At 70.6% G+C, this 43,708-nt stretch carries 42 protein-coding genes, 1 tRNA gene, 3 pseudogenes and 1 riboswitch (1 of these 47 cut by a window edge); of the genes and pseudogenes, 14 read left to right on the top strand and 32 right to left on the bottom strand.

Annotated elements, in window-relative coordinates; translation table 11 throughout:
* Positions 1-907: 907 nt before the first annotated feature.
* Positions 908-984, bottom strand: a tRNA-Pro gene (locus tag ACIP6N_RS03875).
* 145 nt (positions 985-1,129) lie between these two features.
* On the opposite strand from ACIP6N_RS03875, the pseudogene ACIP6N_RS03870 reads away from it, so the two are divergent.
* The 3 genes and pseudogenes from ACIP6N_RS03870 to ACIP6N_RS03860 all read left to right on the top strand — a co-directional run bounded on the left by ACIP6N_RS03870 (position 1,130) and on the right by ACIP6N_RS03860 (position 3,444).
* Positions 1,130-1,841: pseudogene (locus ACIP6N_RS03870) on the top strand (transketolase).
* Between the two features lie 55 nt (positions 1,842-1,896).
* Positions 1,897-2,792 (top strand): annotated as a pseudogene (locus tag ACIP6N_RS03865) (transketolase family protein).
* 139 nt (positions 2,793-2,931) lie between these two features.
* A complete protein-coding gene (locus ACIP6N_RS03860; protein WP_401812570.1) occupies positions 2,932-3,444 on the top strand; it encodes a DinB family protein in 513 nt (170 codons plus the stop codon).
* 8 nt (positions 3,445-3,452) lie between these two features.
* On the opposite strand, the gene ACIP6N_RS03855 is transcribed toward ACIP6N_RS03860, so the two are convergent.
* Positions 3,453-4,367 carry a LysR family transcriptional regulator gene (locus ACIP6N_RS03855; protein WP_401812569.1) on the bottom strand — a complete coding sequence of 305 codons (915 nt, stop codon included), beginning with the start codon at positions 4,365-4,367 and terminating at the stop codon, positions 3,453-3,455.
* 128 nt (positions 4,368-4,495) lie between these two features.
* On the opposite strand from ACIP6N_RS03855, the gene ACIP6N_RS03850 reads away from it, so the two are divergent.
* Positions 4,496-5,353, top strand: coding sequence for an aldo/keto reductase (locus ACIP6N_RS03850; protein ID WP_401812567.1), 858 nt, complete (start codon positions 4,496-4,498; stop codon positions 5,351-5,353).
* A 42-nt stretch (positions 5,354-5,395) separates the two neighbouring features.
* Here ACIP6N_RS03850 and ACIP6N_RS03845 read toward each other — a convergent pair whose 3' ends face one another.
* The 8 genes and pseudogenes from ACIP6N_RS03845 to ACIP6N_RS03810 form a co-directional block, all read right to left on the bottom strand.
* On the bottom strand, positions 5,396-6,355 hold the full coding sequence (locus ACIP6N_RS03845) for an alpha/beta fold hydrolase (RefSeq protein ID WP_401812565.1): 960 nt from the start codon (positions 6,353-6,355) through the stop codon (positions 5,396-5,398).
* 98 nt (positions 6,356-6,453) lie between these two features.
* Positions 6,454-6,984, bottom strand: a complete 531-nt coding sequence (locus tag ACIP6N_RS03840) for a GAF domain-containing protein (protein ID WP_401812564.1) — start codon at positions 6,982-6,984, stop codon at positions 6,454-6,456.
* Positions 6,974-7,672: a GTP-binding protein gene (locus tag ACIP6N_RS03835; RefSeq protein ID WP_401812562.1), complete on the bottom strand. Its 699-nt coding sequence runs from the start codon at positions 7,670-7,672 to the stop codon at positions 6,974-6,976. Before ACIP6N_RS03835 ends, ACIP6N_RS03840 begins: the two co-directional genes overlap by 11 nt.
* Positions 7,650-8,021 (bottom strand): DUF742 domain-containing protein, encoded by a 372-nt coding sequence (locus ACIP6N_RS03830; RefSeq protein ID WP_401812561.1) that lies wholly within the window; start codon positions 8,019-8,021, stop codon positions 7,650-7,652. Before ACIP6N_RS03830 ends, ACIP6N_RS03835 begins: the two co-directional genes overlap by 23 nt.
* Before the next feature lie 2 nt (positions 8,022-8,023).
* A complete protein-coding gene (locus tag ACIP6N_RS03825; protein WP_401812559.1) occupies positions 8,024-8,461 on the bottom strand; it encodes a roadblock/LC7 domain-containing protein in 438 nt (145 codons plus the stop codon).
* Positions 8,462-8,468: 7 nt separating this feature from the next.
* Positions 8,469-10,478, bottom strand: a complete 2,010-nt coding sequence (locus ACIP6N_RS03820; RefSeq protein ID WP_401812557.1) for a sensor histidine kinase — start codon at positions 10,476-10,478, stop codon at positions 8,469-8,471.
* Between the two features lie 258 nt (positions 10,479-10,736).
* Positions 10,737-10,985: pseudogene (locus ACIP6N_RS03815) on the bottom strand (sugar isomerase); the annotation flags it as partial.
* A 154-nt stretch (positions 10,986-11,139) separates the two neighbouring features.
* Positions 11,140-12,381 carry an MBL fold metallo-hydrolase gene (locus ACIP6N_RS03810; RefSeq protein ID WP_401812556.1) on the bottom strand — a complete coding sequence of 414 codons (1,242 nt, stop codon included), beginning with the start codon at positions 12,379-12,381 and terminating at the stop codon, positions 11,140-11,142.
* A 445-nt stretch (positions 12,382-12,826) separates the two neighbouring features.
* Between ACIP6N_RS03810 and ACIP6N_RS03805 the strand changes: the two genes are divergently transcribed.
* A complete protein-coding gene (locus ACIP6N_RS03805) occupies positions 12,827-13,744 on the top strand; it encodes a carbohydrate kinase family protein (RefSeq protein WP_401812554.1) in 918 nt (305 codons plus the stop codon).
* 54 nt (positions 13,745-13,798) lie between these two features.
* Here the strand turns inward: ACIP6N_RS03805 and ACIP6N_RS03800 are convergent, their stop codons facing one another.
* Both ACIP6N_RS03800 and ACIP6N_RS03795 read right to left on the bottom strand, forming a co-directional pair.
* Entirely contained in the window at positions 13,799-14,644 is an 846-nt protein-coding gene (locus ACIP6N_RS03800; RefSeq protein WP_401812553.1) for an SGNH/GDSL hydrolase family protein, read from the bottom strand.
* 202 nt (positions 14,645-14,846) lie between these two features.
* The gene (locus ACIP6N_RS03795) at positions 14,847-15,632 is read right to left on the bottom strand and encodes a peptidoglycan DD-metalloendopeptidase family protein (RefSeq protein WP_401812551.1); all 786 of its coding nucleotides are present in this window, start codon (positions 15,630-15,632) and stop codon (positions 14,847-14,849) included.
* Between the two features lie 3 nt (positions 15,633-15,635).
* Positions 15,636-15,824, bottom strand: a riboswitch (cyclic di-AMP (ydaO/yuaA leader).
* Positions 15,825-16,160: 336 nt separating this feature from the next.
* Between ACIP6N_RS03795 and ACIP6N_RS03790 the strand changes: the two genes are divergently transcribed.
* Positions 16,161-16,973, top strand: coding sequence for a tyrosine-protein phosphatase (locus tag ACIP6N_RS03790; protein WP_401812550.1), 813 nt, complete (start codon positions 16,161-16,163; stop codon positions 16,971-16,973).
* Positions 16,974-16,995: 22 nt separating this feature from the next.
* Here ACIP6N_RS03790 and ACIP6N_RS03785 read toward each other — a convergent pair whose 3' ends face one another.
* The 18 genes from ACIP6N_RS03785 to ACIP6N_RS03700 form a co-directional block, all read right to left on the bottom strand.
* Positions 16,996-17,133: a DUF6126 family protein gene (locus ACIP6N_RS03785; RefSeq protein ID WP_401812548.1), complete on the bottom strand. Its 138-nt coding sequence runs from the start codon at positions 17,131-17,133 to the stop codon at positions 16,996-16,998.
* Positions 17,134-17,156: 23 nt separating this feature from the next.
* A complete protein-coding gene (locus ACIP6N_RS03780; protein WP_401812546.1) occupies positions 17,157-17,771 on the bottom strand; it encodes a helix-turn-helix domain-containing protein in 615 nt (204 codons plus the stop codon).
* Between the two features lie 76 nt (positions 17,772-17,847).
* A complete protein-coding gene (locus ACIP6N_RS03775; RefSeq protein WP_401812545.1) occupies positions 17,848-19,284 on the bottom strand; it encodes an aspartate aminotransferase family protein in 1,437 nt (478 codons plus the stop codon).
* Positions 19,281-19,415 carry a hypothetical protein gene (locus ACIP6N_RS03770; protein ID WP_401812656.1) on the bottom strand — a complete coding sequence of 45 codons (135 nt, stop codon included), beginning with the start codon at positions 19,413-19,415 and terminating at the stop codon, positions 19,281-19,283. The genes ACIP6N_RS03775 and ACIP6N_RS03770 overlap by 4 nt, the downstream gene beginning before the upstream one ends.
* A 157-nt stretch (positions 19,416-19,572) precedes the next feature.
* Entirely contained in the window at positions 19,573-20,592 is a 1,020-nt protein-coding gene (gene hpnH, locus ACIP6N_RS03765; protein WP_401812543.1) for an adenosyl-hopene transferase HpnH, read from the bottom strand.
* A gap of 5 nt (positions 20,593-20,597) precedes the next feature.
* Complete coding sequence (locus ACIP6N_RS03760; protein ID WP_401812542.1) at positions 20,598-21,248, bottom strand: 1-hydroxy-2-methyl-2-butenyl 4-diphosphate reductase; 651 nt, start codon at positions 21,246-21,248, stop codon at positions 20,598-20,600.
* On the bottom strand, positions 21,248-23,245 hold the full coding sequence (shc, locus tag ACIP6N_RS03755; RefSeq protein ID WP_401812541.1) for a squalene--hopene cyclase: 1,998 nt from the start codon (positions 23,243-23,245) through the stop codon (positions 21,248-21,250). Before shc ends, ACIP6N_RS03760 begins: the two co-directional genes overlap by 1 nt.
* Before the next feature lie 202 nt (positions 23,246-23,447).
* Complete coding sequence (locus tag ACIP6N_RS03750) at positions 23,448-24,563, bottom strand: polyprenyl synthetase family protein (protein ID WP_401812539.1); 1,116 nt, start codon at positions 24,561-24,563, stop codon at positions 23,448-23,450.
* The gene (gene hpnE / locus ACIP6N_RS03745; protein WP_401812538.1) at positions 24,560-25,948 is read right to left on the bottom strand and encodes a hydroxysqualene dehydroxylase HpnE; all 1,389 of its coding nucleotides are present in this window, start codon (positions 25,946-25,948) and stop codon (positions 24,560-24,562) included. Before hpnE ends, ACIP6N_RS03750 begins: the two co-directional genes overlap by 4 nt.
* A 106-nt stretch (positions 25,949-26,054) precedes the next feature.
* Positions 26,055-26,975, bottom strand: a complete 921-nt coding sequence (hpnD, locus tag ACIP6N_RS03740; protein WP_401812536.1) for a presqualene diphosphate synthase HpnD — start codon at positions 26,973-26,975, stop codon at positions 26,055-26,057.
* Between the two features lie 26 nt (positions 26,976-27,001).
* Positions 27,002-27,922, bottom strand: a complete 921-nt coding sequence (gene hpnC, locus ACIP6N_RS03735; RefSeq protein ID WP_401812535.1) for a squalene synthase HpnC — start codon at positions 27,920-27,922, stop codon at positions 27,002-27,004.
* A 453-nt stretch (positions 27,923-28,375) separates the two neighbouring features.
* A complete protein-coding gene (locus ACIP6N_RS03730; protein ID WP_401812534.1) occupies positions 28,376-29,161 on the bottom strand; it encodes an ABC transporter ATP-binding protein in 786 nt (261 codons plus the stop codon).
* Positions 29,154-30,083, bottom strand: a complete 930-nt coding sequence (locus tag ACIP6N_RS03725; RefSeq protein WP_401812533.1) for an ABC transporter permease — start codon at positions 30,081-30,083, stop codon at positions 29,154-29,156. The genes ACIP6N_RS03730 and ACIP6N_RS03725 overlap by 8 nt, the downstream gene beginning before the upstream one ends.
* Before the next feature lie 101 nt (positions 30,084-30,184).
* Positions 30,185-31,057 carry a glycosyltransferase family 2 protein gene (locus ACIP6N_RS03720; protein ID WP_401812655.1) on the bottom strand — a complete coding sequence of 291 codons (873 nt, stop codon included), beginning with the start codon at positions 31,055-31,057 and terminating at the stop codon, positions 30,185-30,187.
* A gap of 5 nt (positions 31,058-31,062) precedes the next feature.
* On the bottom strand, positions 31,063-31,848 hold the full coding sequence (locus tag ACIP6N_RS03715; protein WP_401812532.1) for a CDP-alcohol phosphatidyltransferase family protein: 786 nt from the start codon (positions 31,846-31,848) through the stop codon (positions 31,063-31,065).
* A complete protein-coding gene (locus tag ACIP6N_RS03710; RefSeq protein WP_401812531.1) occupies positions 31,826-32,887 on the bottom strand; it encodes an iron-containing alcohol dehydrogenase family protein in 1,062 nt (353 codons plus the stop codon). The genes ACIP6N_RS03715 and ACIP6N_RS03710 overlap by 23 nt, the downstream gene beginning before the upstream one ends.
* Entirely contained in the window at positions 32,875-33,624 is a 750-nt protein-coding gene (locus tag ACIP6N_RS03705; protein WP_401812530.1) for a sugar phosphate nucleotidyltransferase, read from the bottom strand. The genes ACIP6N_RS03710 and ACIP6N_RS03705 overlap by 13 nt, the downstream gene beginning before the upstream one ends.
* Positions 33,621-35,495 carry a DUF5941 domain-containing protein gene (locus ACIP6N_RS03700; protein ID WP_401812653.1) on the bottom strand — a complete coding sequence of 625 codons (1,875 nt, stop codon included), beginning with the start codon at positions 35,493-35,495 and terminating at the stop codon, positions 33,621-33,623. The genes ACIP6N_RS03705 and ACIP6N_RS03700 overlap by 4 nt, the downstream gene beginning before the upstream one ends.
* Between ACIP6N_RS03700 and ACIP6N_RS03695 the strand changes: the two genes are divergently transcribed.
* From ACIP6N_RS03695 to idi, 4 genes are all read left to right on the top strand, one after another.
* The gene (locus ACIP6N_RS03695) at positions 35,376-35,798 is read left to right on the top strand and encodes a hypothetical protein (protein ID WP_401812529.1); all 423 of its coding nucleotides are present in this window, start codon (positions 35,376-35,378) and stop codon (positions 35,796-35,798) included. The two genes, ACIP6N_RS03700 and ACIP6N_RS03695, sit on opposite strands and share 120 nt — an antisense overlap.
* A gap of 4 nt (positions 35,799-35,802) precedes the next feature.
* Complete coding sequence (galE, locus tag ACIP6N_RS03690) at positions 35,803-36,786, top strand: UDP-glucose 4-epimerase GalE (RefSeq protein ID WP_401812527.1); 984 nt, start codon at positions 35,803-35,805, stop codon at positions 36,784-36,786.
* A 175-nt stretch (positions 36,787-36,961) separates the two neighbouring features.
* A complete protein-coding gene (locus ACIP6N_RS03685; RefSeq protein WP_401812525.1) occupies positions 36,962-37,903 on the top strand; it encodes a cation diffusion facilitator family transporter in 942 nt (313 codons plus the stop codon).
* A gap of 108 nt (positions 37,904-38,011) precedes the next feature.
* On the top strand, positions 38,012-38,623 hold the full coding sequence (idi, locus tag ACIP6N_RS03680; RefSeq protein ID WP_401812524.1) for an isopentenyl-diphosphate Delta-isomerase: 612 nt from the start codon (positions 38,012-38,014) through the stop codon (positions 38,621-38,623).
* 151 nt (positions 38,624-38,774) lie between these two features.
* Here the strand turns inward: idi and ACIP6N_RS03675 are convergent, their stop codons facing one another.
* The gene (locus ACIP6N_RS03675) at positions 38,775-39,233 is read right to left on the bottom strand and encodes an ATP-binding protein (RefSeq protein ID WP_401812522.1); all 459 of its coding nucleotides are present in this window, start codon (positions 39,231-39,233) and stop codon (positions 38,775-38,777) included.
* Positions 39,234-39,452: 219 nt separating this feature from the next.
* On the opposite strand from ACIP6N_RS03675, the gene ACIP6N_RS03670 reads away from it, so the two are divergent.
* A complete protein-coding gene (locus ACIP6N_RS03670) occupies positions 39,453-40,196 on the top strand; it encodes an enoyl-CoA hydratase/isomerase family protein (RefSeq protein WP_401812521.1) in 744 nt (247 codons plus the stop codon).
* Here the strand turns inward: ACIP6N_RS03670 and ACIP6N_RS03665 are convergent.
* Positions 40,180-40,824 carry a DJ-1/PfpI family protein gene (locus tag ACIP6N_RS03665; protein ID WP_401812520.1) on the bottom strand — a complete coding sequence of 215 codons (645 nt, stop codon included), beginning with the start codon at positions 40,822-40,824 and terminating at the stop codon, positions 40,180-40,182. The two genes, ACIP6N_RS03670 and ACIP6N_RS03665, sit on opposite strands and share 17 nt — an antisense overlap.
* A 120-nt stretch (positions 40,825-40,944) precedes the next feature.
* Between ACIP6N_RS03665 and ACIP6N_RS03660 the strand changes: the two genes are divergently transcribed.
* From ACIP6N_RS03660 to ACIP6N_RS03650, 3 genes are all read left to right on the top strand, one after another.
* On the top strand, positions 40,945-41,808 hold the full coding sequence (locus ACIP6N_RS03660) for a hypothetical protein (protein ID WP_401812519.1): 864 nt from the start codon (positions 40,945-40,947) through the stop codon (positions 41,806-41,808).
* A gap of 73 nt (positions 41,809-41,881) precedes the next feature.
* Positions 41,882-41,998, top strand: coding sequence for an LPFR motif small protein (locus ACIP6N_RS03655; protein ID WP_401812518.1), 117 nt, complete (start codon positions 41,882-41,884; stop codon positions 41,996-41,998).
* Between the two features lie 125 nt (positions 41,999-42,123).
* Positions 42,124-43,708 carry the 5' portion of a Tex family protein gene (locus tag ACIP6N_RS03650; protein WP_401812651.1) on the top strand. 767 nt of this gene lie beyond the right edge of the window, so the window shows 1,585 of its 2,352 coding nt (coding positions 1-1,585); the start codon lies at positions 42,124-42,126; the stop codon falls past the right edge of the window.

Raw genomic sequence — 43,708 nt, 5'->3', positions numbered from 1 at the left:
GGCACCACTCCCAGGAGGTGCCCCCTCACCTGCCCCCCCCCCCCCCCCCGGGGGGCGCCCGCCGGGGGGGGGGGGGGCCCCCCCCGGGGGGGGGGGCCCCCCCCGGGGGGGGGGGCCCCCCACGCCGCGTCTGCGTCCGCCGCCGCGATCCGGGCGCACGGGGGCCCGTACCGCAACCGCTCCCGGTCGCGCGGCTGTCAAGGCGCATGCCGAGCGGACCGCGCGGGGGAGGTGTCGGCCCGCCGCCAGATCGGCAGCCGTCCCGCCGGTCCCGGGCGAGGAGCAGCTTCCCGACGCGAGGAGCACAGGCGGCGGGGGCGCGCATCCTTTGCGGTCCGTCCAACTGGCCGCGCTCGTCCGACAAATCCCTCCCCGATTTACAGGTACTTGTCGTTCGACTCGAACAGGTGCGTTTCAGGGGGAAATTCGTCGAAGTAGATCGTGGCGGATTCTCCGGTGAGAACGGAGAGGAGGAAGTGCGCACAGGCCTGGGGATGATTTGCCCATTCCGGGCCCCGGCCCTCGTTGAACAGGGTGGTTCACTCCGCCGGATTCTGCCCGGGCCGGCGCACCCAGTACAGCATGGCGCCGCCGCCCTCGATGTAGGCCCAGGGCAGCACCGTGGCCCCGTCGTCCCGCAGGATTTGCGGTGGCTTGGGCTCGACCTGCCACAGGTTGGCCAGGATCTCGGCGCGCGCCTCGGCCTCGTCGAGAAGGTTGTCGTTTCCACTTCTGCTGGGCGGGCCAGTCCGACCATGGCACCGGTCCGGCCGTCGACACCGGGCGGCGCCCCCGCCCCTGTCCTGCGCAGGATCGCCGGACGCGGGCGCTGGACCGATTGGCCCCCAAGAAATCGGAAAAGGCGGTACCGGATTTCTCCGATACCGCCTGCGACCTGCGAAAACGCTGGTCGGGACGACAGGATTTGAACCTGCGACCCCTTGACCCCCAGTCAAGTGCGCTACCAAGCTGCGCCACGTCCCGATGCCCGTGTGACCTGGGGTTTTCCCTGGCCGAACGTGCATGAGAACTCTACCGCACTTGGGTCACTGGTCACGAACCGCTGTGCGCGGGAACGGGCACAGGAGGTGTTGACCTGAAGTCCGGTTGAGGTTGCGGGCTGGTTTTCATGACGACGACATCTTCCGCGACCTCCGGCATGGCCCGGCCGGGTTACCGGGACCTTCATCGGCTGATGGCCCTGATGACGGGCGACGAGAAGCACGATTCCGCCGCCACCTCCACCCTGGACGCGCTCTGGGTGCTCTACGACCGAGTGCTGCGGGTGTCCCCCGAGACCGCAGGGGCCCCGGACCGCGACCGCTTCCTGCTGTCGAAGGGGCACGGCCCGATGGCGTACTACGCCGTCCTCGCCGCCAAGGGGTTCCTCGACGAGTCGCTGCTCGGCGGCTTCGGTACGTACGGGTCGCCCCTCGGTACCACCCCGACAGGACCCTGCTGCCCGGGGTGGAGATCGGCAGCGGTTCGCTCGGGCACGGGCTGCCACTGGCCGTGGGCAGCGCGCTCGGGCTGCGGGCCCAGGGGATCACCGGGCCAAGCGTGTGGGTGCTGATCGGCGACGCCGAACTCGACGAGGGGAGCATCATGAGGTGATCGCGTTCGCCGGACCCGCCGGACTCGAACAGCTGCACACGCTGGTGATCGACAACACCTCCGCGACCCACGGCCGGCCGGGCGGCATCGCTTCCCGGTTCGAGGCAGCCGGCTGGTCCGCGGCGAGTGTCGACGGACGGGATCACGACGCCCTGTACGCGGCGTTCACCACGCCCCATCCGGGCCGGACGCGCGCGGTCGTCGCCCGTGTCGAGCCCAAATCCTGAGCCATGTCCTGGCCCGGCCCATGTCCTGAGACGACCGGAGAGAGGCACTTCTTTCATGGACACCATGCGTGACCGCTTCATCTCGACCACGTCCCGGCTGCTTGACGAGGATCCACGGCTCGCGCTCGTCCTGGCGGACATCAGCGCGGACGGCTTCGGCGCGGCGAGACGCGCCCATCCGGACCGGGTGATCAATGTCGGGATCCGCGAACAACTGCTGGTCGGCGTCGGCGGCGGGATCGCCCTCACCGGGCTCCGGCCGATCGTGCACACCTTCGCGGGTTTCCTCGTCGAGCCGCCCCTTCGAGCAGGTCAAGCTGGACTTCGGCCATCAGGGGGTGGGCGGGGTGCTGGTGAGCGCGGGGGCTTCGTACGACTGGCCGGCGGCCGGTATCACCCATATGCCGCCCGGCGATGTCGCGCTGATGGACACCCTGGACGGCTGGCGGATCCACGTACCCGGTCACCCGGACGAGGCGGAGGCGGTGCTGCGCCGCGCCGCCGCCGGGGACGGCAGGGACTACGTACGGCTGTCCCCGCAGAGCAACGACGCGCCGCGTCCGGTGACCGGGGCCGGGTTTCTGACCGTCCGGGAGGGCCGCGCCGGGGTCGTGATCGCCGTCGGGCGGATGCTGGACAACGTTCTCGCGGCGACCGAGGGGCTGGACACGACGGTCCTGTACGCCACGACCGTGCGGCCCTTCGACGGCGCCGCGCTGCGCTCGGCGGCCGGGCGCGCGGACGCGGCGGACGTCGTGCTGGTCGAGCCGTATCCCGCCGGGACCTCCACAGCCGCCGCGAACGACGCGCCGGCCGACAGCGCCCACCGGGTGCTCGGGCTCGGCCCGGCGTGAGCTGCGCACGTACGGCGAACTCGATGAGCACCTGGCCGCGCAGGGCCTGGACGCGCGCTCGCTGCGCGGACGGATCTCCGCGTTCCTGCCGCGCTGATCTCCGCTGTCCCCAGGGCATCCGGCCTGCGTCACCCGGCCGGATGCCCCTCTCCGGCCTGATCTCGCCGGGCATCACGGGGCGCCACGGGGGACCCTGGTCGTGACGTACGCAGCCGTAGCAGGGAAGGAAGCCAGCCATGTCCGTAAGCGGTGACCTGCTCATCGACGCCTTCGACCGCATCAGTGAGGTCGTCCACGACACGGTCGAGGGGCTCGGACCCGAAGATCTCGCGGCCCGTCCGGACGACGGCGCGAACTCGGTCGCGTGGCTCGTCTGGCATCTCACCCGGATCCAGGACGATCACGTCGCCGACGCGGCCGGGAGCGAGCAGGTGTGGCTGGAGGGGGACTGGGCGGAGCGGTTCGGGCTGCCGTTCAAGCCCGGAGCGACCGGTTACGGGCACTCCCCGCGCGATGTGGCCGCGCTCGGCGATGTCTCCGGCGAGCTGCTGGTGGAGTACCACGACGCCGTGCACGACCGCACCGTCGCGTATCTGGCGACGCTGAAGGACGCGGATTACGCGCGCGTCGTGGACGACGCGTGGACGCCGGCCGTCACGCTGGGTGTACGGCTCGTCAGCGTCGTCTCCGACGACCTCCAGCACGCCGGCCAGGCGGCTTTCGTCCGAGGGTTCCTGGAGCGGCAGTGACCGCGGGCTCAGCCGGCCGACGCATCCGTGCGCGCGGGCGGCGTCGTGTCCGGCAGATACGAGAGCAGTTCCCGGGCCGCCGGACCGGTCCGCTGGTCCTCGGGGAGGGCCACGAAGGCCTCCCAGAGGCAGTCGTCCGCACCGACCAGCGGCACCGTGCACAGGGCCGCAGCCTGTTCCTTGCAGGCCACCGGACGCGGCACGACGGCGATGCCGAGCCCATGGCCGATCAGCTCGATCAGACTGTGTACGTCGTTGACCTCCAGCGCGACCCGGCGTTCCGTACGGGCGGCGGCGAACGCCTGGTCGGTGACACGGCGGGCTCCCCAGTCCGCCTGGAAATCCACGAAGACCTCATCGCCGAGAGCGGCCCATTCCGCCTTCTCCGCACCGGCGAGCGGGTGATCGGGGTGGCAGAGCAACACCATCGGCTCGCGGGCCAGCGGGACCAGCCTGACGCCTTCCGGCACACCGCCGCACACCGCGACGAACGCCAGATCCAGCCGGCCGGCAGCCACGTCCTCGACGAGCGCGGCGGACCCGGCCTGCCGCAGCCGCACCTCTACCTCCGGGTGCTCGGCCCTGAACCTGGCCAGCAGGGCCGGCACATGAACGCCGGCGACGCACTGTTCGGCGCCCACCGCCAACTCCCCCCTGAGCAGCCCCTGCACCGCCGCGACCGCCTCCTTGGCCGCTCGTACGCTCGCCAGCGCTCGGGACGCCTCGGCCAGCAACGCCGTGCCCGCGCCGGTCAGTTCGACCCTGCGGGTCGTACGGACGAACAGGCGTGCGCCCAGCTCGCGTTCCAGAGCGCGTACGGACGCGGAGAGCCCGGACTGCGAGACCATCAGCCGCTGGGCGGCCCGGGTGAAGTGGCGTTCCTCTGCCACGGCGACGAAGTACTCAAGGTGCCGAAGTTCCATGATTGAGAAGGATAATTGCTCAATGCGTTCGCTTTCTTCTATTGGACTCCCCGCCCGACTGCGGCCAGGGTGGGAGACGTCGCGCCGGAACCGGTGGGACTTCTCAGCAGGAAGGACGCGTCATCACCATGAAGACTCGCCGCATCGGGACCGCCGAGGTCAGCGCCATCGGTCTGGGCGCCATGCCGATGTCGATCGAGGGGAGGCCGGACGAGTCCCGTTCCCTCGCCACCATCCACGCGGCGATCGACGCCGGAGTGACGCTGATCGACACGGCGGACGCGTACTCGCTCAACGGCGGGGAGCACGGCCACAACGAGGCCCTGATCGCCAAGGCGCTGGCGTCCCGCAGTGACAGCTCGGAGGTGCTGGTGGCCACCAAGGGCGGCCATCTGCGCCTCGCCGACGGCACCTGGACGCTGGACGGCTCGCCCGAGCACCTGAAGGCCGCGTGCGAGGCGTCGCTCAGCCGGCTCGGTGTCGAGGCGATCGGCCTCTACCAGTTCCACCGTCCGGACCCGAAGGTGCCGTACGAGGAGTCCATCGGCGCGATCCGCGATCTGCTCGACGAGGGCAAGATCCAGCGGGCCGGTACCTCCAACGCGAACCCGGAGCAGATCAGGGTCACCAACGACATCCTCGGCGGCCGACTCGCGTCCGTGCAGAACCAGTTCTCGCCCGCGTTCCGTTCCAGCGAGCCGGAGTTGGAGCTGTGCGAGGAGCTGGGTATCGCGTTCCTGCCGTGGAGCCCGTTCGGCGGCATCACGAAGGCCGCCGGGTTCGGCAGCACCTTCGCGCCGTTCGCCAAGGTGGCCGGGGCCCACGGCGTGAGCCCGCAGGAGGTGTGCCTGGCCTGGCTGCTCGCGAAGTCACCGGTGATGGTGCCGATTCCCGGCTCCAGCCGTCCCGAGACCATCCGCTCGTCGGTCTCTGCCACCGAACTGGTGCTCTCGGCCGACGAGTTGGCGGAGCTGGACGCAGCCTGACGCCGGAATTCCCTCTCCGCCCAACGGCTCGGCCGGCACCTCTCAGACGTGTCGGTCGAGCCAGCCGGTGAGATCTTCCCGCACCCCGATGCGGTTGGTCTCGTTGAGGAGTTCGTGACGGGCGCCGGGGTAGCTCCGCCAGGTCAGGTCCTCGGTGCCGATGTAGCGGAAATCCTCGAGCAGTTCGTACAGCAGGGTCAGCCACAGATTGCACGGGTCGTTCGCGCCGACCGCGATGTGGACCGGCAGGTCGACGGGGATCCTGACGAGGTTGCGCGGATCGTTGATCTTGCGGATGGCGCGTACCCAGTCCAGGGCGAGACCGGCGCTGAGCGGGAAACCGCACCGCTCGTCCACTACATACGCGTCGACCTGCGACTCGTCGCGGGAGAGCCACTCGAAGCCGGTGCGGTACGGGAACGGGTCGTTGAAGGTACCGAAGAGTTCGGAGAAGTACGTGCTCGGCGCGGCGCGTCCCGCTTCCGCGCACTCCCGCTCCAGCCGGTCGACGGCCTGCTCGATGTCCACGCCGGGCAGGGTGCGGAACGTGCCGGTGAGGATGAGCCCGGCCAGTCCGTCGGAGTACTCCTGTGCGTAGTCGCGGGCGAGCATGGAGCCCAGGCTGTGGCCGAGCAGCACCACGGGCACGCCCGGGTGGAGAGTGCGCGCCTGATCGCCTGCGGTCTTCAGATCCTCAACGATCGCCCGCCAACTTCCTCTGCCCGCAGCGCCGTTGGCGTCGTCCCCGGCCCCGGCTTCCGCGACGCCGTACCCACCGGTGTACTGGGCCGTGGCCCCGTGCCCGCGGTGATCGGTCGCGAGCACTCCGTACCCCCTGGCCACCAGATGCTGCGCGAACCCGTCGTAACGCAGAGCGTGTTCGCCCTCGCCGTGGGCGATCTGCACCAGCGCGCGCGGCCTGCCGTTCTCGGGCAGCCAGGTGTACGTGGCGATCTGGACTCCGTCGTGGGCGTGCAGGAGCCCTGGGCGGTACTCGGTCATCAGGCGGCGCCTTCCGGTTCGGTGTCGGGGCCTGTAGCCCCGACTCCCCCGTCCTCCGCCACTCATGCCCGCAGTCCCTGTCCGGCCGACAGGGCCCGTCAGATGAGGCCGTCCTCGCTGTGGTGAATCTGCCGGATCAGCTCCGCCGCGAACGACTTGATGGTGTCCAGACCCGCCCGCCCCCAGTGCCGGGGCTCGGTGTCGGCGACACAGACCGTGCCGAGCGCCAGGCCCGTGCGGTCGATGAGCGGCGCGCCGAGGTAGGAGCGGATCCCGGCAGCGTCCACCAGCGGATTGCCCGCGAACCGGGGGAAGTCCCGTACGTCCTCCAGGACCAGTGCCTTCCGGCGTACCACCACATGCGGGCAGTAGCCGTGGTCGCGGGCCATGGACCGCGCGGCCCCGCCGCCCGGCGGGGCGTACAGCCCGGCGAAGAACTGCCGTTGCTCGTCTATGAAGTTGACCATCGCGTACGGTGCCCCCGTCAGCTCCGCGAGCTGCCGCGCGACCGCGTCGAAGGCGGGCTCGGGCCGCTCGCCCAGGCCGAGCAGGCGCAGCCGCCGCACCCGCTCCGGCGCGTCCTGGTCGACGGGGGTGAGCAGCAGCCTGCCGATGGGGTCATACGTCATGCGCGCGCTCGGGTGCCGGTGAAGTGGTGAGCAGATGCTGGACGAGCGTGACCAGCGTCTGGATTCCGGAGCTGGCGATCCGGGCGTCGCAGAGCACGATGGGCACCTCGGGTTTGAGGTCGATCGCGGCCCGTACCTCCTCGGGGGCATAGCGGTACGAGCCGTCGAACTCGTTGACGGCGACGACGAATCCGATGCCGCGCTGCTCGAAGAAGTCCACTGCGGAGAAGGCGTATTCGAGCCGCCGGGTGTCGGCGAGGATGATCGCGCCGAGCGCGCCGCGCGACAACTCGTCCCACATGAACCAGAAGCGCTGCTGTCCCGGCGTGCCGAAGAGATAGAGAACGTGCCGCTCGTCGAGAGTTATCCGGCCGAAGTCCATGGCTACCGTGGTTGAGGTCTTGGCCTCGATACCGGTCAAGTCGTCTGTGGCCGAGCTGACTTGTGTCAGCAACTCCTCCGTACTCAGTGGAGCGATCTCACTGACCGCTCCCACGAAGGTCGTCTTGCCGACCCCGAAACCGCCGGCCACCAGGATCTTCAGCGCGGTCGGGAAGGGTGTGGACGAGACAGGACCGGACGGAACAGGACCTGACGAAGCCGGTTCGGACTGGGCGGGTTCGCCCCATACGGTTTCGGACAGGGCGGGTTCGGACGTGAAGGGTTCAGAGCTGTCGTCGTAAACCATCGAGCACTGCCTCCAGCAGGAAACGGTCGGTGGGGTTGTGGAAGCTGTCGGGCGGTCGCGCGGTGATCGCTCCGCAGTCCATCAGGTCGGAGAGCAGCACTTTGGTGACCGTGGCGGGGAGCCGCAGACAGGCCGCGACCTCCGCGACCGAGGTGGGTCCCTGGCAGAGCCCGAGGGCTTCCGCGTGTTCCGGGCCGAGATACGCCTGGGGCGCGGTGCCTGTGGACATCACCAGGGTCAGCAGGTCCATCGCGGTGGTGGGCCGCGTCCGCCCGCCACTCACCGTGTACGGGCGGATGAGCCGCCCCGCCGCGTCGTCGAGCCATGGCCCGTCTGTCGGGGCCGACACCCTCACCGTCCCGCGGCACTCTGCGCGGTGCCCGCCGCCTGCCGGAGCGGAGTGCTCAGATACGGCCGTACGCTCTTGACCAGCATCGCCATCTCGTAGCCGAGGACGGCGGCGTCCGCCTCACGCCCCGCGAGTACCGCGAGGCAGGTGCCCGAGCCGGCCGTGGAGACGAAGAGCAGCGTCGAGTCGAGTTCGACCACGACCTGGCGCACCTCACCGCCGTCCCCGAACCGCACCCCCGCGCTGCGCCCGAGGGAGTAGAGCCCGGAGGCGAGAGCGGCCATGTGGTCGGCGCTGTCGGTGTCCAGGCCGTGTACGGATCTCACCAGGCCGTCGGCGGAGAGCAGCACCGCGCTGCGGGTGTACGGGACTCGCTGGACCAGACCGCTCATCAGCCAGTCGAGGTCCGAGACATGGCCGGTCGGCGCATCGCTCGCCATGATGTATCTACTCCTTGGGGGTGGTGTCGTGGCGCTGCTGTTCCCGCTGCTCCGGGGGCGGCTGCGACAGCGGGTCCTCCTGGGACAGCAGGACCTCCTGCGACAGCGGGCCTTCCTGCGACAGCAGGACCTCCTGAGGCAGCAGGACCTCCTGAGGCAGCAGGTCCTCCTGGGACTCAGCGAGGCCGATGCCCCGCCGGAAGGCCGCCATCAGACCGGGGTCGTGCAGCACGGGCTCCACGTCGGTGGGCAGCGGGGCGGGCGCGTCCCGCAACTGCGGGGCCAGGTGTTCCAGGCCCCGGCGCTTGGGCAGTAGCGGTCTGTTCATGGCGTCTTCCGCGGGGCCGCCCGCCGGACTGTCCGGTGGGCTGTCGCCGCTGGCAAGCGCCGGAGCATGGGCCTGTTCGGCCGTGGTGATCCGCGCGGGCGCGCCGTGGGTGACACCGGGCCGCGCGGCGGCGGGGGTGGGCCGACCGGTGTGCCGGCCGCGCATGGGGAGCGGGCCGACTCCGGCGGAGGCGGGGCCGGCCCCGTACTGCGGCTGAGCCGCGGCCTGTTGAGGGGCCGTCCGGTGCGGAGTCTGCTGCGGGGCCTGGACTTGCTGCGGAGCCTGAACCTGCTGTGGATGAGGGGCCTGCTGCGGGCCGGGCGGCTGCTGTGCGGGGACGGGGGCCGGTGCGGCCGGCGCCCCCTGGCCGCCGGCGGCGGCCTGGTCCGCGCCGAGCAGCGCCTGCGGCAGGACGAGTACGGCCTGGACGCCTCCGTAGATGTTCGGCTGGAGGCGGACCGCGATGCCGTGTCTGCGTGCCAGCGCCGAGACCACGAAGAGGCCGATGCGCCCGTCCTGGAGCAGGTGGGCGACGTTGACCTGGTCCGGGTCCGCGAGCAGCGCGTTCATCTTCTTCCGCTCGTCGGCGGGCATACCGAGGCCGCGGTCCTCCACCTCGATGGCGAGCCCGGCCGTGACGTGCTGGACCCGCAGCAGCACAGTGGTGTGCGGCGACGAGAACAGCGTGGCGTTCTCGACCAGTTCGGCCAGCAGGTGGATGACGTCGGCGACGGCGTGGCCGCGCAGTGTGCCGTCGATCGGCGGCACGAGCTTGATCCGCGGGTACTGCTCGACCTCGGCGATGGCCGAGCGCAGGACCTCCGTCATCGAGACCGGATTGCTCCACTGGCGGCGGGAGATGGCACCGCCGAGCACCGCGAGGTTCTCCGCGTGCCTGCGGATCCGGGTGGCGAGATGGTCGACGTGGAAGAGCCCCTTCAGCAGTTCGGGGTCCTCCACCTCGCTCTCCAGGTCGTCCAGCAGCTGGATCTCCCGGTGCACCAGGGACTGGAGCCGCCGGGCCAGATTGACGAAGACCTCCACCTTCTGTTCGTTTCCCACGCTGCTGGAGAGCTGGGACGCCTGCACCACGGCGGCGACGGACGCTTCGTGCGTCCGGCCCAGCTCCCGGGCGAGCAGGTCGAGTTCGTCTCCGGCCGCGGCCACCGGGGGCGGTGTCCGGCGCGCGGGCAGCCGCTCACCGCGTCTGAGCTGTTCGACGACGGCGCGCAGTTCGGCCTGGTGGCGCGCGTTGGCGCGGCGCAGCGCGTTGCCCCGGTCCAGTACGGACCTGACGGCGCGTTCCGCTCCGAGCGCGGCGACCGCGACGGCGGCGAAGGCGAGCAGCGCCATGCCGGTGAGGCCGCACCACGCTCCGGCGGTCGGTTCCACTCCGGTGGACCGCAGGACGAGCACCACGGCGGCGGCGCCGCTCAGCGCCGCGACTATGGCGGGCAGGACGGCCGCGCGCAGAAGCTGCGGACGTATGCGCGCGTCGGGCGGGGCCGGTGCGTCCGGTCCTCCGGGCGTCGGCCTGCCCGGGGGCCTGCCCGAGGGGGTGTCCGTGAGCCGGCCGGCGGACTTGCCGACGCTGCGGGCCGCGGATGACAGCGGGCGGCTGCCCGGCCTGCCGTGCCGCCCGCCCTCGCGGCGTTCCGGCCGCGCGGCGGGTGCGCGAAGTTGAGACATCAGTGTCCTCGGTACGTGGGGCCCCGGGAGTGCGGCACCATGCGGGAGTGAGTGCTGTGGCGCAGCGGCGGGTTTGTACGCATGCCGCACAGGTCCTTAGCCCTCCGTTGCTCTCCGAACACACACGGTAGGCGCCGAACGGTCGCACGTGGAGGGCAGTTGACGAAGTTGCCCCTAAAGCGTCCCGCTCTGGTATGAGCCCTCGCACATCTGCCCGAAATGGCGCATGCGCTGACGACGGGACGGCCGCCCCACACGCAGCGCCACGATCCGGTCGTAGCGGCTTCCGGCGGGGAACTCGGAGGCGGCGAAGGCGTCGGTCTCACCGAGGCCGGCGCCTTCTCGCAGCGCGGCGTAGGCGCGAGCCATGAACAGCGAGGTGCCACAGCCGACCACGGCCGTACGCTCCCCGGGCGCGGGCAACTCGTCCCGCAGACCACCGGCCAGCTCCGCGGCCCGTTCCCAGCATTCGGGCTGACTGGCCAGTTCCGTCTCCACATGCGTCATACGCGTCTCCAATTCCCCGGAACCGATGCGTGTTTCTGATGTCAGAGCCGCGAGGGCAGGCAGGGCTCTGTCCGGTGAACGAGACGGTGACGGGCTTCGGAACGGCGCGAGCCGGCCGTCCCGGTGTTCGGGGCGGCCGGCTCGCGGCGGTGGGTTACGCGGGTGTGGCGGTGTCGGCCGTCTCCCCCGGTTTTCCGGCACCCGGGCTCGCGTCCGGGCCGCCGCCGACGATCTCGTGGACCGCGACGCCCGGGGTGGCGGGCCAGCCGCCGGGGGGCGCGGTCGCGACCGGGCGCCACCACGGGGTGGCCGGGACGGCGTCGCCGGTGGGTTCGAAGGGCTCGCCGGGGATCGGCAGCGCCAGCGCGGCGCCCGCTTCCGCGCCGGCCGCGAGCGTGCCCTCGCCCGGCTCGGCCCACGGGTGCGGCGCCAGGTTGAACGTGCCCCAGTGGATCGGCAGCATCACACCCGACGGCCTGCCGCCCTGGAGGTCGAGATGAGCGCGCATGCCCTCGGCCGGCGTCATGTGGATGTCCGGCCAGTGCTCGCTGTACGCACCGATCTGGATCATGGTGGCGTCGAAGGGGCCGTGCTCGGCGCCGATGTCCTTGAAGCCGGGGAAGTAGCCCGTGTCGCCGCTGTGGTAGATCCGGTGCTCGGGCCCCCGTACCGCCCAGGACGCCCAGAGCGTGTGCTGCTGGTTGCGCAGGCCGCGGCCGCAGAAGTGCCGGGCGGGGGTGGCGGTCAGCCGGAGGTCACCGACCTCCGTGGACTCGTTCCAGTCCAGTTCGCGCAGGCGCGAGGCGGGCACCCCCCAGCTCTCCAGGTGCGCGCCGACACCCAGCGGCACGGCGAAGACCGTGTCCGTGGTGGCGAGCGCCTTGATCGTGGGGAGATCGAGGTGGTCGTAGTGGTCGTGGGAGATGACCACGACATCGACGGAGCCCAGCGACGCGAGCGGTACGGGGGTGGGGTGCAGCCGCTTCGGCCCCGCGAAGGCGAACGGCGAACAGCGCTCGCCCCACACCGGGTCGAAGAGCACGCGCCGGCCGTCGATCTCCGCGAGCACGCTTGAATGGCCCATCCAGGTGAGCCGGAGCCCGGAGGCCGGGGGCTCGGCGATGTCGGCGAGCGTGGTGGGGTACACGGGAATGGTGCCCGCGGGGCCCCGCCGGGCGCGCGACTCCTTGTCGACGTAGACCTTGGCCAGCTCAAGTCCTGAACCGCCGGACGGCCGGGTCCTCGCCCCCACCGGGTTCTGGAACACCCCGTCGGCGAAGTTGGGCGAGCGATGGATCCGCTCCAGCCGCTTTCCCGCCGAGTCGGCCCCGAAAGGGGCGGGCCGCAGCGAGCGCAGCCGGGAGCGCAACGAGTGGGGGGAGCCAGCGCCTGTCACGGCACCTCCTGGAGGTTCGGTGTCGTCCCCATTATGGCCGGGGTCGTACAACGGTGCGGTTCGAGTCCGCCATCAGCGGTACGTCTCCGGCACAGCGGACCTGTCGTGTGCACGCACGGACAACGTCACTGCTGCCCCACAGGTTCCCTGTCACTCCCGTACGGGACACCGTCAGTCACTCCCCGTACGGGGCACCCCGCCGATCAGCCGGACACACGCGGTCCCGGAGACCGGGAGACCGGGAGTCCCGGAGCCCCCGACCGGCCGTTCGGCGGCTCGTGACCACGCGCGGGACGGCTGATCCGTCAGGGACGGCCGGGGGCGGTGAGACGGCTGAGTAAGGTGGCAGCGCGGCGAGAGTGCGAGGCAGGCCCAGGGCCCAGATCCTCAACGCACCGGAAATTCTGGGTGGTTACCGTGAACGACCGCGACACAAGGGGAGACTGTGGCACAGCAGGAGAACGACCCGTCCGATCACGATGTGCTGGTCGTCGGAGGCAGCGGAGTGGACACCGTCGTCCGCGTCGACTCGCTGCCGGTGCCGCTGGCCGACTCGGTCGGTGTGGCACCGATCCTCGAATCGCCGGGACACACCGGTGGCAATGTGGCGCTCGGTCTGACGGCGCTCGGCCTGTCCGTCAAATTCCTCGACTTCATCGGCGACGACTGGACCGGTGAGCAGGTCCGCGACCGGCTGACCGAGGGCGGGGTGGACTTCGAGACGCTGATCTCCCCGGCGGGGACGCGGCGCGCGGTCAATCTCGTCGACAGGACGGGCCGCAGGATGTCCTTCCACGACGCCCGCGACCCGGAGGGGCTGCGGATGCCGCGCGAGTTCTATCTGCCGCATCTCCGGCGTACCCGTCATGTCCATCTGTCCATCACGGACTTCGCCCGGTTCCTCTACGACGACATCGCGGAGCTTGGTGTGCCGGTCTCGACGGATCTGCACGACTGGGACGGACTCACCGACCACCACAGGGAGTTCGCGCTCCGCTCGGACCTGGTGTTCCTCAGCGCCTCCGGGGCCAGCGGGCGCATCGCGTCCGTGATGCGGGAGATTCTGCGCGAGGGCCGGGCCGAGGCGGTCATCGCGACCGCGGGCGCAGGAGGCTCGTACCTGATGGAACGGGAGGGCAGCCGTACGCCCCGTCCGATTCAGGCGACCGTCCCGCCGGGCCCCGTCGTGGACTCCAACGGCGCGGGGGACGCGTACCTCTGCGGTTTCCTCTACGGGAGGCTCGCGGGCCGGGACCTGGAGGAGTGCGCGCGGCTCGGGGCGCTGGCGGGCGCGTACGCGTGCACCGGCGAGGGCAGCGCGGCGCAGATCGGCCTCGACGGCCTCCTCGCGCACACGGTCTGACCGGCGCCCCTGCCGGACGCCGGGAGCGGCGGCCCGGCGCGGGCAGCGGTGGCGTCAGTGTTCCAGGGGCAGCAGATCGGGACGCTTGGCCGCGCGGTGGTCACCGGACGACTCGCCGCGCAGCCGCCGGCCGATCCAGGGCACCAGATGCTCCCTGGCCCAGTGGATGTCGTCGCGACGCTCCTCGAACGTGCCGCGCGCCGGCAGCGGCGGCCACGGCTGGTCGGGGTCCGCGGGTACGTCGACGCCGAGCACCTGGGCGGCGCGCAGCGCCACGCGGGTGTGCCCCTCGGGCGACAGGTGCAGCCGGTCGCCCTCCCAGGCGCGCCGGTCCTGCACGGACTTCAGCGACCAGAGGTCGAGGACGGGGCAGTCGTAGCGGTCGGCGATGGCCCGCACATGGGCGGTGTACGTGGCGATCTTGCCGCGCAGACGACGCAGGACGGGCACGCCGCGGGTGTCGAAGCCGGTGGTCACCATGACCGTGCCGACGACGCCGGTGAGGTCGGCGACGGCGCGCTCCAGGCGCTCGGCGACGTCGTCGGGGTCGGTGCCGGGGCGGATGATGTCGTTGCCGCCCGCGCAGAAGGTCACCAGGTCCGGTGCGAGTTCCATCGCTCGCGGAACCTGCTCGGCGACGATCTGGTCGAGGAGCCTGCCGCGTACGGCGAGATTGGCGTACCGGAAGTCGCCGTGCACCGTGTCGTCGCCGTGCGCGGTGTTGTGCGCCGGGTCGCCGGTGACCGGCAGTTGGTCGGCGAGCAGGACCGCGAGCCGGTCGGCCCAGCCGACATAGAGACCGTCGGGTCCCGGGTCGCCCACTCCCTCGGTGAAGCTGTCGCCGATCGCCGCGTACGACCCGAATACGCCTTCTCTTCTTGATCTCTCATCGTTGAACACAGCTGAGGATTTTGCTCCCGCGCGTGTGACCTACGCGACCGTAAGGAAGGGTTGACGGCGGGTGAGATATACCATCGGTCAAGTTTCGGCCAAACGGGAATAGCCACCGCCCGGCATTTCCGCTGCCGGGCGGTGGCTTGTCCTCGCCTGTTCAGACGCCGGGCTTCGGGCGTCGGGCGTCAGGCGTCAGAGATCGACCGATTCAGACAGTGACGCCGTGGGCGCGCAGGTACGCCACCGGGTCGATGTCCGAGCCGTAGTCCGGTCCGGTCCTGACCTCGAAGTGCAGGTGCGGTCCCGTGACGTTGCCGGTCGCGCCGGAGATGCCGATCTGCTGTCCCGCGCCGACGGTCTGTCCCGCGGAGACACCGATCGAGGTCATGTGGGCGTACTGCGAGTACGTGCCGTCCGGGTGCTGGATGACGACCTGATTGCCGTACGAGCCGCCCCAGCCGGCGGTGACGACGGTACCCGCGCCGATCGCCTTGATGGGGGTGCCGGACGGAACCACGAAGTCCACACCGGTGTGGTAGCCACTGGCCCAGCTGCTGCCCGCCTGGTGGTACGGCGTGCCGATCGCGTCGATGGCGACCGGGAGGTTGAAGGCGGGAGCGGCGGCCTTCTTGACCGCGGGGGCCTCCGGAGCGGCGGTCGCCGCAGCCGCGCCGACGGCCAGCTTGAGACCGGGGCGGATCACCGACGGGTCGGCGCCGACGGCCGGGCGGTTGTCGGCGTAGAGCTTCTGCCAGCCACCGGCGACGTGCTGGTCTCGCGCGATCTTGGACAGCGTGTCGCCGGAGACCACCGAGTAGGTCTTCGCGGTCTGGGCGGCGGCGACGGTCTGCGTGGGCGTCGCCTTCTCGGCGGCGTGCGCGCCGGTGGCACCGATGAGCGGAAGCGCGAGGGCGGCGCCACCCGCGCTGACGGCGATGATTCCGCGTCTGATCGAACGGGACATGGGACGGCGGTGCTTACCCTTTGCGGGCATGACGAATTTCCTCTCCGGCGCCTGCGAGGTGAGCTGTCGGGTTCGAGCTGGAGTTGCCCGGTCGCGCTGTCGCGCGACTTCACCCCGAGCCGTCCGGACGAGCCGGTTCGGCGTACTACCTGGGTCCCCCGCTCCTGCCACACGTGGGTGGATGGAATTCCGGGCGGCGGCAGGATTCGGCGTTCCGCTCGGACAAATGGTGACCGTAAGCGAGCGAACCGGCGGGAACAAGCCCGTGTATTCCCGCCGGCAATACACGCTCCGATATTTCCCGGGATTAGCGGTCACCCTCCGTGGATTAAGGATCTTCGTTTTCCATAGGACGCAGGAATTCCGCTTCGCCGCACCGCCACGGACCGTCACGAATATGATCCCGCTCACGAGGCACAAACCCATCCGCCCATTTATGGGGACAGGTTGCAATCAAACGAACAATACGGACAGATTAGTCTGGTGATCATGTCGTAGGGTCAGAGCCCGCCACCGTCGGCGAGCAGCGCCGGCGGCTGATCCGGAGGAGCAGCTCCCATGACGCAGCACCTGCCGCACGTCCCGCCGACAGAGCCCGGACTGACCGGCGTGCGTAATTTCCGCGACGTGGGCGGACTGCCGACCACCGACGGCCGGGTTGTGCGGCAGGGCCGTCTCTTCCGCAGCGGCCACCTCGCCAACGCGACCGCGGCCGACGCCGCTGCGCTGTCCGCGCTGGGTCTCCACACGATCTTCGACTTCCGTAACGCGGCCGACCTCAAGCTCGACGGCAGGGACGTCGAGCTGCCCGGCGTACGCCATGTGAACATCCCGCTCTCCGACCCGGCCCACGGCGCGGAGTTCTGGCGGATGATCCGGCACGGCGACCTCGACCAGCTGCGCGCGCTGCTCTCGGACGGCAAGGCGGCCGCGCGGATGACGGAGTCGTACCGGTCGGTCATCACGGACCGCACCGCCGAGCACAGCCGGGTGCTGCACGCCCTCGCCGAGGACAGCGTCCCCGCGCTGATGCACTGCGCGGCGGGCAAGGACAGGGCGGGGGTTTCCGTCGCGGTGACGCTGCTCGCCGTGGGGGTCGAGCCCGGGGCCGTCGAGGCGGACTATCTGAAGTCGAACGCCCCGGCCCACCGCTACCTGGTCCGCCGCAGCGACACCTCGCCCGCCGGCACGTCCGACGAGGTGATGGAGCTGCTCAGCCCGCTCTTCGACGCGCGCGCCGAGTATCTCGCCGCCGCCTTCGAGACCATCGAGCAGACGTGGGGAACCACCGAGCGCTATCTGGCCGAGGGCCTGGGACTCACCCCCCAGACCCTGGAGAAGCTGCGCGGCAGCCTCCTCGACGGCGCGTGACAAGGAGCGGCGACGACCGGCGCTACTGGCTGCGCGAGCCCACGAGGAAGAGCACGTAGAGGAATCCGGCGAAGAGGTGCCCCGCCACCAGATAGGCGAAGAGCCGGACGACCAGTCCCCGGGGGAGCGTCCATTCTCTGCGGACTCGGTTCTCTGACATGAGAGCGGACCTTTCCCGGCGGTTCAGCCGCGACGGCGCCCGCCGCCGAGACACAGCTCGGCGGCGGGGCTCTGCAGCAGGGTGTGGACGAAGAGCAGGTGCGTCGCGCCGGGCCCGGCCGCGGCGATGCGGTGCGGGGTGAGCGAGTCGAAGTGCGCGCTGTCGCCGGGGTCGAGCAGATGGACGGCGTCCCCGAGGCCCAGCCTCAGCCGCCCTTCCAGGACGTAGAGCCATTCCTCTCCCGCGTGCACCCGGACGAGATCGCCCTGCGCCCCGTACGGGATACGGACCCGCAGCGGCTGCATCGCACGACCCGCGCCGCTGCCTGCCTGGTGATAGGTCCAGCCGTCGGCCTCGACGGCCTCCATGCGCCCGGCGCGGATGATCGGGTCGCGTTCCGGGGGGACTTCGCCGAGCAGTTCGGAGACCGTCGTACTGTAGACCCGGGCCAGCGCCAGCAGCATGGGCAGCGAGGGCTGCCTGCGCCCTGTCTCCAGCCGGGAGAGATGCGCCGGGGAGAGCCCGGCGCGCTGGGCGGCCGCCTCAAGGGTGAGACGGCGGCCTCGGCGCAGTTCGCGCAGGCGGGGCGCGACCTCGGGCAGCTCGTCGGCCGCCCCTCCTTCGGCAGAAGTACTCATGCCTCCATTGCGCCAGGTCATTTCCTCCGGGGCAAATCAATTGCCCCGGAGGCAAAAAAGCTTCCCGCAGGCTCCGCTACCGGTTCGCGACGGCCTGCTTCACCAGCGTCTTGCCGAAGTCCCACATCAGCCCGCCACCGCCGTGCGCGTCGTCCATGACCGCGGTGAACGCGTCCACGAACCGGTCCACCTCGCGCTCGCCGATCGTCAGCGGCGGGATCAGTTTGATCACCTCCAGGAAGTCACCGGAGACCTGGGTGAGGATGCGGTGCTTCTGGAGCAGCGGGACGACCACCATCTGCGCGAAGAGCCCCTTGCGCGCGGCCTGGAGCATGGTCCAGCGGCTGCGGAGCTTGAGCGAGTCCGGCCTGCCGAACTCGATACCGACCATCAGACCGCGGCCGCGTACCTCGTGCAGCAGCTCGTAGCGCGGAACGAGCGCGGCCAGCCGTGTCCTGAGCAGATCTCCCGTCGCCCGCGCGCTGGCGACGGTCTCCTCGTCCTCCATCACCGACAGGACGGCGAGACCGGCCGCCATGGCCTGGGCGTTGGAGCCGAAGCTCGCCGAGTGGACCAGTACGCGGTCCATCGAGGAGTAGACCTTCTTGAAGATCCAGTCCTTGCCGAGGGTCGCGCCGACGGGCACGTACCCGCCGGAGAGGGCCTTGGCCACGCAGACGAGGTCCGGCTCTACCCCGGCCTCGTGCTGGTACGCGTAGAAGTCACCGGTCCTGCCGAGCCCGGTCTGCACCTCGTCGGCGATGAGCAGCGCCTTGTGCCGGTGCAGCAGCTCCTGTGCGGCGAGCAGGAAGCCGGGCGGCGTCTCGTGCACGCCCTTGCCCTGGATCGGCTCCACGACGAATCCCGCCACGTCGCCGCGTTTCAGCTCCCTCTCCAGCGCGCCGAGGTCGCCGAGCGCGATGGCCGTGTCGGGCAGCAGGGGCGCGAAGCCGTCCCGGAAGCTGTCCTCGCCGTTGACGGACAGCGATCCGGTGGTGAGTCCGTGGAAGGCGTGATCGGCGTAGAGGATCCTGGGCCTGCCGGTGGCGTAGCGGGCGAACTTCAGCGCGGTCTCGACCGCTTCGGTGCCGCTGTTGCCGAAGAAGACCCGGTCGAGATGGGGGCTGTGGGACAGCAGCTTCTCGGCGAGCAGTCCCGGCAACGGCGGGCAGTCGAAGCGGGTGAGGTCGGCGAGCGAGGCGTCGAGCACGTCGTGGAGTGCCTTGCGTACGACGGGGTGGTGCCGGCCGAGCCCCATCACACCGAAGCCGGCCAGCATGTCCAGGTAGTCGTTGCCGTCCTCGTCCCAGAAGTAGGCGCCTTCCGCTCGCTCGTAGACCCGGTCGAAACCGATGGTGTGGAGCATCCGCGGAAGCTGGTGGTTGAGGTGTCTGGTGTGCAGCTCGTAGCGCTCGGCCCCGCGCTCCGCGAGGAGCCGCGTGAGGTCGAAGCCTTCCGGTTCGTCGAGCGCTTCGGCCGATCGGTGCGAAGCGGGCTCCGTGGGAGGGGTCATTCCGTGCTCTCCTTGTGTGCCGGGGCGGCACTGACGCGTCCTGCGATCTCCACCGGAGTGAGGCCGGTGCGGGCCACCTCACTCCGTTCGGCAGGGGCCCGGAACTGCTCGGGGATGTCCAGGACCGACACGGCGGGCCCCTCTCGGAATCCTCATCGGCTCAGCCTCCCGGGCACCTGCTCCACCGGCGCCGACGCCGAGCCGCCGATCGCCGCGGGCCCGGGTGTGGGACCCGGGCCCGCGGCAGCGGGGAGCACGTGCACGACGGGCTCCCCGGCGGTCAGGTCGTCACCGTGTTCCGGCGACCGTCTCCCGGGCCGCGCGGATGGTCTCCTTGAGGGAGCCCATGGTGGCGAGGACGGCGGTCGGCTCGTAGCCGCAGTGCGCCATGCAGTTGGCGCAGCGGTCGTCCTTGCCGCGGCCGTACTTGCTCCAGTCCGTCTCGTCGATGAGCTTCTTGTACGTCGTGACGTACCCGTCGGCCATCAGGTAGCAGGGGCGCTGCCATCCGAAGAGCGAGTAGTTGGGAATGGCCCACGCCGTGCAGGGGAAGTCGGCCTTGCCTTCGAGGAAGTCGAGGAAGAGCGGCGAGTGGTTGAGGCGCCACCGGCGCCTGTTGCCACCGCTGAACGCCTTCTTGAACAGCTCCCTGGTCTGCTCGACCCCCAGGAAGTGCTCCTGGTCGGGGGCCTTTTCGTAGGCGTAGGCGGGCGACAGCATCATCTCGTCCACGTGCAGTTCGTCGTTGAGGTAGTTCAGTACCTCGATGATGTTCTGCGGGGTGTCCGTGTTGAAGAAGGTCGAGTTGGTGGTCACCCGGAAACCGCGCTTCTTGGCCTCCTTGATGGCGGCCACGGCTTCGTCGAACACCCCCTCCTTCGCGACGGATTCGTCGTGCCGCTCGCGCAGCCCGTCGATGTGCACCGTGAAGGTGAAGTACGGCGAGGGGGTGAACTTCTCGAGCTTCTTGCGCAGCAGCATGGCATTGGTGCACAGGAAGACGTACTTCCTCTTGGCCACCAGCTGCCGCACGATCTCATCGATCTGAGGGTGCATCAGCGGCTCGCCGCCGGCGATGGAGACCATGGGTGCGCCGGATTCCAGCACGGCCCCGACCGCCTGGGCAACGGGCATCCGCTGCTTCAGAATGCCGGCCGGGTGCTGGATCTTGCCGCAGCCCTCACATTTCAGATTGCACGCGAACAGCGGTTCAAGCTCGACAATAAGCGGAAACTTCTCGCGCTTACGGAGCTTCTGTTCGACGAGGTACGTCCCGACCCTGATGGTCTGGCGGAGCGGCATGGCCATCTAGCTCACCTCCTGGGGAGCAGCAAAGAACGGTGCCATTCATAGAAAGCCGGCAGGACGGCACGGAGTACACGGAAGGCCGATATTCCACCGCGCACCGTGCCGATTCGGACGAGCTCATGCTCTGGGGCGTCGACGACCACCCGGACGGCCGCAACCGGCCGTGGCCCGGCGCTCAGAGCGCTTCGGAGCGTGGCGGCGGATTCCATGTCCACCGCGATGGCACCCGTGGTGCGCAGTGCGGCCCGTTCCTGGCCGCGTACAACATGGTCCGAGCCGGTCATGGGACCGGTGTGGACCGTGTGTCCGGGCACGGCCCGGGTCAGCGCGTCGACGAGCAGGCCGGTGCCCGTACAGGGCGTGGAGCCGTGCGGGCCCCGGGTCTCCTCGGCGACGATCAGATCTCCCGGGTTCATCCCGGGGATCAGCCCGGCACAGAAACCGGACGCGAGTACGGCCGCGTCCCTGTTCCGGGCCTCTCCGAGCGCGCGCGTCACCGCGTGCTCGGCGTTCTTGGGGCCCATGCCCGTACGGACGACGGTCACGGGCCCGGCCGCGCCGCCGCCGTTGCCGCGCAGGGCGAACCGCTCGATGCCGAGCGCGCAGGCGATCAGCAGCGAAGTGTGGGATTCCGGCGTTCCGGGAGAGGCTTCCATCAGCCCGCCTTCCGGCTGGGTGCGGCGAAGGACTCCCCGTGGACGTACCGGCCGAGGGCCGTGAGCGGGAAGACCTGCCGGTAGAGGTGGTAGTTGATGGAGAAGTCCCACGGAAAACCGGTGCCGGTGAAATACGGCTCGTCCCAGGAACCGTCCTCCCGCTGCGTCTCGGCCAGATAGGCGACACCGCGTTCGACGGCCTTGGTGTCCCGTCCGCCGGCCGCGAGAAGCGCGAGGAGCGCCCAGGCGGTCTGGGAGGGGGTCGAGGCGCCGTGCCCGATCCACGCCTCCTCGTGGTACGAGCGCAGGTCCTCGCCCCAGCCGCCGTCGTCGTTCTGCACGGATTCGAGCCAGGATACGGCCCTGCGGATGGCGGGATGGGTGTCGGCGAGGCCGGCGGCCGTCAGTGCGGGCACCACGGAACCTGTGCCATACACGTAATTGACGCCCCAGCGCCCGAACCACGCGCCGTTCGCCTCCTGTTCGGCGAGGAGCCATTCCACACCGCGCTGGGTGTCGGGGTGGTGCGCCTTGCCTTCGTAGGCGAGCATCTCGACGACGTGGGCCGTGACGTCGGCGGACGGCGGGTCGATGACCTCGCCGAAGTCGCTGAACGGCAGGCGGTTGGGGAACGGACTGGTGTTGTCCGCGTCGAAGGCCGCCCAGGCTCCGTTCCGTGACTGCATGCCCAGGGTCCAACGGGCGCCGCGCTCGATGGCCGCGTCGAGGCGCTCGGGTGCGGGATGTCTGACCCGGCGCAGGGCGAGGATGACCTCCGCGGTATCATCAATGTCGGGATAGTTGTCGTTGTGGAACTCGAAAGCCCAGCCACCGGGGGTCAGTTCAGGTCTGCGTACGGACCAGTCACCGCGTCTGACGATTTGCCTGTCCAGCATCCAGTCCGCGGCTCTGACGAGCGCGGGGTGGTCCGGTCTCAGTCCCGCGTCGGCGAGCGCGATGGCCGCGAGGCAGGTGTCCCAGACCGGGGACTGACAGGCTTCGATCATCCGGGCGCCGTCATCGCGCCAGACCGCGAACCGGTCGAGCGAGGCGAGGCCCGCCCGCATCACCGGGTGGTTCAGGTCGTATCCGAGCAGATGCAGGGCGATCACCGAGTAGACGGCGGGCGGTTGGATCCCGCCCCAGCAGCCGTCGTTCTCCTGCCGCTCGATGATCCAGCGCGCCGCCGCGTTCATCGCCGCTCTGCGCAGGGTGCGCGGCGCGAACTTGTGGTACGTGTGCAGCATTTTGTCGAGACGCTGGAAAGCACCGTCCCAACTCGCCACAGGTGCGAGGGGCTTGGCCGGGCTGGGGTGGCCGGGATCGGTGTGCAGCTCGTCGAGGGCGAACGGGGCGGGCCGTACGGGCCGCTTCGCCGAGACGACGGTGAGGGGGACGATGGTCTGCCGTGCCCAGCAGCCGAAGTCATAGATGTTGAGCGGGAACCACTTGGGAAAGAAGATCAGTTCGGGCGGCATCTGGGGAAGGTCGTCCCACTTCCACCAGCCGAACAGCGCCAGCCACACCCGGGTGAAGACCCGGCTCGCGGCGATCCCGCCCTGTTGCCGGACCCACGCGGAGGCGCGCGCCATGTGCGGGTCCTGCGGTCTGTCTCCGGCGAGCCGCAGCGCCACGTACGCCTCGATGGTGGCGGACAACTCCCCCGGGCCGCCGTGGAAAGTGGCCCAGGTGCCGTCCGCCCGCTGTTCACCGCGGATGAAAAGAGCGGACGCCTCGGTGGTGCGGGGATCCTGGATTCCGAGGAACTGACGCAGCAGCAGGTCCTCGGCGTCCATCGTCACGTTCGTCTGCAGGTCGCCCTTCCACCAGCCTTCGGCGTCCTGCTGGCCGAGCAGATGCTCGACGGATCGTGCGGCGGCCCGCTCGGCGGCCGCCAGTAACTCGCCGGCCCCGGAGAGGGTGGTGTCGATCGGTCGGTTGGCCGAGGCTGCCTGGGGTCCCATGGCCCCGGTGCTTCCGTCGGTCGTCGCTGTCATGGCTTCCCCTTCGTGCAGTGGTCCTGCTGCTGTGCTGGGGTCTCCGTCGCCCGGCGCCCTCTTCGGACACGGACGGCGACTACTTCGGGGTCTGGGGTGCCGGGGCCTCCCGTTCGGATCCTGCCGTGCTCTTGAGCCGCTGTCCGGCCTGATCCGTACGAGAGTCCTCAGCGCCCGGTGAGAGCGGATATGGGAATGGCCATCATCTCTTTCGTACGACGACGAAGTCGGCGAGCGCGGTCAGTTGTGCCCTGACCTTTTCCGGCATGTCGACGCGGTCCAGGGCCTCGATCGCGACGGTGTGCTGCCTGCGGGCCTCCTGCGAGGTCCACTCCCTGCCGCCCGCCTCCTCGATCAGCGCCGCCCTGGTGGCGAACTCCGCCTCCGAGAAGCTGTCGAAGTCGTTGCTCTTGGCGTCGGCGGCAAGCAGTTCACCGAGGCGCTGCGAGGCGGGACCGCCTGCCGCGAGCGCCGCGACGACCGGCAGTGACTTCTTGCGCTGGCGCAGGTCGCTCCAGGTCTGCTTGCCGGTGGCCTCCGGGTCGCCCCAGATGCCGAGCAGGTCGTCGACGGCCTGGAAGGCGAGGCCCAGGTGGTGGCCGTACGCCTCCAGGGTGTCGGCGGTCCTGTCGTCCGCGCCGCCGAGGACCGCGCCGATGGACACGGCGCAGGCCAGCAGGGCGCCCGTCTTGTTGCCCTCCATCTCCAGGCACTCCTCGACGGTGACCCGCTCGCGGTGCTCGTAGGAGATGTCCTGGGCCTGACCGTCGATCAGCTTGCGCGTGGCGGTGGTCAGCCGGCGGGTCGCGCGGCCGGCCTCGGCGGTGCCGATCTCCAGCAGCAGTTCGTTGGCGAGCGCGAAGAGCGCGTCGCCCACGAGGATCGCCTGGGCCGGACCGTGCACCTTCCAGACCGTGTCGCGGTGGCGGCGCTGTTCGTCGCCGTCCATCAGGTCGTCGTGCAGCAGCGAGAAGTTGTGGACGAGTTCCACCGCGACGGCGCCGGGGATACCGCACTCGGGCGCGGCGCCCGCCGCCTCCGCGGAGAGCAGCGCGAGCGCGGGGCGCACCGCTTTGCCGCCGTCGCCGTCGGCCGGCCGGCCCTCGGCGTCGATCCAGCCGAAGTGGTAGGCGGCGACGGTGTCCATGGGCGACGCGAGCCGGTCGACGGCGGCGCGCAGCACCGGGGTGGACAGGGTCCGCCCACGCTCCAGCAGCGCGTGGACGTCCGCGGTGTCGACAGCCTCGTGGGCCGGGGGCACGGTCGGCACGGTCTCTCCTCTGGTTCCAGTACTCGTAGGTGCGGTACTCGGGCTCATGCCGCCTCCTGCAAGGGACTCTCGTGGGGCAGGCCGAGCGTGGAGAGTGCGGCGTCCGCGGCGCTGAAACCACTGCGTACGGCGCCCTCCATGGTCGCGGGCCAGCCGGTGGCGGTCCATGCGCCGGCCAGGAAGAGGCCGGGAGCGTGGGTACGGGCAGCGGGACGCAGCCTGCCCACACCGGGGGCGGGGGCAAACGTCGCTGTCCGCTCCCGGGTGACGAAGAAGTCCCGCACCCCGGCGCCCCTGGCCGCGGGGAGCAGCCGCTCCAGCTCGGGCAGATAGCGTGCGCGCAGTTCGGCGACGGGGGCGTCGATCTCGTCACCGGCGGCGGACTGGGACAGCGCCAGGTACTGGCCGTCCTTCAGTCCTGAGGCGCCGGTGCGGTCGAAGACCCACTGCACGGGGGTGCCGAGCGCGGCGAAGAACGGGCGGCGCAGCACCGTGCGGTCGTAGACGACATGGACGTTGAGGATCGGCGAGACGCCGATGTCCAGCAGATCGCCGGGGTTGTCCAGCGCGCCTTCCGGCAGCAGGCCGTGGGTCTCGCGCTGGGGTACGGCGAGGACGACGGTGTCCGCGTCGAGCCTTTCGCCGTCCGTCTCGACGTGCCAGCCGCCGCCGGCCGCGCGCGTGAGCGCGCCGACGCGGGTGCGTACCTCGGTCCGTACACCGGCCGCGTCGAGGGCCTTGCGGGCGAGGGTGTCGTGCAGGTCGCCGAGCGGGACGTTCGACCAGCCGATGTCGGCGGCGCCCGGCTCGGAGAGCAGTCCTGTCTTGAAGACCATCGCGGCGAGCCCCAGGGAGGCGTGCGGCGCGGTCGCGTTCAGGGTCGCCACGCCCACCAGGTCCCACAGGGCCTCGATGGTGCGGTCCGACTGGCCGTGACGGCGCAGCCAGGTGGCGAAGTCGACGCCGTCCAGGGCCGGATCGGCCGGATCGAGCGCCTTGAGGGCGAGCGCGGCGCGGCCGACGGAGGCGCGTTCCGCGAGCGAGAGGTGCGGGTACGTGGCCAGTCCGGCGGCGAGGTGCAGCGGTACGGGCAGCGCGTTGCGGCGCAGCCGTCCGAGCCGCGGCCCGCGGGCGCGGCCGACGTCGAGCACCGGTACGTCGAGGCGGTCCTGGATGGGGGCCAGCGCGGCGCCGTCCACCCGGTCCAGGAACCAGCGGTACGCGGTGCAGCAACGCAGGTACACATGCTGGCCGTTGTCGACCGTGAGGTCGCCCCGTCGGAAGGAGAACGCGAGACCGCCGAGCCGTGGCCGTCCCTCGACCAGCGTCACCCGCACGCCCGCGTCGGCGAGCCGCAGGGCCGCGGTGATCCCGGCCAGTCCGGCCCCGACCACAACGGCGTGGCCGGGGCGGATGCCGTCGGCTCCGGTCATACGTGCTCCCTTCGGGCTGTCGCAGTCAGGGACGCGTCAGACCGGCGGAGGGTTGCCACGGAACGCCTCTGGGCGCGGGGGGTGGCCGCGGGCACGCCGGGGCTCATCAGCCGCGCCTCCTGACGGTCTGCCGGGAGACGTACCGCGCGTCGAGACCGGAGAGACCGCGCACGGCGACGTACGCCTTCTCGCGCCCGGGGAGCGAGACCCGGCCGCGCAGGACGGCCCCGGGGTCGCGCTCGATGCGGTCGAGGAGGCGGCGGTAGATGCCGGCCATGGCGGCGACGCAGGCCCCGCTGCGGCGGTCGAGCATGGGCAGCAGGCGGTAGCCCTCGGCGAAGAGGGTGCGGGCGCGCCTGACTTCGAAGTGCACCAGGCCCGCGAAGTCGGATCCCGCGGGGGCGGTGGCGCTGTGAAAGCCCTCGGAGCAGCCGAACTTGGCGAGGTCGTCGGCGGGCAGGTACGTACGGCCGTTGCCGGCGTCCTCGCGTACGTCCCTGAGGATGTTGGTCAACTGGAGTGCGAGCCCCAGCGTGTCGGCGTACTCGGCGGCGCGCTCCACCCCCGGGGCGCCCGGCGCCGTGCCGAACACACCGAGCGAGAGACGGCCGATGGCGCCCGCGACACAACGGCAGTACGTCTTGAGGTCGTCCCAGGTCTCGTACGTCTCCCCGCGCACGTCCATCAGGACGCCGTCGATGAGTTCGTCGAGGCCCTCGATCGGGATCGGGAAGCGGCCTGCCGCGTCCGCGAGCGCGACCGCGACCGGGTCGGTGTCGTCCTCGTCGACCGCACCGTCCCTGATCCTGGCGAGCAGGGCGCGGGTGTCCTCCAGGCGCGTGTGCTTGACGTCGGGCGGCAGTGTGCCGTCCCCGATGTCGTCCACCCTCCGGGAGAGTGCGTACAGCGCGGACATGGCCTGCCGTTTGTCGGCCGGCAGCAGTCTGATGCCGTAGGCGAAATTGCGTGCCTGCTGGCCGGTGACGGCCTCGCAGTAGCTGTAGGCCGCCTGTACCGGCGCGGACATGGGTGTCGTTCCCTCCACGTTCCGGCTCACCCCTCTCTGTGCGCTCGTCGCAAGACAGCTCCCACCTCGCGCAGCAGGCGTGGCTTGGTGGGTTTGGGCGGTCCGGGGAGCACATCGTGCCCGGCGGCCGCGATCGAAGCGAGGGCGGCACGCCCTCCGGCCACAAATCCCGCAAGCAACAGCTTGAGCCTGCCGGGAACGCTACCCACCAGCGGGGTGCCTTCATTCAGCAGCAGGCCCGCGCGTTCGGCCTCGTAGGCGATCAGCGAACGCACCGCGGCGCCCGCGCTCTTCGCCTTGAGGTCCGTCTCGCCGACATGAAAACGCCTCATGTCCTGGGCGGGCAGATAGATCCGGTCGCGGCCGAGGTCCTCGGTCACGTCCTGGAGGTGTTCGGCGATCTGCAGTGCCGTGCAGACCGCGTCGGACCTGCGGACGCGCTCGGCGGTCGCTGTCCCGGTGATCTGGAGGACGAGCCGGCCGACGGGATTGGCCGACAACTCGCAGTAGGCGAGCAGGTCGTCGTAGGTCTCGTAGCGCCGTACGAGCTGGTCCTGGCGGTTGGCGGCGATCAGTCCGAGGAACGGCTCGGGCGTGAGGGAACAGCGCCGTACGGTCGGTGTGAGGGCCCGCAGCAGGGGGTGGGCCGGGGCGGGGCCTTCCGGGGCGAAGACGCGCCTCAGGTCGGCCTCGAAGGCGTCCAGCATCACGACGCGGTCGTCCGCGCGGGCGGGGTCCACACCGAGGTGGCGGGCGTCGGCTCCGCCGGGGGCGAGGTCGCCGTCACCGATGTCGTCGACGAGACGCGCGTAGCCGTACACCGCCATCAGATCGTCTCGCCAGGCGCGCGGCAGGAAGAAGGGGGCCACGGGGAAGTTCTCTTCCGTGGCCTTGTCCAGCGTGGCGCGCGAGGAGGCGTCGGCTCGCACCTGCGGGCCGCCCGTCACTGCGTGCTTCCCGGTGCGCGGACGGCGACACCCTCGCGGAGCTGGAGATCATCCGTCATTGCCGTCACATCTCCCGTTCTACACTGCTCACCCAATACATCCCATTTCGGACACGCCGCCCCGCCACCCCCAGTACGCGGGCCGACGGGCGGCTCCGAGGCCCCGGGGGTACGACCCCACTTGCCGCGATTCAGAACCACCACAGCTTACGTTGTAGAACGCGCATGACCATGCCCGGGTCCCGCGCGCATTGCAAGAACGCCACACTCCCGCCCAACCATCCCCGGCAACCGATGACTTGACCGATCTTTGACGAAAGACGATCACGCGCAGGGCAGTGGCCCCGGCACAGCGACGCCCCCGCCGGCGTGATCCGGCGGAGGCGCTGTCGGTGCGTTTCGGTGGCAGCAGTGTGACGGGGAGTGGCGGACGGGGAGTCGCCGGTGACAGCGGCTACTTGCCCGTTTCCTTCTCGTACGCCTTGATGACCTCGTCGGTCGGGCCGTCCATCAGCAGCTCGCCCTTCTCCAGCCACAGCACCCGGTCGCAGGTGTCCCTGATCGACTTGTTGCTGTGACTGACGAGGAAGACCGTACCGGCCTCCTTGCGCAGTTCGCGGATGCGCTGCTCGGAACGGATCTGGAACTTCCGGTCACCGGTGGCGAGTGCCTCGTCGATCATCAGCACGTCGTGGTTCTTGGCGGCGGCGATCGAGAAACGGAGCCGGGCGGCCATGCCGGAGGAGTACGTGCGCATCGGCAGCGTGATGAAGTCGCCCTTCTCGTTGATGCCGGAGAAGTCGACGATCTGCTGGTAGCGCTCGCGGATTTCCTCGCGTGACATCCCCATGGCCAGGCCGCCGAGGATGACGTTGCGCTCGCCCGTCAGGTCGTTCATCAGCGCGGCGTTCACACCGAGCAGTGAGGGCTGGCCGTCGGTGTAGACCTTGCCGCTCTCCGTGGGCAGCAGGCCGGCGATGGCGCGCAGGAGGGTCGACTTGCCGGAACCGTTGGTGCCGATCAGGCCGATCGCCTCACCGCGGTACGCGGTGAAGGTCACTCCCCGTACGGCGTGGACCTTGCGGACCCCGCGCGGTTCACCCTTGCCGCGGCGGACTATGCGGCTCAGCGCGGCGGTGGCGCTGCCCTTGCCGCCGCTGCCTCCGTTGACGCGGTACACGATGTGCACGTCGTCGGCGATGACGGTGGGGATACGTCCCTGCTCGGTCACGTCAGCCACGGCCGTAACGCTCCTCAGCCTTCCAGAAGTACACGAATCCAATGAGGGCCACGAACACGGCCCACGCCAGCGCGACGAACCAGACGTGCGCGGGCAGGTTGTCCGAGCCGTACCCGTCGATCAGCGCGAACCGGATGAGATCCATGTAGATCGCGACGGGGTTGTACTGGAGCACGTCGGCGATCCAGCTCGGCTTGCCCGCGAGCATCACCGGGATGGAGAACATCACGCCCGACGCGTACATCCAGGTGCGCATCACGAACGGCATCAGCTGCGCGAGGTCCGGCGTCTTGCTGCCCATCCTCGCCATGACGAGCGCGAGTCCCATGTTGAAGAGGAACTGCAGCGCCAGCGCCGGAAGGATCAACACCCAGCTCAGCGACGGATAACTGCCGAAGGCCACAGCGACCGCGAACAGCACGATCATGGAGAACAGCAGTTGCTGAAGCTGCTGGAGGGCGAAGGAGATCGGCAGCGAGGCCCGGGGGAAGTGCAGTGCTCTGACCAGACCCAGGTTTCCCGAGATGGCGCGTACGCCCGCCATCACCGAGCTCTGCGTGAAGGTGAAGACGAAGACCCCGGTGACCAGGAAGGGAACGAAGACGTCCTGCGGGATGCCTCTCTTGGTTCCCAGGATCAGACCGAAGATCAAGTAGTAGACGCCCGCGTTGAGCAGCGGCGTCGCCACCTGCCAGAGCTGGCCGAGCTTGGCCTGGCTGTACTGGGCCGTCAGCTTCGCACTGGAAAAGGCCAGAATGAAGTGGCGCCGGCCCCAGAGCTGCCGGACGTACTCGGCGAGACTCGGCCGGGCACCGCTCACCGCCAGGCCGTACTTGGCGGCGAACTGCGCCGGGGGCAGGTCGTCGTCGGGGGACGCCGGCACGCTCATGACGATCGCACCGTCTTGGGTTGTGTCACTCACAAGTTGAAACTTCCGTGTTCAAGATGCGCAGCCGATCGGGCGCAGGCCGCAAAAAGCCAGGCCCCGGGGGAGAACGCCTGATGCTCTCAGAACCAAGCCTGTCAGATCACAGGCGGTCGGCCCAGACGGGTCAGCCGCCATACCGTACGCCACTTCATGGGCCGCCGTGGACCGCATGGTGTGGCCCAGCCTTCCCGGAAACCACCGAGCCATGCCTTCAGCGCGGGCCGGGAGGGACGTCGTACGAGAGTGAGCAGCAGCCAGACGCCGAGATAGAGCGGGACAACGGGCGCGGGCAGGTTTCTGCGGGCCAGCCAGACCCTGTTTCTGGCCACCATGCGGTGGTAGACAGCGTGCCGGGACGGCGGCATCGTCGGGTGGTTGAGCACCATGTCGGCGCGGTAGTCGATCATCCAGCCGGCGTCCAGCGCCCGCCAGGCGAGGTCCGTCTCCTCATGGGCGTAGAAGAAGCCCCCGGGGAGCGGACCGACCTCGGTGAGGACCTTCGTCCGTACGGCGTTGGCACCGCCGAGGAACGTCGTCACGCGTGAGGAGCGCAGCGGGTCGGAGGCGCGCAGCCGCGGTACGTGCCGGCGCTGGGTGAGGCCGGTCTCCGGATCAGCGATCCGGAAACTGACGATACCGAGCTCCGGATCGGCCGCGAACGCCTCGCGGATCAGCCGGGCCGTGCCGGAGTTGGGCAGCGAACCGTCGTCGTCGAGGAAGAGCAGGACGTCCACCTCCGAGCCCGCGGGGCCGAACGCCTCGATGCCGACGTTGCGGCCGCCGGGGATGCCGAGGTTCTCGGGCAGCTCGACCGTCCGTACGCCATCGGGGACGGCGCCCACCGGGGCGCCGTTCCCGACCACGACGATCTCGATCGGGTCGCCTTCCTGCCCCGCGACGGTGTCCAGGAGCGCACGCAGCTCGGCAGGGCGGTCGCCCATCGTGATGATCACCGCACCGAGCCGCATCTCACTCATTTCAGCCTGCTCGACGCCAGGATCGATACCAGGTGCAGCAGTGTCTGGACAAGGGCGATTCCGGCCAGTACGGCGATGCCGAGACGGGTGAAGAAGAGATCGCCGTGGACGATGTCGAGGATCGCCGCCACCAGGATGAAGAGGCTGGCCTCGATTCCGCCGACGAGCCGGTGGAACTTGAGCGCCGCGGCCGCCCGCCTGGCCAGCGCCAGACCGGACGAACGGGGCGCGGACGCCTCGTCCTTGACCGCGGGCAGCCCGCTGCGCTGCCTGGCGACGTCGACCAGGTCGGTCTCCGCCTTGATCAGGATGGCTCCGAGGGCCGCGAGCGTACCGAGGAACGCCCACAGCCAGTTGCTCGCGGAGCCGTTCTGGTGGAAGACGTCCGCGCCGCGGATGCCGAAGCCGACCAGCAGGGCGGCCTCGCACAGGTAGTGCCCCACACGGTCGAGATAGACGCCGGTGATCGACGTCTGCCCCCGCCAGCGGGCGACCTCGCCGTCGACGCAGTCGAGCAGCAGGTAGATCTGGAAGAGCACCACCGCGAGGATCGCGCCGGCGATGCCGGGCACGAGCAGGGTGGCCCCGCCGATGACACCCACGACCACCATGAGGTACGTGAGCTGGTTGGGCGAGATACGGGTGTTGACCAGGTACGGGTCTATGTGCAGCGAGATCTCCCGCATGTACATGCGCCCGGCCCAGTGTTCACCGCTGCGCCGGTCCTTCACCCCGTCCGGGTGTACGACCGGGCGGAGTTCAGCTACTGATGGTCTTGGCATAGTCGGCGTACGCGTCCCTGATCTGGTCGGTGGACAGGTCGAGGTGTTCGAGAATCGTGAAGCGGCCGGGGCGGGTCTGCGGCGCGTAGGCCACGGCCCGTACGAATTCGTCCACGGAGAAGCCGATCTCCTCGGGCAGCACGGGCAGTCCGTGCCGGTGCAGCACCTCGGCGAACAGCTGCGATTCCTCTTCGGCTCCGCGCAGGTGCATGGCGAACGCGGCGCCGAGGCCGACCTGTTCGCCGTGGAGCGCGGAACGCTTGGGGTAGAGCAGGTCGAAGGCGTGGCTGATCTCGTGGCAGGCGCCGGACGAGGGGCGGGTGTCCCCGCTGATCGACATCGCGATGCCCGAAAGGACCAGTGCCTCCGAGAGCACGGTGAGGAATTCGTCGTCACCCGCGCCGCCGGGGTGGCGCAAAACCGCCTCACCGGCGGTACGGGCCATCGCGGCGGCCAGACCGTCGACCGGCTCGCCGTTGGTCCGGTGGGCGAGTTCCCAGTCGGCGATCGCCGAGATGTTGGAGATCGTGTCACCGATGCCGGAGCGCACGAAGCGGATCGGGGCGTCCCTGATGACGTCGAGGTCGACGACCACCGCGATGGGCGGCGGGACTCCGTAGGAGCCCCGGCCGTTGTCGTTGTCGAGGATCGAGACGGGCGAGCAGATGCCGTCGTGCGAGAGGTTCGTCGCGACGGCCACCATCGGCAGCCCGACCCGGGCCGCCGCGTACTTCGTCACGTCGATGATCTTGCCGCCGCCGAGGCCCACCACGGCGTCGTACCGCTTGCCCTTGATGTCGTCGGCGAGCCGGACCGCCGAGTCGATCGTGCCGTCCATGACCGGGAACCAGTCGGCGCCCGGCAGGACGGGCGCCAGCCGCTCGCGCAGTACCTGGCCCGAACCGCCGCTGATCGCCACCGCCAGCTGTCCGGAGCTGGAGATCCGCTGGTCGGCCAGGAGGCCGGCGAGATCGTCCAGCGCTCCGGCGCTGATGTCGACGACGACCGGGGACGGAATGAGCCGGGTCAGTACTGGCACGCGATCTCCCGGCCCTTGGCGAGGTCGTCGTGGTTGTCGATCTCGACCCAGGGGATGTCCCCGATGGGCGCCACGTCGATCGTGAAACCGCGGTCGACCAGTTCCTGGTAGCCGTCCTCGTAGTAGAGGTCGGGGTCGCGCTCGAAGGTCGTCCGCAGCGCGTCCGCGAGGTCTTCGGCGGCCTCGGGCTCGATCAGCGTCACCCCGATGTACTCACCGGTGGCGGTGGCCGGGTCCATGAGCTTGGTGATCCGGCGTACGCCCTTGTCCGCGTCCGTGATGACCTTCATCTCCTCGTCGGCGAGGTGCTTCACCGTGTCGAGGGCGAGGATGATCCTCCGGCCCTCGCCGCGCGCGGCGAGGAGATTCCGCTCGACGGAGACCGGGTGGACGGTGTCGCCGTTGGCGAGGATGACGCCCTGCTTCAGGACCTCGCGGGCGCACCAGAGGGAGTAGGCGTTGTTCCACTCCTCGGCCTTGTCGTTGTCGATCAGGGTGATCTTGAGGCCGTAGGTGGCCTCCAGATCCGCCTTGCGGGCGTACACCGCTTCTTTGCGGTAACCGACGACGATCGCGGCCTCGGTCAGGCCGACCTCGGCGAAGTTGCCCAGCGCGAGGTCCAGGACCGTGGTGGTCCCCTCCCCCGCCGGGTCGACGGGCACGAGGGCCTTCGGGAGCGTGTCGGTGTAGGGGCGCAGACGCCGTCCGGCACCGGCGGCCAGTACGAGGCCGATCATGCGGGTTCTCCTTCGTCGTGTACGGCGGGGGCTCCGGAGGACACCCAGAAACGGATGGACTCGGCGAGCACGACCACGGCCACGGCGGCCGCGAGCACTGTGAGGGCCGTGGTGAACGCGGTGCCGCGCGTCACGAGGACGGCGGCGAGCACGGTGACCACCAGCGTCCTGCCCTCGTGCCCTGCGGTCGTCCTGACCAGCCGGCGGGGCGGTGCGCCGGTGCCGCCGCGGATGCGGTACACCGTGTCGTAGTGATGGTAGGCGACGGCCGCCACCAGCCCGAAGGCCGCGGGAAGCGCGCCGTCCACCCCGGAACGGGCCGCGAGCACCAGTACGGTGCAGTACTCGGCGGCCCGGAAAACCGGCGGTACGAGCCAGTCGAGCGCGCCCGTCAGGGGGCGGGCGACCGCGAGCCCCGAGGTGAGGACGTACACCAGGGCCGCAGCGGAAGGCCAGGGTCCGTCGATCCGCGCGAAGGCCGCCGTGGCGACGACCGCCGCGCCACCCAGGAGCGCCACCAGGAAGGGCAGCACGCCGGGCAGCCGGCGGGCCGGGCGCCGCAGCAGGGCTGCCACGCCCTCCGCGAGAGGGCCCGAGTCGGTGAGGTCGGCGAGCGCGCCGGCGGCCCGCTCGGTGCGGATCGCCTTGCGCGTCACCGAGCGCAGGACGCGGCCCGCGGTCGTGTAGCAGGCGGCGAAGGCACAGCCGGCGAGCAGCGCGTAGAAGACGATCCTGGGTGTGGTGACGGCGGTGAGCACGGCGATCATCGCCCAGCGCTCACCGATGGGCAGCACGATCATCCTGCGTACCCACACCGTCCAGCCGACGCTGTCGAGCTTGCTGGAGAGGGCTGCCGTGGGGGTGCCGACCACCGCTTTCCCGGCGGCGGAGGCGGCCGTGGCGTCGTGGTTCGCCTCGTTGAAGGAGAAGTCGACGACATGGCGGCAGGTCTGGAGGACCATCGCGCCCAGGGCCAGCGCCCATACGTCGTCGCCGCCCCGGGCCGCGCCGAGGGCGAGGCCCGCGTAGTAGGCGTACTCCTTGGCCCGGTCGAAGGTCGCGTCCAGCCAGGCGCCCATCGTGGAGTACTGGAGGGAGTAACGGGCGAGCTGCCCGTCCGTGCAGTCCAGGACGAAGGAGAAGAGCAGCAGCAGCCCGGCGGCGACGTATCCGCCGCGGGTGCCGGTCGCCGCGCAGGCCGCCGCGACGAGCGCGGTGAGCAGGGACGCGGTGGTGACCTGGTTGGGGGTCAGGCCGCGGCGCGCGCACCAGCGGGCGAGGTAGCGGGAGTAGGGGCTGATGCAGTAGGTGGTGAAGAAGCCGTCGCGGGCCTTCACCGCGGAGCGCAGCCGTACGGCTTCGTCGTCCACGGCGGCGACCGCGGCCTCGGCCCCGGCGCGGGCGCTCGCGTCGGCGGGTACGGCGGCGACGAGCGAGCCGAGCTCGATCCGCCGCACCTCCGTGTCCTCGGCGTCGAGTGCGGCGGCGACCCGGTCGGCGAGAGGATCAGCGACGGGTTCGGCGAGGGTGCCGGCGGCTTCCGGTGCGGTGGCTTCCGGTGCGGTGGCTTCCGGTGCGGTGGCAAGGGCCGGTGACGGGCCGGCGGGGGACGCGAGGGCCGACTCGCCGTGGAGCACGGCGCCCACGGCGCGCGCCAGCGCTCCGCGCGCCTCGGGCTGGGCGGTGAGCGCCCCCGTGACGGCGGCCACCGGGAAGCGGGGGTCGGTCAGTGCCAGCCGCAGCGTGTGGAGGTGACCGACGAACCGGGGGTCGACGAGGGCGACGCGCTCGCCGGCCGGGGTGGCGGCCAGCAGCCGCCCCGCCTCGGCCGCGCCCGGCGCGCTGCGTACGTCGAATCCCAGCGACCGCAGGTCGCCTTCGAGCGGCGATCCGGGTACCGGAGGCCCGGTGAGGATTGCGGTCGACAGACGAACTCACTCCTTGGCACTGATCAGGGCGGGATGTGCGGCGACTCGGCCCGGACATCCGGGCGGCCGCACGTCGGCAGAGGCTATCGGATGACCGGAAGGCTGAGTTCACCGGCCGTTTACGCTGCGGATGCCACGGTCTGGCAGGGACGGATCCGAGCGATGATCATCATCATCGATCGGCTCGCGCCCCACAAACCGCACCCCCGAGGCCTGCTGACCGTCTGCCCCCAGGATCTAGAGTGACGCCATGACATGGCTGATCACAGGTGGAGCGGGTTACATCGGGGCACATGTGGCGCGGTCCATGACCGCGGCCGGCGAGCGGGTGGTCGTGCTCGACGACCTGTCCACCGGTGTCGCCGAGCGGCTGCCCGCCGGGACGGCGCTGGTGCGCGGCTCGCTGCAGGACCGGGAGACCGTGGACCGCGTGCTCGCCGGACACGCGGTCACCGGTGTCGTCCATCTCGCGGCGAAGAAGCAGGTCGGCGAGTCGGTCGAGGAGCCGCTGAGGTACTACCGGGAGAATCTGCACGGTCTCACGGTGCTGCTGGAAGCGGTCGTCGCGGCCGGGGTACCGCGCTTCCTCTTCTCCTCGTCCGCCGCCGTGTACGGGGTCCCGGACACCGAGCTGATCACGGAGGAGACGCCGGCCGTACCGATCAATCCGTACGGTGAGACGAAGCTCGCGGGCGAATGGCTCGTGCGGGCGACCGGGCAGGCGCACAATCTCGCGACGGGCTGCCTGCGCTACTTCAACGTGGCGGGGGCCGCGGAGCCCGGCCTGTCCGACACCGGAGTGTTCAACATCATCCCGATGTTCTTCGACCGGGTCACCCGGGGCGAGGCACCGCGCATCTTCGGCGCCGACTACCCGACCCCCGACGGCACCTGTATCCGCGACTACATCCATGTCGCCGATCTGGCCGGGGCCCATCTGGCCGCGGCGCGGTGGCTGGCCGGCCGTCCGGGCGGCACGGACCTGACGGTGAACATCGGGCGCGGCGAGGGTGTCTCGGTGCGGGAGCTGGCCGATCTGGTGGCCGAGGTGACGGGCCACCGCGCGCCGCCGGTGGTGGAGGGACGCCGCCCCGGGGACGCGGCGAAGGCCGTCGCCTCGGTGGAGCGGATCGCCCGCGAACTCGGCTGGACGGCGCAGCGCGGCGTACGCGAGATGGTCGAGTCCGCGTGGGAAGGATGGCAGCTGCGCCACCCGCGTCTACCAGTCGGATGATCTTGCAGACCGCTTGTCCGCAGCCTGACCTGCGGTCATTTCCGCAGGTCAGATGAGATGACAACGGTGTTCAGCTCCGTGTTGCCCGATACCCCCCGCCCGTAGTTCACTGGCCGGGTCCGGGTAGTTCACCGGCAGGTCCGCACATTCTCCGACGCGACCGGGAGGCGTCCGCATGGGGGCAGGGCACGACCACGGCCACAGCCACGGAGGAACACCGCCGCCCGGGACGACCACGTCCGCCTACAAGGGCAGGCTGCGGATCGCGCTGGCGATCACGCTCGCCGTGATGGTGGTGGAGGTCATCGGGGGGCTCGCCTCCGACTCGCTCGCCCTGATCGCGGACGCCGGCCATATGGCGACGGACGCGGTCGGCCTCGCGATGGGCCTGCTGGCGATCCACTTCGCCGCCAGGCCCGCCGACGAGAACCGCACCTTCGGCTACGCCCGCGCCGAGATCCTGGCCGCGCTGGCCAACTGCCTGCTGCTGCTCGGCGTCGGCGGGTTCCTGGTGTTCGAGGCGGTCGAGCGGTTCATCGTGCCGCCCGACACCAGAGGCGGTCTCACGATCGTCTTCGCGCTCATCGGCATGGTCGCCAACCTGATCTCCCTCTCGCTGCTGATGCGCGGACAGAAGGAGAGCCTCAACGTACGCGGGGCGTATCTGGAAGTCCTCGCGGACACACTCGGCTCGGTCACGGTCCTGATCTCGGCCGGCGTCATCCTGGCCACCGGATGGCAGACCGCCGACCCGATCGCTTCCCTGGTGATCGGGCTCATGATCGTTCCACGTACGCTGAAGCTGCTGCGGGAGACGCTGAACGTACTGCTCGAAGCCGCTCCCAAGGGCGTGGACATGTCCGAGGTGCGGGCTCATATGCTGGCGCTGCCCGGGGTGGCCGACGTCCACGATCTCCACGCCTGGACGATCACATCCGGCATGCCGGTGCTCTCCGCCCACGTCGTGGTGGACCAGGAGGCGCTGGATACGGTGGGCCACGAGAAGATGCTCCATGACCTGCAGGGCTGTCTCGGTCATCACTTCGACGTCGAGCACTGCACCTTCCAGCTGGAGCCCGGCGGCCACGCGGAGCACGAGGCGAAGCTCTGCCACTGATCCCGGACCCGGCGGGCAGGGGAACGGACATGCGAGCGCCCACGAAGTGCGGACAGCGGGCCTTTGTGCGGCAGACTTGAGGTTCGAGGCCCGAAGCGAAGGATGGTTATGCCGACCACACCAGTCACTGCGGCGAACAGCTCGTCGAACGGCGCGCGAGAGCCGTACGGCGTAGAAGAAGCGATCATGCTGGAACTGGTCGACGAGAGTGGCCGGACCATCGGCACCGCGGAGAAGCTCGCCGCTCACCAGGCTCCCGGACAGCTGCACCGCGCGTTCTCGGTCTTCCTCTTCGACGAGGAGGGCCGCCTGCTGATCCAGCGGCGCGCGCTGGGCAAGTACCACTCCCCCGGTGTCTGGTCGAACACCTGCTGCGGGCACCCGTACCCCGGCGAGGCGCCGTTCGCGGCGGCCGCCCGCCGTACCCACGAGGAGCTGGGCATCTCGCCGACGCTGCTCGCCGAGGCCGGTACGGTGCGCTACAACCACCCGGACCCCGATTCCGGCCTGGTCGAGCAGGAGTTCAACCACCTGTTCGTGGGCCTCGCGCAGTCGGCGCTGCGGCCCGACCCCGAGGAGGTCGGCGAGACCGCGTTCGTGACCCCGGCGGAGCTGGCCGCGCGGCACAGCGAGGCGCCGTTCTCGCAGTGGTTCATGACCGTGCTGGACGCGGCGCGCCCGGCGATCAAAGAACTCACCGGGTCTGCCGGGGGCTGGTGACGCCCGGCGGTTCACACGCCCGGAGCCACACGCCCGGGCGTCCCGTGCCGGGAGCCACACGCCCGCGCGTCGCAGGCCGGAGGCCCGGGAGCCAGCTGCCCGGGAGACGCGCCCGCACACCCCGGAGGCCCGGGACCACGCACCCGGGGGGTTACGCGCACCCGCCGAGCGGCGGCATCAGCGGCAGTGCCGCCCAGATGACCTTCCCGCCCTCGGTGGTGTGCTCGGCGCCGAAGCCGCCCGCCGCCTCCCCGACGATCTCCCGCACGAGCAGCAGCCCTCGTCCCTCCGTCCGCGCGCGGTCCGCCGCCGGACGGTGCGGGCGGCCGTCCTCGACCGACAGCCGGACCCACCCCTCGGTGACGGTCACTCCGACTGCGATGTCCGGCGAGAGCGGGCCCGCGTGCCGCACGGCGTCGGTCACCAGCTCCGAGACGATCAGCAGGAGACACTGGACCAGCTCGCGGCGGGCCGGCACGCGCCGTTGCTTCAGCAGGTCCCGCACGGTGTGCCTGGCCCGCGGTACGGACGCGTCGACGGCCGGTGCGGTGAAGCGCCAGTCCCCCACGTACCACAGCGGCCCGGCCGGAACGCTCCCGTGACTCTCCATCGCGCGACACCCACCCTCGGCTCGGCCCGGCTGTTTCCCCGAGTGTGGAAGGGACCGGCGCGTACCGCGTTCCTGGAGAGAAGTCAGTCGTTATTGGCGGACTATGACCGCGAGTGTGTGAAAGTTCGCGAGAAATGACCGGTTCTGACAAGCAGTTGTCGCTTCCCCTGCCGTTCTGGCGGTCCTGCGCCGGGCGTTCGTCCCGATAGGGTCCCCTGCATGGAGCCGCATCTGCTGCACACCGTCGAGGACGGCGTCGCGACCGTCGTCATCCACCATCCCGCCAAGCGCAACGCGATGACGGCGCCGATGTGGCGCGCGCTGCCGCCGCTGCTCGGGCGGCTGGCGGTCGATCCCGCCGTACGTGTGCTGGTGCTGACCGGCGAGGGCGCCACCTTCTGCGCGGGCGCGGACATCTCCTCGCTCCGTGACCCCACGGAGGAACCCCAACCGCTCGCGGTGGCCGCCGAGGACGCGCTCGCTGCCTTCCCGAAGCCGACGATCGCCGCCGTACGCGGCTACTGCGTGGGCGGCGGCTGCCAGTTGGCGGCCGCCTGCGACCTGCGGTTCGCGGAGGAGGGCGCCTCGTTCGGCGTGACCCCGGCACGGCTCGGCATCGCCTACGCGGCGTCGTCCACGCGACGGCTGGTCTCGCTGGTGGGGCCCGCCACCGCCAAGTATCTGCTGTTCTCGGCCGAGTTGATCGACGCGGAGCGGGCTCTGCGCACCGGACTCGTCGACGAGGTGCTGCCCGGGGGCGAGCTGGGCAAGCGTGTGGCGGAGTTCGCCCGGATCCTGGTCTCCCGTTCCCTGCTGACCCAGAGCGCGGCCAAGGAATTCGCCTCCGGGCGGACGGACCGGGCCGCGTACTGGGCGGAACAGGCCAGGGAAAGCGGCGACATCGCCGAGGGGGCCGCCGCCTTCCTGGAACGCAGGCAGCCGCGCTTCAGCTGGACTCCTTGACGGTGTGACGGCTCTTCGCCCGCAGCTCTCTGACGAGGTCCGCGGGCGCGGTGTCGGGCGATCCCGCGTCGTAGGGCGGCCGGGGGTCGTACTCGGTCACCAGCTGTACGGACTGGGCCACGCGTTCACCCGCGAGCCTGCCGAGCAGGGTGAGCGCCATGTCGATGCCGGACGAGACCCCGGCCGCGGTGACGTACTTGCCGTCGGTGACCACGCGCTCCCCCGTCGGTTGCGCGCCGAACCGCCGCAGCTGCTCCAGCGCCAGCCAGTGCGAGGTGGCCCGCCGCCCCGCGAGGAGCCCGGCCGCGCCGAGCAGCAGCGAGCCGGTGCAGACGGACGTCGTCCAGCGGGTGGTGGTGTCCACCGCGCGCAGCCAGCCGAGCACCGCCTCGTTGTCCATCTGGTCACTCTGCCCGGGGCCACCGGGCACCACCACGATGTCGGGCGCGGTGACCTCGGCGAGGCTCTTCCCGGCGACGAGCGAGAGACCGCCCCGGTCGTTGACGACAGGCCCGGTCCGCTCCGCGACGAAGACGGTCTCCGCGCCGGGCGTGCGGCACAGGATCTCGTAGGGCCCCACGGCGTCGAGGGCGGTGAAACGGCCGAAGAGGAGAATCGCGATCTGCACGGCGCGCCTTCCTGTGATGCCACCGGGCCTCGGAGCCTACGCGCCGGTGACGGAGACCCCGGGCCGAAATCGGGCGACGACGATACCGGCCGCCCCTACCTACGAGTAACATGCCGCCCCATGATCACTCTCCCCGCACGGGCCGGGCGCCACTGCTACGCCGCCGTGAACCCCGTCCACTCGGCCATCTACTTCTCTCCCGACCTCGGGCGCGAGTTCGCCCGGTCGGGCCTCGACGACAAGGGAGCCGCCTATTTCGCCGCGCGCGCGGCGCCGATGGGCCGGGTCGGCGCGGGTACGGTCACCGCGACCTTCTACAACTTCAGCCACAGGACGGTCGCACGCCATGTCCCGGGCCTGTGGGACACCGTCACGCCCGAGGAGGCGCTCGCCACCAGGCTGCGCGCCGTCGACTCCCTGCTGCGCCGGCTGCTCGGCGAGGAGGCTGTCGCCTCCAGGGAGCTGGCGGAGGCCGCCGAGCTGGCGCTGCGGGCCACCGAGGGGTGCTCGCGCCCCGCGCGGCCCCTGTACGCGGCCAACGCGGACCTGCCCGTACCGGAAGCACCGCACCTGGCGTACTGGCACGCCGCGACCATATTGCGCGAGCACCGCGGCGACGGTCATCTGACAGCGCTCGTGCACCACGGCCTCGACGCGGTGGAAGCGCTGGTCAGCCACAGCGCGACCGGCAAAGGTATGGCGTCGGAGTGGGCCAGGACAAGCCGCGGCTGGACGTCCGGGGAATGGACGGCGGCCCAGGACCGGCTGCGCGAACGCGGGCTGCTGGACGCCGGCGGCGTGCTGACCGCGTCCGGCACCCAGCTGCGCAGGGACCTGGAGGAGGAGACCGACCGGCTCGACCTCGGCCCGTACGAGCACCTGGGAGCGGCGGGCACGGCGCGTCTCACGGAGCTGGCCGCAGCCTTCTCCCAGGCGGCGCTGAAGGCCGGGGCGTTCCCCTCGGACGTCATCGGAAAGCGCTGATCCGTTTAGCGACGGCCTGACCGGACAGGCGTTGGGTAACAACAACGATCTGAAGCTTCCCGAGGAGGTTCCCGTGTTCCGTGCCATCGCCGACGTACTCAGCGCCATTGGTTCCACGATCGCGTCCGTGGTGACGCTTCCCTTCCGCGCACTCGCCCGGTTGTTCGGCGGAGCCTCCGGTCACGCCTGACCTGTCATGCTCGCAGCCCGGTCCCCTTACGAGGGTGGCCGGGCTGTCCGCTGTCCGCACGTGCCGGTGGACGGCGCGCACGCCCACCGATGTCACCGCCACCTGCCACAATGCGGAGCGTGATAGTGACGACGTCCATCGAAGACAGGATCGCCGGGGAGCTCGGCGTACGGGAGCGGCAGGTGCGGGCGGCCGTCGAGCTGCTCGACGCCGGGTCGACCGTGCCGTTCATCGCGCGCTACCGCAAGGAAGCGACCGAGATGCTCGACGACGCACAGCTGCGTACGCTCGAGGAACGGCTGCGTTACCTGCGCGAGCTGGAGGACCGGCGTGCCGCGATCCTGGAATCCGTACGTGAGCAGGGCAAGCTGGACGAGGCCCTGGAGGAGCGGATCCGGGCCGCCGACACCAAGGCGCGGCTCGAAGACATCTATCTGCCGTTCAAGCCCAAGCGGCGCACGAAGGCGCAGATCGCCCGTGAGGCCGGTCTCGAACCGCTCGCCACGGCCCTGCTGAACGACCCGTCGGTGGAGCCCCCGGTCGCGGCCGGGGCGTTCGTGGACGCGGACAAGGGTGTCGCGGACGCCGCCGCCGCGCTGGAGGGCGCCCGCGCCATCCTTACCGAGCGGTTCTCCGAGGACGCCGACCTCATCGGTGAGCTGCGCGAGCGGATGTGGAGCCGTGGACGGCTCGCCGCGAAGGTGCGCGAGGGCAAGGAGGAGGCCGGCGCCAAGTTCGCCGACTACTTCGACTTCACCGAGCCCTTCACCGCGCTGCCCTCGCACCGCGTGCTCGCCATGCTGCGCGGCGAGAAGGAGGACATCCTCGATCTGGTCCTGGAGCCCGAGGAGCCGTCGGAGCAGCCGGGCCCGTCCACGTACGAGAACATGGTGGCGCGGCGGTTCTCGGTGAACGACCGCGGCCGCCCCGGCGACAAGTGGCTCATCGACACCGTCCGCTGGGCCTGGCGGACCAGGATCCTCGTGCACCTGGGAATCGACCTGCGGCTGCGGCTGCGCACCGCCGCGGAGGACGAAGCCGTCCGGGTGTTCGCGGCGAACCTGCGCGACCTCCTGCTGGCCGCGCCGGCCGGTACGCGCGCCACGCTGGGGCTCGACCCCGGTTTCCGTACGGGCGTGAAGGTCGCCGTGGTCGACGCGACCGGCAAGGTCGTCGCCATCGACACGATCTACCCGCATGTCCCGGCCAACAAGTGGGACGAGTCCCTTGCGAAGCTCGCGCGGCTGGCCAAGGAGCACGCGGTCGACCTGATCGCCATCGGCAACGGCACCGCGTCCCGTGAGACGGACAAGCTCGCGGCCGAACTGTGCGCGAAGCACCCGGAGTTGAACCTCACGAAGGTGATGGTCTCGGAGGCGGGCGCCTCGGTGTACTCCGCCTCGGCCTTCGCCTCGCAGGAGCTGCCCGACCTCGACGTGTCGATCCGCGGCGCGGTCTCGATCGCGCGCAGGCTCCAGGACCCGCTGGCCGAACTGGTGAAGATCGACCCGAAGTCCATCGGCGTCGGCCAGTACCAGCACGACCTGTCGGAGGTGAAGCTCTCCCGCTCGCTGGACGCGGTGGTCGAGGACTGCGTGAACGGGGTGGGCGTCGACGTCAACACCGCGTCCGCGCCTCTGCTCTCCCGCGTCTCGGGCATCAGCGCCGGCCTCGCGGAGAACATCGTCGCGCACCGCGACACCAACGGCC

The sequence above is a fragment of the Streptomyces sp. NPDC088725 genome (genome assembly GCF_044751305.1).
GTDB lineage: Bacteria > Actinomycetota > Actinomycetes > Streptomycetales > Streptomycetaceae > Streptomyces.
The sequence above is the reverse complement of the archived record's forward strand: the minus strand, read 5'-3'. Positions and strand labels throughout refer to the sequence as shown.

What these genes read in the sequence shown, in the direction of transcription:
- hpnE (WP_401812538.1), bottom strand. Translation starts at nt 25,948, where the DNA reads ATGACCGGAGCCGACGGCATCCGCCCCGGCCACGCCGTTGTGGTCGGG.
- ACIP6N_RS03795 (WP_401812551.1), bottom strand. Translation starts at nt 15,632, where the DNA reads ATGCCCGCAAAGGGTAAGCACCGCCGTCCCATGTCCCGTTCGATCAGA.
- hpnD (WP_401812536.1), bottom strand. Translation starts at nt 26,975, where the DNA reads ATGTCCGCGCCGGTACAGGCGGCCTACAGCTACTGCGAGGCCGTCACC.
- ACIP6N_RS03850 (WP_401812567.1), top strand. Translation starts at nt 4,496, where the DNA reads ATGAAGACTCGCCGCATCGGGACCGCCGAGGTCAGCGCCATCGGTCTG.
- ACIP6N_RS03750 (WP_401812539.1), bottom strand. Translation starts at nt 24,563, where the DNA reads ATGAGCCCGAGTACCGCACCTACGAGTACTGGAACCAGAGGAGAGACC.
- ACIP6N_RS03825 (WP_401812559.1), bottom strand. Translation starts at nt 8,461, where the DNA reads ATGGCGAGCGATGCGCCGACCGGCCATGTCTCGGACCTCGACTGGCTG.
- ACIP6N_RS03685 (WP_401812525.1), top strand. Translation starts at nt 36,962, where the DNA reads ATGGGGGCAGGGCACGACCACGGCCACAGCCACGGAGGAACACCGCCG.
- ACIP6N_RS03660 (WP_401812519.1), top strand. Translation starts at nt 40,945, where the DNA reads ATGATCACTCTCCCCGCACGGGCCGGGCGCCACTGCTACGCCGCCGTG.
- ACIP6N_RS03675 (WP_401812522.1), bottom strand. Translation starts at nt 39,233, where the DNA reads ATGGAGAGTCACGGGAGCGTTCCGGCCGGGCCGCTGTGGTACGTGGGG.
- galE (WP_401812527.1), top strand. Translation starts at nt 35,803, where the DNA reads ATGACATGGCTGATCACAGGTGGAGCGGGTTACATCGGGGCACATGTG.
- hpnH (WP_401812543.1), bottom strand. Translation starts at nt 20,592, where the DNA reads ATGGCCATGCCGCTCCGCCAGACCATCAGGGTCGGGACGTACCTCGTC.
- ACIP6N_RS03840 (WP_401812564.1), bottom strand. Translation starts at nt 6,984, where the DNA reads ATGACGTATGACCCCATCGGCAGGCTGCTGCTCACCCCCGTCGACCAG.
- ACIP6N_RS03705 (WP_401812530.1), bottom strand. Translation starts at nt 33,624, where the DNA reads ATGATCGGCCTCGTACTGGCCGCCGGTGCCGGACGGCGTCTGCGCCCC.
- ACIP6N_RS03790 (WP_401812550.1), top strand. Translation starts at nt 16,161, where the DNA reads ATGACGCAGCACCTGCCGCACGTCCCGCCGACAGAGCCCGGACTGACC.
- ACIP6N_RS03775 (WP_401812545.1), bottom strand. Translation starts at nt 19,284, where the DNA reads ATGACCCCTCCCACGGAGCCCGCTTCGCACCGATCGGCCGAAGCGCTC.
- ACIP6N_RS03835 (WP_401812562.1), bottom strand. Translation starts at nt 7,672, where the DNA reads ATGGTTTACGACGACAGCTCTGAACCCTTCACGTCCGAACCCGCCCTG.
- idi (WP_401812524.1), top strand. Translation starts at nt 38,012, where the DNA reads ATGCCGACCACACCAGTCACTGCGGCGAACAGCTCGTCGAACGGCGCG.
- ACIP6N_RS03715 (WP_401812532.1), bottom strand. Translation starts at nt 31,848, where the DNA reads ATGCCAAGACCATCAGTAGCTGAACTCCGCCCGGTCGTACACCCGGAC.
- ACIP6N_RS03720 (WP_401812655.1), bottom strand. Translation starts at nt 31,057, where the DNA reads ATGCGGCTCGGTGCGGTGATCATCACGATGGGCGACCGCCCTGCCGAG.
- ACIP6N_RS03760 (WP_401812542.1), bottom strand. Translation starts at nt 21,248, where the DNA reads ATGGAAGCCTCTCCCGGAACGCCGGAATCCCACACTTCGCTGCTGATC.
- ACIP6N_RS03845 (WP_401812565.1), bottom strand. Translation starts at nt 6,355, where the DNA reads ATGACCGAGTACCGCCCAGGGCTCCTGCACGCCCACGACGGAGTCCAG.
- ACIP6N_RS03820 (WP_401812557.1), bottom strand. Translation starts at nt 10,478, where the DNA reads ATGTCTCAACTTCGCGCACCCGCCGCGCGGCCGGAACGCCGCGAGGGC.
- ACIP6N_RS03860 (WP_401812570.1), top strand. Translation starts at nt 2,932, where the DNA reads ATGTCCGTAAGCGGTGACCTGCTCATCGACGCCTTCGACCGCATCAGT.
- ACIP6N_RS03780 (WP_401812546.1), bottom strand. Translation starts at nt 17,771, where the DNA reads ATGAGTACTTCTGCCGAAGGAGGGGCGGCCGACGAGCTGCCCGAGGTC.
- shc (WP_401812541.1), bottom strand. Translation starts at nt 23,245, where the DNA reads ATGACAGCGACGACCGACGGAAGCACCGGGGCCATGGGACCCCAGGCA.
- ACIP6N_RS03670 (WP_401812521.1), top strand. Translation starts at nt 39,453, where the DNA reads ATGGAGCCGCATCTGCTGCACACCGTCGAGGACGGCGTCGCGACCGTC.
- ACIP6N_RS03855 (WP_401812569.1), bottom strand. Translation starts at nt 4,367, where the DNA reads ATGGAACTTCGGCACCTTGAGTACTTCGTCGCCGTGGCAGAGGAACGC.
- ACIP6N_RS03785 (WP_401812548.1), bottom strand. Translation starts at nt 17,133, where the DNA reads ATGTCAGAGAACCGAGTCCGCAGAGAATGGACGCTCCCCCGGGGACTG.